The sequence below is a fragment of the Anaerocolumna sp. MB42-C2 genome, from assembly GCF_030913705.1.
In the GTDB taxonomy this organism is placed as follows: Bacteria; Bacillota; Clostridia; order Lachnospirales; family Lachnospiraceae; genus Anaerocolumna.
Window position 1 is genome coordinate 1,499,458 of the sequence record NZ_CP133190.1, and the last position, 57,671, is coordinate 1,557,128.

At 37.1% G+C, this 57,671-nt stretch carries 61 protein-coding genes, 1 pseudogene and 1 riboswitch (2 of these 63 only partly in view); of the genes and pseudogenes, 15 read left to right on the forward strand and 47 right to left on the reverse strand.

Annotated elements, in window-relative coordinates; translation table 11 throughout:
* Window positions 1-268: the 3' portion of an ADP-ribosylglycohydrolase family protein gene (locus RBU59_RS06670; protein WP_308147103.1), read on the forward strand. 752 nt of this gene lie to the left of the window's left edge; the window shows 268 of its 1,020 coding nt (coding positions 753-1,020); its start codon lies off the left edge, out of view; the stop codon is at window positions 266-268.
* 424 nt (window positions 269-692) lie between these two features.
* Here the strand turns inward: RBU59_RS06670 and RBU59_RS06675 are convergent, their stop codons facing one another.
* The 3 genes from RBU59_RS06675 to RBU59_RS06685 form a co-directional block, all read right to left on the reverse strand.
* Complete coding sequence (locus RBU59_RS06675; RefSeq protein WP_308147104.1) at window positions 693-884, reverse strand: hypothetical protein; 192 nt, start codon at window positions 882-884, stop codon at window positions 693-695.
* Window positions 869-1,225, reverse strand: a complete 357-nt coding sequence (locus tag RBU59_RS06680) for a hypothetical protein (RefSeq protein ID WP_308147105.1) — start codon at window positions 1,223-1,225, stop codon at window positions 869-871. The genes RBU59_RS06675 and RBU59_RS06680 overlap by 16 nt, the downstream gene beginning before the upstream one ends.
* 233 nt (window positions 1,226-1,458) lie before the next feature.
* Window positions 1,459-2,295, reverse strand: coding sequence for a hypothetical protein (locus tag RBU59_RS06685; protein WP_308147106.1), 837 nt, complete (start codon window positions 2,293-2,295; stop codon window positions 1,459-1,461).
* Window positions 2,296-2,860: 565 nt separating this feature from the next.
* On the opposite strand from RBU59_RS06685, the gene RBU59_RS06690 reads away from it, so the two are divergent.
* Window positions 2,861-4,849, forward strand: coding sequence for a right-handed parallel beta-helix repeat-containing protein (locus RBU59_RS06690; protein WP_308147107.1), 1,989 nt, complete (start codon window positions 2,861-2,863; stop codon window positions 4,847-4,849).
* Between the two features lie 66 nt (window positions 4,850-4,915).
* Window positions 4,916-5,001: riboswitch (cyclic di-GMP riboswitch) on the forward strand.
* Window positions 5,002-5,066: 65 nt separating this feature from the next.
* Here RBU59_RS06690 and RBU59_RS06695 read toward each other — a convergent pair.
* Genes RBU59_RS06695 through RBU59_RS06710 form a run of 4 tightly spaced genes read right to left on the reverse strand, consistent with a single transcriptional unit; the run spans window position 5,067 to window position 7,590 of the window.
* The gene (locus tag RBU59_RS06695; RefSeq protein WP_308147108.1) at window positions 5,067-5,732 is read right to left on the reverse strand and encodes a sialidase family protein; all 666 of its coding nucleotides are present in this window, start codon (window positions 5,730-5,732) and stop codon (window positions 5,067-5,069) included.
* Window positions 5,677-6,042, reverse strand: a complete 366-nt coding sequence (locus RBU59_RS06700; protein WP_308147109.1) for a hypothetical protein — start codon at window positions 6,040-6,042, stop codon at window positions 5,677-5,679. Before RBU59_RS06700 ends, RBU59_RS06695 begins: the two co-directional genes overlap by 56 nt.
* Window positions 6,043-6,059: 17 nt before the next feature.
* Window positions 6,060-6,926, reverse strand: a complete 867-nt coding sequence (locus RBU59_RS06705; protein WP_308147110.1) for a carbohydrate ABC transporter permease — start codon at window positions 6,924-6,926, stop codon at window positions 6,060-6,062.
* Window positions 6,927-6,945: 19 nt separating this feature from the next.
* A complete protein-coding gene (locus tag RBU59_RS06710) occupies window positions 6,946-7,590 on the reverse strand; it encodes a carbohydrate ABC transporter permease (protein ID WP_308147111.1) in 645 nt (214 codons plus the stop codon).
* Window positions 7,591-7,637: 47 nt separating this feature from the next.
* Here RBU59_RS06710 and RBU59_RS06715 point away from each other — a divergent pair, with 47 nt between their 5' ends.
* Entirely contained in the window at window positions 7,638-8,174 is a 537-nt protein-coding gene (locus tag RBU59_RS06715; protein ID WP_308147112.1) for a substrate-binding domain-containing protein, read from the forward strand.
* A 275-nt stretch (window positions 8,175-8,449) separates the two neighbouring features.
* Here RBU59_RS06715 and RBU59_RS06720 read toward each other — a convergent pair whose 3' ends face one another.
* Both RBU59_RS06720 and RBU59_RS06725 read right to left on the reverse strand, forming a co-directional pair.
* On the reverse strand, window positions 8,450-8,776 hold the full coding sequence (locus RBU59_RS06720; protein WP_308147113.1) for a putative quinol monooxygenase: 327 nt from the start codon (window positions 8,774-8,776) through the stop codon (window positions 8,450-8,452).
* Between the two features lie 128 nt (window positions 8,777-8,904).
* Complete coding sequence (locus RBU59_RS06725; RefSeq protein ID WP_308147114.1) at window positions 8,905-9,429, reverse strand: MarR family winged helix-turn-helix transcriptional regulator; 525 nt, start codon at window positions 9,427-9,429, stop codon at window positions 8,905-8,907.
* 489 nt (window positions 9,430-9,918) lie between these two features.
* Here RBU59_RS06725 and RBU59_RS06730 point away from each other — a divergent pair, with 489 nt between their 5' ends.
* A complete protein-coding gene (locus tag RBU59_RS06730; protein ID WP_308147115.1) occupies window positions 9,919-11,100 on the forward strand; it encodes an ISNCY family transposase in 1,182 nt (393 codons plus the stop codon).
* 410 nt (window positions 11,101-11,510) lie between these two features.
* Here the strand turns inward: RBU59_RS06730 and RBU59_RS06735 are convergent, their stop codons facing one another.
* Window positions 11,511-11,723: a hypothetical protein gene (locus RBU59_RS06735; RefSeq protein ID WP_308147116.1), complete on the reverse strand. Its 213-nt coding sequence runs from the start codon at window positions 11,721-11,723 to the stop codon at window positions 11,511-11,513.
* A 63-nt stretch (window positions 11,724-11,786) separates the two neighbouring features.
* Between RBU59_RS06735 and RBU59_RS28765 the strand changes: the two genes are divergently transcribed.
* The 3 genes from RBU59_RS28765 to RBU59_RS06750 all read left to right on the forward strand — a co-directional run bounded on the left by RBU59_RS28765 (window position 11,787) and on the right by RBU59_RS06750 (window position 13,072).
* Complete coding sequence (locus tag RBU59_RS28765; RefSeq protein ID WP_442871709.1) at window positions 11,787-11,966, forward strand: FAD-dependent oxidoreductase; 180 nt, start codon at window positions 11,787-11,789, stop codon at window positions 11,964-11,966.
* A gap of 15 nt (window positions 11,967-11,981) precedes the next feature.
* Window positions 11,982-12,380 carry a hypothetical protein gene (locus tag RBU59_RS06745; protein WP_308147117.1) on the forward strand — a complete coding sequence of 133 codons (399 nt, stop codon included), beginning with the start codon at window positions 11,982-11,984 and terminating at the stop codon, window positions 12,378-12,380.
* A gap of 359 nt (window positions 12,381-12,739) precedes the next feature.
* Window positions 12,740-13,072, forward strand: a complete 333-nt coding sequence (locus RBU59_RS06750; protein WP_308147118.1) for a HEAT repeat domain-containing protein — start codon at window positions 12,740-12,742, stop codon at window positions 13,070-13,072.
* Between the two features lie 78 nt (window positions 13,073-13,150).
* Here RBU59_RS06750 and RBU59_RS06755 read toward each other — a convergent pair whose 3' ends face one another.
* Window positions 13,151-13,705 (reverse strand): TetR/AcrR family transcriptional regulator, encoded by a 555-nt coding sequence (locus tag RBU59_RS06755; protein WP_308147119.1) that lies wholly within the window; start codon window positions 13,703-13,705, stop codon window positions 13,151-13,153.
* A gap of 157 nt (window positions 13,706-13,862) precedes the next feature.
* Here RBU59_RS06755 and RBU59_RS06760 point away from each other — a divergent pair, with 157 nt between their 5' ends.
* On the forward strand, window positions 13,863-14,795 hold the full coding sequence (locus RBU59_RS06760; protein WP_308147120.1) for a ketopantoate reductase family protein: 933 nt from the start codon (window positions 13,863-13,865) through the stop codon (window positions 14,793-14,795).
* Between the two features lie 78 nt (window positions 14,796-14,873).
* On the opposite strand, the pseudogene RBU59_RS06765 reads toward RBU59_RS06760, so the two are convergent.
* Window positions 14,874-15,056: pseudogene (locus RBU59_RS06765) on the reverse strand (serine hydrolase); the annotation flags it as partial.
* A 333-nt stretch (window positions 15,057-15,389) separates the two neighbouring features.
* Here RBU59_RS06765 and RBU59_RS06770 point away from each other — a divergent pair.
* On the forward strand, window positions 15,390-16,211 hold the full coding sequence (locus tag RBU59_RS06770) for a CPBP family intramembrane glutamic endopeptidase (RefSeq protein ID WP_308147121.1): 822 nt from the start codon (window positions 15,390-15,392) through the stop codon (window positions 16,209-16,211).
* A gap of 376 nt (window positions 16,212-16,587) precedes the next feature.
* Here RBU59_RS06770 and RBU59_RS06775 read toward each other — a convergent pair whose 3' ends face one another.
* The 13 genes from RBU59_RS06775 to RBU59_RS06835 all read right to left on the reverse strand — a co-directional run bounded on the left by RBU59_RS06775 (window position 16,588) and on the right by RBU59_RS06835 (window position 29,226).
* Window positions 16,588-17,214 carry a type 1 glutamine amidotransferase family protein gene (locus RBU59_RS06775; RefSeq protein ID WP_308147122.1) on the reverse strand — a complete coding sequence of 209 codons (627 nt, stop codon included), beginning with the start codon at window positions 17,212-17,214 and terminating at the stop codon, window positions 16,588-16,590.
* Between the two features lie 107 nt (window positions 17,215-17,321).
* Window positions 17,322-18,284 carry a helix-turn-helix transcriptional regulator gene (locus tag RBU59_RS06780; RefSeq protein WP_308147123.1) on the reverse strand — a complete coding sequence of 321 codons (963 nt, stop codon included), beginning with the start codon at window positions 18,282-18,284 and terminating at the stop codon, window positions 17,322-17,324.
* Between the two features lie 389 nt (window positions 18,285-18,673).
* Entirely contained in the window at window positions 18,674-19,669 is a 996-nt protein-coding gene (locus RBU59_RS06785) for a zf-HC2 domain-containing protein (RefSeq protein ID WP_308147124.1), read from the reverse strand.
* Entirely contained in the window at window positions 19,662-20,144 is a 483-nt protein-coding gene (locus tag RBU59_RS06790) for an RNA polymerase sigma factor (RefSeq protein WP_308147125.1), read from the reverse strand. The genes RBU59_RS06785 and RBU59_RS06790 overlap by 8 nt, the downstream gene beginning before the upstream one ends.
* Before the next feature lie 30 nt (window positions 20,145-20,174).
* A complete protein-coding gene (locus RBU59_RS06795; protein ID WP_308147126.1) occupies window positions 20,175-20,990 on the reverse strand; it encodes a CPBP family intramembrane glutamic endopeptidase in 816 nt (271 codons plus the stop codon).
* A 302-nt stretch (window positions 20,991-21,292) separates the two neighbouring features.
* A complete protein-coding gene (locus RBU59_RS06800; RefSeq protein ID WP_308147127.1) occupies window positions 21,293-23,047 on the reverse strand; it encodes an ATP-binding cassette domain-containing protein in 1,755 nt (584 codons plus the stop codon).
* 215 nt (window positions 23,048-23,262) lie between these two features.
* The gene (locus RBU59_RS06805; RefSeq protein WP_308147128.1) at window positions 23,263-23,850 is read right to left on the reverse strand and encodes a TetR/AcrR family transcriptional regulator; all 588 of its coding nucleotides are present in this window, start codon (window positions 23,848-23,850) and stop codon (window positions 23,263-23,265) included.
* 500 nt (window positions 23,851-24,350) lie between these two features.
* On the reverse strand, window positions 24,351-25,115 hold the full coding sequence (locus tag RBU59_RS06810; protein ID WP_308147129.1) for a methyl-accepting chemotaxis protein: 765 nt from the start codon (window positions 25,113-25,115) through the stop codon (window positions 24,351-24,353).
* A 116-nt stretch (window positions 25,116-25,231) separates the two neighbouring features.
* Entirely contained in the window at window positions 25,232-25,504 is a 273-nt protein-coding gene (locus RBU59_RS06815; RefSeq protein ID WP_308147130.1) for an HPr family phosphocarrier protein, read from the reverse strand.
* A 313-nt stretch (window positions 25,505-25,817) separates the two neighbouring features.
* A complete protein-coding gene (locus tag RBU59_RS06820; protein WP_308147131.1) occupies window positions 25,818-27,263 on the reverse strand; it encodes a glycoside hydrolase family 1 protein in 1,446 nt (481 codons plus the stop codon).
* A gap of 11 nt (window positions 27,264-27,274) precedes the next feature.
* The gene (locus RBU59_RS06825) at window positions 27,275-27,598 is read right to left on the reverse strand and encodes a PTS lactose/cellobiose transporter subunit IIA (RefSeq protein ID WP_308147132.1); all 324 of its coding nucleotides are present in this window, start codon (window positions 27,596-27,598) and stop codon (window positions 27,275-27,277) included.
* Between the two features lie 41 nt (window positions 27,599-27,639).
* Window positions 27,640-28,890, reverse strand: coding sequence for a PTS sugar transporter subunit IIC (locus RBU59_RS06830; RefSeq protein ID WP_308147133.1), 1,251 nt, complete (start codon window positions 28,888-28,890; stop codon window positions 27,640-27,642).
* A gap of 18 nt (window positions 28,891-28,908) precedes the next feature.
* The gene (locus RBU59_RS06835) at window positions 28,909-29,226 is read right to left on the reverse strand and encodes a PTS sugar transporter subunit IIB (RefSeq protein ID WP_308147134.1); all 318 of its coding nucleotides are present in this window, start codon (window positions 29,224-29,226) and stop codon (window positions 28,909-28,911) included.
* 276 nt (window positions 29,227-29,502) lie between these two features.
* Between RBU59_RS06835 and RBU59_RS06840 the strand changes: the two genes are divergently transcribed.
* Entirely contained in the window at window positions 29,503-31,413 is a 1,911-nt protein-coding gene (locus RBU59_RS06840) for a BglG family transcription antiterminator (RefSeq protein ID WP_308147135.1), read from the forward strand.
* A 434-nt stretch (window positions 31,414-31,847) separates the two neighbouring features.
* Window positions 31,848-32,585, forward strand: a complete 738-nt coding sequence (locus RBU59_RS06845) for an ABC-2 transporter permease (RefSeq protein ID WP_308147136.1) — start codon at window positions 31,848-31,850, stop codon at window positions 32,583-32,585.
* Here the strand turns inward: RBU59_RS06845 and RBU59_RS06850 are convergent.
* A complete protein-coding gene (locus RBU59_RS06850) occupies window positions 32,550-35,027 on the reverse strand; it encodes an acyl-CoA dehydratase activase-related protein (protein ID WP_308147137.1) in 2,478 nt (825 codons plus the stop codon). The genes RBU59_RS06845 and RBU59_RS06850 overlap by 36 nt on opposite strands.
* Before the next feature lie 514 nt (window positions 35,028-35,541).
* Between RBU59_RS06850 and RBU59_RS06855 the strand changes: the two genes are divergently transcribed.
* The 4 genes from RBU59_RS06855 (at window position 35,542) to RBU59_RS28620 (ending at window position 37,210) form a co-directional block, all read left to right on the forward strand.
* On the forward strand, window positions 35,542-35,745 hold the full coding sequence (locus tag RBU59_RS06855) for a helix-turn-helix transcriptional regulator (RefSeq protein WP_308147138.1): 204 nt from the start codon (window positions 35,542-35,544) through the stop codon (window positions 35,743-35,745).
* Window positions 35,742-36,161, forward strand: coding sequence for a hypothetical protein (locus RBU59_RS06860; RefSeq protein ID WP_308147139.1), 420 nt, complete (start codon window positions 35,742-35,744; stop codon window positions 36,159-36,161). Before RBU59_RS06855 ends, RBU59_RS06860 begins: the two co-directional genes overlap by 4 nt.
* Window positions 36,162-36,196: 35 nt before the next feature.
* Window positions 36,197-36,820, forward strand: coding sequence for a stage II sporulation protein M (locus tag RBU59_RS06865; protein WP_308147140.1), 624 nt, complete (start codon window positions 36,197-36,199; stop codon window positions 36,818-36,820).
* Window positions 36,821-37,000: 180 nt separating this feature from the next.
* On the forward strand, window positions 37,001-37,210 hold the full coding sequence (locus RBU59_RS28620; protein ID WP_308148552.1) for a tyrosine-type recombinase/integrase: 210 nt from the start codon (window positions 37,001-37,003) through the stop codon (window positions 37,208-37,210).
* A 285-nt stretch (window positions 37,211-37,495) separates the two neighbouring features.
* Here RBU59_RS28620 and RBU59_RS06875 read toward each other — a convergent pair whose 3' ends face one another.
* The 21 genes from RBU59_RS06875 to RBU59_RS06975 all read right to left on the reverse strand — a co-directional run.
* A complete protein-coding gene (locus RBU59_RS06875; protein ID WP_308147141.1) occupies window positions 37,496-37,837 on the reverse strand; it encodes a DUF1398 family protein in 342 nt (113 codons plus the stop codon).
* 80 nt (window positions 37,838-37,917) lie between these two features.
* A complete protein-coding gene (locus tag RBU59_RS06880) occupies window positions 37,918-38,340 on the reverse strand; it encodes a helix-turn-helix domain-containing protein (protein ID WP_308147142.1) in 423 nt (140 codons plus the stop codon).
* Between the two features lie 174 nt (window positions 38,341-38,514).
* Complete coding sequence (locus RBU59_RS06885; RefSeq protein WP_308147143.1) at window positions 38,515-39,303, reverse strand: 4Fe-4S binding protein; 789 nt, start codon at window positions 39,301-39,303, stop codon at window positions 38,515-38,517.
* Entirely contained in the window at window positions 39,293-39,442 is a 150-nt protein-coding gene (locus RBU59_RS06890) for a hypothetical protein (protein WP_308147144.1), read from the reverse strand. The genes RBU59_RS06885 and RBU59_RS06890 overlap by 11 nt, the downstream gene beginning before the upstream one ends.
* Window positions 39,443-39,664: 222 nt before the next feature.
* Complete coding sequence (locus tag RBU59_RS06895) at window positions 39,665-40,324, reverse strand: winged helix-turn-helix domain-containing protein (RefSeq protein ID WP_442871710.1); 660 nt, start codon at window positions 40,322-40,324, stop codon at window positions 39,665-39,667.
* Window positions 40,325-40,358: 34 nt separating this feature from the next.
* The gene (locus tag RBU59_RS06900) at window positions 40,359-41,819 is read right to left on the reverse strand and encodes a HAMP domain-containing sensor histidine kinase (protein ID WP_308147146.1); all 1,461 of its coding nucleotides are present in this window, start codon (window positions 41,817-41,819) and stop codon (window positions 40,359-40,361) included.
* Window positions 41,820-41,963: 144 nt separating this feature from the next.
* Window positions 41,964-42,179: a hypothetical protein gene (locus RBU59_RS06905; protein WP_308147147.1), complete on the reverse strand. Its 216-nt coding sequence runs from the start codon at window positions 42,177-42,179 to the stop codon at window positions 41,964-41,966.
* A 186-nt stretch (window positions 42,180-42,365) separates the two neighbouring features.
* Window positions 42,366-43,199, reverse strand: coding sequence for a nucleotidyltransferase domain-containing protein (locus tag RBU59_RS06910; RefSeq protein WP_308147148.1), 834 nt, complete (start codon window positions 43,197-43,199; stop codon window positions 42,366-42,368).
* Between the two features lie 191 nt (window positions 43,200-43,390).
* A complete protein-coding gene (locus RBU59_RS28625; protein ID WP_334307751.1) occupies window positions 43,391-43,603 on the reverse strand; it encodes a winged helix-turn-helix transcriptional regulator in 213 nt (70 codons plus the stop codon).
* Between the two features lie 652 nt (window positions 43,604-44,255).
* Window positions 44,256-45,755, reverse strand: coding sequence for a hypothetical protein (locus RBU59_RS06920; protein WP_308147149.1), 1,500 nt, complete (start codon window positions 45,753-45,755; stop codon window positions 44,256-44,258).
* Window positions 45,752-47,425 carry a hypothetical protein gene (locus RBU59_RS06925; protein ID WP_308147150.1) on the reverse strand — a complete coding sequence of 558 codons (1,674 nt, stop codon included), beginning with the start codon at window positions 47,423-47,425 and terminating at the stop codon, window positions 45,752-45,754. Before RBU59_RS06925 ends, RBU59_RS06920 begins: the two co-directional genes overlap by 4 nt.
* A 75-nt stretch (window positions 47,426-47,500) precedes the next feature.
* Window positions 47,501-47,986 carry a helix-turn-helix transcriptional regulator gene (locus RBU59_RS06930; RefSeq protein WP_308147151.1) on the reverse strand — a complete coding sequence of 162 codons (486 nt, stop codon included), beginning with the start codon at window positions 47,984-47,986 and terminating at the stop codon, window positions 47,501-47,503.
* Window positions 47,987-48,138: 152 nt separating this feature from the next.
* Complete coding sequence (locus RBU59_RS06935) at window positions 48,139-49,707, reverse strand: recombinase family protein (protein ID WP_308147152.1); 1,569 nt, start codon at window positions 49,705-49,707, stop codon at window positions 48,139-48,141.
* Between the two features lies 1 nt (window position 49,708).
* Window positions 49,709-50,128, reverse strand: coding sequence for a recombinase family protein (locus RBU59_RS06940; protein WP_308147153.1), 420 nt, complete (start codon window positions 50,126-50,128; stop codon window positions 49,709-49,711).
* The gene (locus RBU59_RS06945; protein WP_308147154.1) at window positions 50,129-51,694 is read right to left on the reverse strand and encodes a recombinase family protein; all 1,566 of its coding nucleotides are present in this window, start codon (window positions 51,692-51,694) and stop codon (window positions 50,129-50,131) included.
* 60 nt (window positions 51,695-51,754) lie between these two features.
* Window positions 51,755-51,973 (reverse strand): SHOCT domain-containing protein, encoded by a 219-nt coding sequence (locus RBU59_RS06950; protein WP_308147155.1) that lies wholly within the window; start codon window positions 51,971-51,973, stop codon window positions 51,755-51,757.
* A gap of 142 nt (window positions 51,974-52,115) precedes the next feature.
* Complete coding sequence (locus RBU59_RS06955) at window positions 52,116-52,808, reverse strand: N-acetylmuramoyl-L-alanine amidase (protein ID WP_308147156.1); 693 nt, start codon at window positions 52,806-52,808, stop codon at window positions 52,116-52,118.
* Window positions 52,809-52,819: 11 nt separating this feature from the next.
* The gene (locus RBU59_RS06960) at window positions 52,820-54,265 is read right to left on the reverse strand and encodes a hypothetical protein (RefSeq protein ID WP_308147157.1); all 1,446 of its coding nucleotides are present in this window, start codon (window positions 54,263-54,265) and stop codon (window positions 52,820-52,822) included.
* A complete protein-coding gene (locus RBU59_RS06965; RefSeq protein ID WP_308147158.1) occupies window positions 54,262-54,708 on the reverse strand; it encodes a phage holin family protein in 447 nt (148 codons plus the stop codon). The genes RBU59_RS06960 and RBU59_RS06965 overlap by 4 nt, the downstream gene beginning before the upstream one ends.
* A gap of 76 nt (window positions 54,709-54,784) precedes the next feature.
* Window positions 54,785-57,256 (reverse strand): hypothetical protein, encoded by a 2,472-nt coding sequence (locus RBU59_RS06970; protein WP_308147159.1) that lies wholly within the window; start codon window positions 57,254-57,256, stop codon window positions 54,785-54,787.
* An 8-nt stretch (window positions 57,257-57,264) separates the two neighbouring features.
* A protein-coding gene (locus RBU59_RS06975; RefSeq protein ID WP_308147160.1) for a hypothetical protein crosses the window boundary here: on the reverse strand, window positions 57,265-57,671 show its 3' portion. Its footprint extends 97 nt past the window's final position; 407 of the gene's 504 nt are visible here — the last part of the coding sequence; its start codon lies off the right edge, out of view; the stop codon is at window positions 57,265-57,267.

The following is a 57,671-nucleotide window of genomic DNA, read 5'->3' on the forward strand; positions in this document are numbered from 1 at the left end:
TTTTATGGCTGCATTTTCCCTGTTTCTTTGGTGTCGCAAGGATGTATATAAAGCGATTCGAATGTCTTCCATGCTTGGCGGTGACACTGATACTATTGGCTGCCTTGCAGCCGTACTCTGCTGTTGTTATGGGAAAGGACATAATATTCCTGAACAGATTGTTCATACTGTAGTATCCTCAAATAATCTTAATCTTGATGACTTATCCCTACAAATATATCAATACAGAAAGAATCAAAACAAGACAAAAAAGAAGGACTCCATATGAAAACTATTCTCATATGCTGCAGCGCCATGTTGATCTTCCAAATATCCATAGTATACTAATTACTCACACGCACCAGGACCATCTATATCCGGAAGATCTCGGTCTTCGCTGCGAGAACTTTTTCCTACTTTTCCTTTGAAACACTTATTTTTTCAAGAAAAGTAGTTAATTCTTCATATCTTTCAACTCTTATTAAGAGGGATTCTCGGCTTTCATTCAAGCGGGCGTCAGTTTTGTCTTACAAATTTTGTATGTACATGGGTTTGCTACTTAATGCAGATGAACAGCCATAAGCCAACAATGCACTGCTCAGAAGAGCAATGATATTATGAAGATAGTTTTATTTCTCGAATCAGGGTATTAATCCCCAAAAACGCGCTTCGAAATAATGTTCGCTTATCGTATTCAGTCTCCCCCTAAAAATTTATACCTCCACGCTGACTACCATTTTTTCTCCATCGTCCAGGACTTCTACGTTTTCATTACTCCATATAGGAAAATCTTTTATTCGTACTCTGTTTCCTGGCAGCAATTTTGCCAAATCAATTACAACTTCTTCGACCAGATGCTCAGGCAATGCTTTATAATTAATTTCTTCAACTAATCGGTGTACCATTTTTTGTAACTTGTCCTGTTTTTAAAGACAACTCTTGCTACACTATTTACATATTCGCCCTCACGTACTTTTAAGAAAGCAATATGTTCAATCGTATCCATAAGTTGATTATGAGCAATTTCTTGTATGATTACATGGTGGCTCTCGTCGTTGCATTTTAATAAAACGCTTCCGCCTTTTCCTTTTGTTTTTAACATTCTCATTATTTCGCTTTCTGTAGCCTGGATAAGAATTACTTCCGATAACCCTCCTTCATAAATACTGCATGGAGTAATTCCATTTTTTCTTAATTTTCCTGCCTTGATCTTGCTATCTCTTTTTTCAATATTTATTGTGTACATAAATTTTCTCCTTTTTTTATTTTGTATGAAGTTATATTTCTTAAAACAACCATTTTAACCACCTCCCTTATTACGCTACCTCTTTGATGTTTGTAATCCCATCTAATCGTTTTATTTAACTTAATACTACTGCATAGTTATTAACACCGTTCCGATTATAGAGGCAGAATAAAAACCAATTCCTATTGCCAGTCCAACAGCTGCGCACTCCAACTATTACCCCCAATCTCTTTTTAAATGATATCTCCTTCATAAATATCTTGTTCTTGGTTTCCAAATATATCTCCTTCACATTCATCCGTATCCAATAACTTATTAACCCGGAGAAAGTAGCGATAAAATTCATCAAAAAACTCTCTTCTCTCCAAAGTTACGGCTTTTTCCCGAATATCCTTTAAAATTTTCTGCATTGTTTTATTACAAAAATAACGGATTTCGATATTTCCCCAGTTATCTGTTGCTGCATCTGCCACAAAATAATTCCAGAAAGATAGTTCCTCAGACGATTCTAATTTAATTCTATATTTTTCATGACTATGGATAATCCCATCTCTGCATAATCTACCGTCAAAATCATTCCTTGCCATAAATACCCCAATAATTTTCCGGTACTTTTCCGTTAGACCATCAGGGCATATTGTTAGCAAGCATGCAGAATTAAGCTGTATTCTTTGAGGAACCCTTGGAAGTCCTCTCTGATTCCCGCTTAAATATACTCCGGTTGAAAGTGTCCATAATGAAAAAGCATTTTCTATTGAATTATTTACAAAACCAAAGGCCGCCTGGGAATTAGGTTTAACTTTTAAATTCCATATCCGCTCGTAAGCCTTTTGTTTTTCCAATTTGATATTTTCACACCTTTTACGTTCTTCCACCAAATTGTCAACCAGTTTGTTTATCTGTTGCTGTTTTCTCTTATTCTTCAAAGTCAAATGTTTCTCGAAGGCATCCGGATAATAAAATTTCTTTTCTCCAACGGGGAAAAGAATGGTAAGTATTCTATCCGCTTTATCAGAAACCTTTCCCTCTCCGAATTTTGTATGATGCACAATTTCTCCTACTAACTGCATCCAAATCTCCTTTCTTGTAAAAAAAGAAGAGCTTTTCATATCCATGTCTTAACGACACAATACCAAAAGCCCTTCTATAATAGACGGTTCTTTTACTGTTCAGTTTATAAATGTATCAATTGTTTTTAATATTTCTCAGTTCCAGTTTCTTTCTACTATACTGCATCTCAACATCCCTCTTGTAAAAAAAGAAAGGCTTTTCATATCCATGTCATAACAACACAATACCAAAAGCCCTTCCATAATAGACGGTTCTTTTACTACTTAATTTATGTGTAGTATATCATGCTTTTATCAAAATGTCAAATGTTGGTGAAAGACAGTTTGTGTCATGTATCGTTGGCATTACTGTTCACTCCCCTGATGTTACTGTTCACTCCCCTGCAAAAAACAGCAGTTACGCGAACAATAACACGTTGCGTTTATTGGACTGTGAACAGTAACCCCCTGATCATTTTCCTTACTAATTTTTCTAAATACTTGATGAACTATAGACAGTCTTGTTGTATAATAAATTATAACAGGAGCAGTATCCTGAAATATATTTCAATTATGGGAGGTTATCATGAAATACTATGTAGATGCAAATGCTGTGAAAGACGGCAATGGTTCAATTGAAAGACCATTCCGTCGGATCAGCGAAGCCGCGAAGCTGGCCCTTCCCGGTGATGAGGTGCTGGTAGCACCGGGGGTTTACCGGGAATATGTAGATCCGGTTCATGCCGGTACTGAAGATGCCCGTATCACCTATTCTAGTACTACACCTCTTGGTGCTGTGATTACCGGCGCGGAACAGATAAAAACCTGGCAGCCTTACAAAGAAAATGTCTGGGTATGCCGGATCGCAAACAGTGTTTTCGGTGAATACAATCCTTATACAACTTTAGTATATGGAGACTGGTATTTCGCAACACCGAATAAACATACCGGCTGTGTTTATTTAAATGACAAGGCATTGTATGAAGCCACAACTTTAGAAGAGTGTATTAAAGGCGATATTTATGAATGCAGCTGGGTACCGGAAGAATCTGTTTATAAGTGGTATACCGAACAGGATACAGATTCTGATAAAACGATTATTTATGCCAATTTCCAGGGTCAAGATCCAAATGAGAAAAATGTAGAAATTAATGTCCGTCGCAGGTGTTTTATGCCTTCTATAACCGGCATCGGTTATCATACGGTCAGAGGATTTAAAATTGATAAAGCTGCCACCACCTGGGCACCTCCTGCGGCTTTTCAAGATGGCATGATTGGTCCTCACTGGAGCAAAGGCTGGATTATTGAGGATTGTGAAATTTCAAACAGCAAGTGCGCCGGCATTTCTCTGGGCAAATATCTTGATCCTGACAATGATCATTACTTTACAAATAAATATGTAAAGAGTCCTACCCAGATGGAACGAGATGCGGTCTGCCGTGGCCAGTATCACGGATGGATGAAAGAAAAAATCGGCAGTCACATAGTTCGCCGTTGTAACATACACCACTGCGAACAGGGCGGCATTATTGGTCGTATGGGCGGTGTGTTTAGTACCATTGAGGACAACCATATTCACCATATTAATAATATGATGGAACTTGGCGGAGCAGAAATTGCCGGGATCAAAATGCATGCTGCCATTGATGTACTCATGCGCCGTAACCATATCCACCATTGTACCATGGGAATCTGGTGTGACTGGGAAGCACAGGGCACACGTATTACCCAGAACCTGCTGCATGATAACCAGCGGCCATCGTATACCAAAAATCTTCCGGGAAGCATGATGTCTCAGGATATATTTGTAGAAGTCAGCCATGGTCCAACACTGATTGATAACAATATCCTGCTCTCAGACGCCAGCCTTCGTTTTGCGACACAGGGCGTGGCTATGGTTCACAACCTCATCTGTGGTGCGTTAACCGACGTCGGTGGGGGAACAACTTGGCGCTATACACCATATCACATACCACACCGTACAGAAGTGATGGGCTTTATGACCTTTCTTCATGGTGACAACCGTTTCTACAACAATATCTTTGTCCAGAAATGGTCTTCGGAAGACTATATTACCTACTATGATCAAGGCTCAGGTATCAGACGGGAAAACAGACTTGTCGGTACGCACGTTTTTGATGATTATCCAACTTATGAGGAATGGATTGCGCAGTTCGATTTCTCTAATCGTCCAAACATGAGAGCTTTAGAGCCTGCTCATTCAGGTCATCTGCCAGTCTGGAGTGAGGGTAATGTATATCTAAACGGTGCCAAACCATGGAAAAATGAAGTGAACGGTCTGTTCGTTGAAAACAGTGACCAGGATCTTAAAGTAGAACTAGTGGAGAAAGATGGCTCTTATTATCTGACTACAAATATATATGATTACCTCGAGGATTTCAGCGATCGGATGATTCACACCGAAGTTCTCGGCAAAGCCTTCGAACCGGAAGCATACTTTGAAAACGCAGATGGAACACCGATACGCTTTGACGAGGACTTCTTTGGAAATCATCGTGGCATTCATGTTATCCCGGGTCCATTCGCATCATCTTCTGATAACATTAAACTATAATAACAAATAAAGCCCTATATCTAACCAATAGTTTCGTCTCTCTCTGGCATATTAATAATTAAATGCCAATATTTTTAGCAACTCCGTCGAATGGCGAGGGGCGTAAAGCCACAGGTCTAAGGTTTTACAACTATGACCGCCGAGTTGCAGCAAAGAGGTCAAAACCCGCGATGGTTTTGACCTCTTTATTTTTATATTTCTATACAACATACTTTTTTCATAACTTTCTCTCCTTTTCATGCATTCTAATTTTTGAAAAAAGAAAATCCGCGTTGTTATTCGATAGATTGGTAATGTACGGGCCGCCCACCTGGTCCGGGATTATGGTTCCAAGTCCCTCATCCCATGTCTTTCCATCGAATGATGTCTTGTAATGCACGTTGTAACCATCATCAACCCCATCTTCAAACACCACTATAAATCTGCCATCACCCATATGTGTAAATACGGGCATGCCTGGCCTTGCATACGCACGTTCACTGTCCCAAACAACAAAAATTTCTTCACCCCAGGTTGCGCCGTTATCCGTGGAAATTTTCTCTGAAATAATTTGCGAGTAGCCTGTGTTTTCCATTACATGTGTTTCATTGGCATAAAAAACCGCAAGCTCATTTTCACTAATATAGTTTAGATGTGGCTCATATACACCTTTATCCGGCCAGCCCAACTCACCTTCCTGTCCATGATTTTCATCAACGGTACTTAAAAACTTCCATCGCTTTCCTCCGTCTTCACTTTTATACACATCCACTTTGTAGGATTTCTGCCAGCGGACAGAGCGGCAGGAAAGCAGAAGTTCTTCGTTTTTTAAAACGGTAATTTGTCCGTTATCTATGTCCCGTCCTGGATCTTTTAGGGTACTGATCACTTCGACCGCAGTCATCGAAAAAAATCGGCATCAAGGTCATGTTTTTAGAACCGAGTACCTCCAAAAACTGCTCAAACCGAATTAAAAAACCCTTACGCTGATATCTCCAAACATCGAAAGGCAGCAGCATACGAACGGTATTCATACCGATGGAAGAAGCCAGGGACAGCTCTTGCTCCATATCTGCGAGCATCGTTTCAAAGTTATATTCCTGCCAGGTTTCAATTAAGTTAATACTGTTGCTTGGCACATAATTGCAACCCACTAACCATGGTTGTTTGTCGTACCAATCCCATACTTTTTGTTTTGACCATCTTTTTTTCATGAAATTTCTCCTGTCATTTATTTTATGCCCGTCATAGCGATGCCTTCAACAAAGTATTTCTGTGCAAGCAAATACGCAATAATGAGCGGTACTGCTGCCAGCACAAGCCCTGTCATAAAAAAGTTGTATTCAATGCCGTATTTTCCGGCAAAAAGAGCAATGGCTGCCTGAATGGGACGATATTTTTCAGAGCTTGTTATAATCATTGGATACAATAAATCATTCCAGTTACCCATAAATGTAAAAACGCCCAAAGTGATAAAAATAGGTTTGCATAACGGCAGCATGATTTTGAAAAAGATTCCAATCTCGCTCGCACCATCAATACGTCCTGCTTCCTCCAACTCAGCCGGAAGCGTCAGAAAAAATTGACGCATCATGAATATGCCGAAGGCATCTGCCATTTTGGGGATAACCAGTCCGGCAAAGGAGTCATATAACCCCATTTTATTAATCATTAAAAAGAGTGGCGTCATTGTTACCTGAAACGGAATCATCATCGTACATAATATCAGCACGAAAACCACATTGCTCCCTTTAAATTTAATACGCGCAAATGCATATCCGGCTAAGGAGTCAAACAGCAAAGAGATAGCCATTACGAGACCTGCAAAAACCAGGGAATTTTTGAAATAGCTTGCAAAGGGAACCTCAGACCAAATTGAAATATATGTATCAAATACAAATTTTTGCGGTAACAAGCTGGCGGGATTTGCCTGAATATCACCCTTTGTCTTCATGGTAGTAAAAATCATCCATATAAACGGAAATAGGGTACAAACTGCAAGCGCAATCAATACTATTTTAACTGCAATGGCTCCCACTGCTGAACTCATAGTGTTTTTATTAAGGCTTCGTTTTTTTTCAAGATAAGTTTTTGTCACAGTAATGTCCTCCTTTCTACTAGAAATTCGACTCAAATTTTTGGCTGAAACTAAAGCTAATGAGTGTTGCCACAAGAATAATTGCAAACAGCAGAAAGGCTGCTGCTGTGGCAATACCCATTTCCATTGTTTTAAATGTACGTTCATAGATGAATTGTACAATGGTCTCTGTAGTAAAAAGCGGCCCCCCCTTTGTAGTAACATACACTTGGTCAAAAACCTGAAAAGAACCTATAATAGAGGTAATAATTGTAAAGGCAATTGTAGGGGCAATGGAAGGAATGGTGATGCAAAAAAAGCTCTTCGCCTTGTTTGATCCATCTATTTCAGCCGCCTCATACAAATACTTCGGCACTCCCTGCAACGCAGCAATAAAAATAACCTTATTGAAGCCGAAGCTTTTAAATATACTGATGAGTATTACTGTCGGCATCGCCCAGGTTGTACTGTTTAGCAGATCCGGTACCTTAAATCCCCAGCCTTTTAATATTGCCGGAATAATGCCGATGTTATAGTTGAACATCATGCCAAAGGAAAGCGCAATAACAGTCATTGAGCAGACTACAGGCAGGAAATAAATCGTACGCAGGACAGCATTCAGCTTAGTAACCTTACAAACGCCGACTGCCGCCAATAAACTGACAATGTTTTGAACCGGCACCATTATCACAGCAAAATATGCGGTATTCTTGAGGCTGTTCCAGCAGTGTCGTGTCAGATAATAAAGAAGCGGCAATAGAGGTAATTGAGTATATGCTTGAAGAAGGGCACACAGATATTCTTTTGTTCACACAGCGGGAAACAAACTCCACAACCCATGAAAGACTGATGGGCTTTGAAGAAGGGTTTGTTCGTCATGGAATAAAAATCGACAAGAGCAAATGGTTTACAGCAAGCTTTCACGTGGGAGAGATAGAATTGGAACAGTCCTTAGAATCCTTTATAAAAATGCATCCAAATGCTACAGCAGGAGTGGCTATTGATACGCCGCTGGCAAGCATGGCTTATGCCTTGCTGAATCAATCTGGCAAATCAATTCCAGAACACTTTAAATTGATTTCATTTGATAACTCACGCCTTCCTTTTGTTCCCTATGTAAAGCAAGATGTCGCACGCATTTCAAAGAGAGCCATCGAAATTTTAATGTCTCAAATCGAAGGTTCCTATAAAGTGGTATCAAAAAAAATACCGGCAATCTTTATCAAAGATGTAACTTATCCATCTCCCTTTGGAATTGAAAACATATAAATGTTTTTTTGGTGCTATGTCAGGAAAAATTACAGGTTAAAACGGTCATAGTTCAGGAAATACTCAAGAAATTTCTGTTCCTCCTTTTCAAATAAATGAGTGCTTCAGATAAAGTAAAAAAAAGGACTGTGCTTTTCATTTTCAGAAAAACATAGCCCAAGTTTTTTGCTCGGCACCGGAAAGACACTTAATTTTCGATATAAAAACAAAGGTTTCAATATAATCTTGTGTATCGACGTATCTTCACGTACACTTGCTATAATCTCTTGCAGGAATTACCGGGTCGATCGTCCGATACATTTGAGAATGCTAGTTCTAGGCGTATCACGCAACATAGAGGTAGCCTCTTTTAACCCAGATTTTGCAGCACTCATGTGAGCATGAAAAGCTTCAATATTTTCCCACTCTTGGGTTGAGTAAAAAGTCCCAGGATCATTACTGTCTTCAAAGATTTCATAGCTCAGGAGTCCAGGTTTCTCCGTTGTCGCAATTGTTGTTGTAAAAGCCTTTCGTGCAACCTCTTCTTCACCTTCTTTAGCATGAATTTCAATGAATATCGTTACACTGTTGGGGTATTTGTTGTTATCGTATTTTGTATTCATATAATCTCCTTTTTTTGACTAACTTAAATTCACATGAAATATTCTCTCACTGGGAGTACGTCAATTATTTAATTCCTTTACATATTTATAATAATAATATACTTAATGTTGAGTTGCTGTGTTTATATTTACTCCTCATTGAATTTGGATAACAGCCTTTTCATAGCTTGTGTAGTTTGCTGTATGAGTTCCAAATCTTCAGCATCAAGGTTACTTAAAAAATGGGCTGAAGATTTCATTAACTCCTCAGCAGATCCCTGTATAAATTTTTCTCCTTTATCTGTAAGTCGAACCAAGTATACCCTTCTATCGTTACTGCTGTTTACACGCTCAACATAGTCCAGCTTAACAAGCTTATCAATTAAAACTGTTATATTTGGCTTTGTAACATAGAGTATTTCGCTTAAATCACTCATTGAAAGTTCTTTTCCACCCACTAACTCATGCAAAATTCTATAATGGGTTCTAACCAGCCCCGATTTATTTAGTTGCCTGTCAATAAATTTTAAAGATTTACTGTTAAATTCATTGAAAACATTTGAGAATTCTTTAATTATTACCAATAATTCAACATTTTGCACCTTAACTCCTATTTGCGTGCCTTGGTGCGCACTCAAATCAGGATGGTGTAAAATATCTTCTTCACTTTTCACCTTATTCCTCCTTTGGACGATTACTTAAAAATGTTTTAAGTATCTAGCAGTTAAATTATTTAACTGTTAACTGAGTATTATCAGATTTATTTTTGGTGTCTGTGCTCTGCCGCCGACTATCAGGGCACTGCAACACTGTACGCGTTGCAAAATACTGATGAGCACTCTCGCAAAAGATGTCGTCGAGAGTCAGCCTCACGCTGCATTTGTTCTCTTGAAAAACATGTAATAGCAACTCCTTCCATAATTAGTTAATAATCTATTATTTAAATATTTAATAGTTAAGTATTTAAGTATTAGACTAAATATAATACTAGATTTATTAAATGTCAAGATATAAATAAAATCCTTACAAAAATTTTATGATTCATTTATGATAATGTCTTAGTGTACCACAAATGATTATGTCCCAATTAGTCGTTCATATATTATAATAGAACCTCATGACTTAGAAATGAGGTGGACACAATCAGAAAGGTATTACTAACAATGGACGAAAACCAAAAGTACGAGGTCATTAAAAAACTCGTAGACACAAATGGTAATAAGAAAACAGCTGCTCTTAAAATAGGTTGTTCAGATCGACACATCAATCGCTTAATAAAGGGCTATCAAGAACAAGGTAAGTCTTTCTTTATTCATGGTAACCGAGGGCGACAGCCGGCCATTACTCTTCCTACAGATACAAAACAGTTAATCTTGGACTTATATCGTACCAAGTACAGTGACTGCAATCTGACCCATTACTCTGAACTTCTCAAAGAAAAAGAACATATCAGTGTATCTGTCAGTGCCATTACTTCTATTCTTAGAAAGGAATACATCCTTTCTCCTAAAGCAAACCGTTCTTCCAAGAAAGCGGTAAAAAAAGCACTAAAGGCTATTCAATCAAAGACTAAGTCTAAAAAGAAAGCAGCTATTATTCAAAGTTCCATCATGGATCTGGAGGATTCGCATCCTAGGCATCCTAGATGCGCGTATTTCGGTGAAATGCTTCAAATGGATGCGTCCCTACACCTTTGGTTTGGGCAATTCAAAACACAACTCCACATCGCCGTTGATGATGCCACAGGGCAGATTGTTGGCGCCTACTTTGATGAACAAGAAACATTAAATGGCTATTATCATGTTCTCTATCAGGTTCTTAGTAATTATGGCATTCCATATCAATTTTTTACTGACAACCGAACTGTATTTGAGTATAAAAAGAAGCATGAAACCTCTTTAGAGAAAGATACCTTTACTCAGTTTGGTTATGCCTGCAAACAATTAGGAATCGACATTCGTACTTCCAGCGTTGCACAAGCAAAAGGGCGGGTTGAAAGAATGTTTGGCACTCTTCAATCCCGCCTTCCTGTTGAACTCCGACTTGCGAATGTAACCAGCATTCAGCAAGCCAATCAATTTCTCCACACCTATATAAAGAAATTTAATAAGCAGTTCGCTTTACCTATTGATAGTATCAAATCTGTGTTCGAAATGCAACCAGATAGTGATAAAATCAATCTGACGTTGGCGGTATTATCTTCTAGAAAGATAGATAACGGAAGTTGCCTGAAATATCAAAATGAATACTATCTTCCTGTAAACCCTCCTATGAACCATCCTTGGAAGCAGGCATCATTTGAAAAGTACGCTAAAAGTCAATTACATAGAAAAGATGTAGCTTAACTGATATTTCGAAGTCTGTAGGTTTATTAAGGTTATCCAAATACCGACTGAGCTATGGATTTTCTCCTAAAGTACTATTTAAAACTAAGCACCAGAAATCTGGTGCTTATGTTTAAACTTTTTGAGGACATTTTCAAAAACGGTTGACAGATATAAATAAAATCCTTACAAAAATTTATGATAAATAAAATCCTTACAAAAATTTAAATAAAATCCTTACAAATATTTTATTGGGAACTGATATCTCCCTTAGTAAATCCCAATATTCCTGTTTCATCAAATTCTTCCATTTAATCAGATTATAGCCAAACTATTATATGTTTTTACGACATATCCCAATTTATTATCTTACTTGCAAAATAGATATTAAATAACATTTCTGCATCATCTGCAGAGGTAACTCCCGCCTTTCAAAAGCTTTTAATATCTTCCGCACTGCAATATCCATACTCTTCTGCATATATCCACACCGGATCATCATTGACAATTCCAGTCGTATTGATCATATGAATAACACGATAACTTGCACTTGTTAAAATAATCGGATTATTCAATACTTTTCCGGCGGCATTAATCAACTCTTTGATATCTCTTGTTTTATAATACGTATCATATATTTTCAACTTTCCATTTTTAACACGTTTTGACCACTGTCACCCGCTCCTGTAAAGCGTAAAGTAGCTGTCATCGGTGGCGGACCTGGTGGAATGGAAGCAGCTCGTGTAGCAGCAATCAAAGGACATGATGTAACTTTATATGAAAAAAGCAACCGTTTGGGCGGACAGTTGATTGCTGCTTATTCCCTCCGTTCAAAACAATACTTCGTTCCTTTGTGGAATGGGAAATCCTTCAGTTATCTAAATTAGGAGTAAAAATAGTATTTGAAAAAGAAATTACAGAAGCTTCACCGGAACTTGCAAAAGCTGACCAAATCATCATCGCACTCGGTGCATAATCAGCATGTCCAAAGATACCTGGGATTACTTGATAATCGTAATCCTTTATTATTTATACTAGCTGATTATAACGTCGAAGTAAAAACGAGCAGTAAAATCATCAAAATCAAAAACGATGGAATTCTAATTAATAACAATGGTGTTTCTGAAGAGATTTCAGCTGATATGGTTATTACTGCCTTTGGTATGAAAGTTCTTAACGAATTAGCAAATAAGATTGCGAATAAATATCAAAATGCTTCTATTATTGGAGATTGTAATAAAATCGGACAAGTTGCAGGTGCTGTAAGAAATGGCTTCTTCGCAGGCTGGGCAGTTCGATAAGATTTCAAACAAAGGAGATGCATAAGCATCGTGATTAGCGTATTGTTGTTTATGCACTTGGTTCACCTTTTTTAGAGTAAGAAAATTTAGCTAACCTCGAAGCAACACGCTAAATAATAATCTACCATCCACCTCTTTGGATTCAGTAAACCGCAAGACAGATATAATTAATTAACCTGTATGCTTGCACTGTGGAGAAAATAGGACTATAGTTAAGTTGCGACCTTACATCATCAAGCGGTTATTGGTATCAATTCCTGTCTTTTTAAATGCAAACAGCAGGGTTGAGCCCTCAGATATAGCTGCTTAATATTTATATTTTGTAAGATTACAAACTATAAGAAAGAAGGAGCAATATTATGAGTGAAGAAAGAGTAGTTGAAAAAATCCGGAAGCTGACGGAAAAGAGAAAGACAGAAAAGGTTGAACAATTCCTCCATGATAAGGATATAGAAGTTGTTAAAGCAGCTATAGCAGGTCTTGGTATCATTCAGGATGAAATGGCTTTTAATCTGCTGAGCAAGCTGATAGACCATGAAAATCCAGAAATCAGAAAAGCAGCAATTGTTGCTTTTGCCAACACTGGAACAGCACAGGCCAAAACCTTTTTGCAGCTTCTTTTATCCAAAGAAACGGACACAAGCGTAAAGGAAGTAGCTTCAAAGGTATTGCAGGAATTTAAAATAAAATAGTAAGACAAAGAAACTTAAGTGCCCTAGTAGAAGCAAAACTATAATGTTGTAGCAGATCAAACGTATATGCAAATTAGGTTAGCGTGATACAAGGTGCTTGGTGTATGGTTCTAGCAAAAACATAAGTTGCTCAGTAATTTCCTGAACATTACAAGGCATGGAATTATTGATCCACCATTCCAATACTCCAATAAACCCGGAGGTCAAAAAATGAGTAGTGGCACCATTTGAAAACGCGTTATTTTCTGACTTTACACCGATAACCTCGGTTACTGTTTGCGCAATAATGGCATATAAGCGGCTACGGAAAAATCCAAATCTCTCATTGTTAAGAAGCAGCTTGTAAATGGTGAAATTTTCCTCCAAATATTCAAATATACTTTGAAATGCGCTTGGGTTTAGAGTGGTATCAGCACTATTGGCACAGTGATTTAACAGCAGCTCAACATATGTTTCAATACACTTGTCAAGTAAGTCAAATTTATCCACGTAATGAAGATAAACCGTCCCACGGTTTATGTCTGCGCGTTCGGCAATGTCATTGATGGTAATTTTCTCAAATCCTTTTTCGGCCAACAAGTCGAGGAAGGTATCCATAATCAACTGCCTTGTTTTTTTTATTCTTCTATCCACAGCGTTCTCCTCCAGATATTCAACAAATTAGCGCAATGTGTTGAGTTATCAACAGTTGGAACAATTGTAACTATTGAAATTCTCTCTACAAACAGTATACTTAGAATATCAAACACTTGTTGAAAAGTCAACAGGTGATCATTCTGGAGGATGCGTTATGAAAATATTAATTTTTGGACGCGGTGTGATAGGAACACAGTACGCCTGGGCTTTCGAAAACGTGGGTCACACTGTTGAGTTCTATGTTCGTGAAGGCAGGAAGGCACAATACGGCTCCTATGTAAACTTGGAACTATGGGATGCAAGGCAAAGCAAAAAAAACCGGATAGTCAAAGAAAAATGGCCTATTGTTATGCACGAAGAGATAAAGGAAAATCACGACTATGACCTCATTTTTATCAGCGTCAACCCCGAACAGGTATCAAGTGCGGTTAAGTACCTGGTACCCCGCGTTGGAAATGCAACAGTCCTTTTTTTCAGCAACTATTGGCAAGACCCGCAATTGGCTGTCCAGCCGATTCCGCGCAGTCAAATTGTTTATGGCTTCCCAGGTGCCGGCGGCGGGTTTGAAGGAAACAAGCTTTATGGCGGGCTTTACAAGACGGTTCAGTTTGGAACACTTGAACCCGAGCCAGCCAAAAGGGATTTAGAGGTTCGTAATCTCTTTGCTCAGGCGGGCTTCAAGATAATGGTTCAAAAGGATGTAAAAAGTTGGCTCTGGAATCACTTCGCATTCAACGCTGCAATGGAAGCAGAAGTATTAAAAAGCGGCAGTTTTGAAAAAGTAATTTCCTCACGCGAAGCGCTTGATGGATTAGGCCGGAACCTAAAAGAAATGATTCCTGTTTTGAAAGCAAAGGGCTCAAAACTTGATTTTTTGACAAAAGTGTTGAGTGGCCTGCCGCCGAAAGTCGTTAGTTTTCTTATGAGTCACGTTGTTTTTTCTCCGAGAAGCATGTCCTATGCGCTTGTGGCGCATAACCACTTTAAAGTTGGCTATGCTGTGCAGGAAGTTATTACGGAAGCCAGAAAGTACGGTATAAAGGTACCACGGCTTTACGAAGTAGAACACCTAATTACGGAACAGTGAGCAGATACAAGAAAAAAGGACAATGTTGAAAGGACCACCTGTCGTAGAATAGTAAATACGACAGGTGGTCCTGTTTTGTTATGATTTCCTGTGTCCTTCCGATGGCAGCAATGCCTTGCGGTTAAATATTTTCATTCCTTCATAGGTAGAAAAGCCGTTGGTATGGTTAAGTAGCTGACGAATGGTTACCTCTTCACCATTTTTTATAGCTCGAAACTCCGGTATGTACTTAATTACCAAGTCATCAATGTTCAAGGCTCCTGCTTCTTCTAATTACATAATTACCATTGCAGTAAAGGATTTACTGGAAGATTCGATATAAAATGCGGTTTTTTCTGTTCTCTCCTTTATTATTCAATAATTTCTGTATTCAACCAATATAAATCCGCTGCAGTCCATACCGTACCTTTAGCTGATTTTTCTACAATACCATTGGAATAAGAAGAAATTTACCTTTCAGAGCTGACTATGATTAGAATTACTTGATTGATCTAAGAATTTGTGCTATTATTGGAATAATATAGCAATTTGTAAATAAATGAGAATTCAAAATGGTATGTAATTTTAATAGTATACGTGAGAAAGAGAGGCAATATGGGTAATTTAAATAAAACACTCAAAGCATTCTCTAAAAAACATAAAATTATATTTTCAGTCATAATCTGTACGATTACTCTCATCATTTCAATGCTTTTTTTATGGGATGATAAGCCTGCAATGGGTATAGATAAGCTGATTGGTGACATAATTATTACTTTATTCTGCCTGGCGGTTATCCGCGTCATTGGAATCTGGGATGGTGCTGGTTTTCGAAAAAGTGGATTAGGGATGGGGTTAGTATTAGGTATTCCATTTCTATTTATAGGGATAGGCGGAGCAATCGTCGGTAACATTGGAGTGGATTTCAGTACTCTCGTCCCGAAATCGCCAACTATTTTTATCATCTTTACACTTAATATGTTTATGGTTGGAGTTAAGGAGGAAATCACCATACGCTCTTTCGTACTGAATAATTTATTAGGACAGGAAAATCCTACCTATCAAGGTACATTAAAAGCAGCATTCATATCAGCAGCTATTTTTGGGGCAATGCATATACCAAATATATTTTTTGTTCCGCTTATAACACTGGTAGTACAGGTTATCAATGCAACAGCGGCAGGTGTACTCTTCGCCGCAATTTTTGTCAGATGCAGGAATATCTGGTCAACGATCATCATTCATATGCTGGTAGACTGGTTTGCATTGATAATTGGGCAGTGCTTTATTGGAGGGTCATCGATCATAGGGAGAGAAATGAGTCTATCCCATGGATGCCTTTTGACCATTGCAGGATCAATGCCGCCGCTTCTCATAGCGATGTTTTTACTTAGAAGAAGCAAAATCAGTTTTACAGATAGCTCATCCTTGAAATGAGAGATCCGTGTAGTGAAGCGAAAGTCATAGAAAACCGGAGAATTATAGCTTGAATATCGAAGCGTGTTATTACTTCTATACAAAGTAATTCAATAAAAGAGCCGAACCTGATACAGATGAACTAATATCATATTTTAATCATGCAGCATTTCCCTCAATTTCACAATTCCAACCACTGCAAATGCCAACAACCCTTTTGTATTCAATTTTTCCATTACAATACGCCTTACTTTTTCTCTAAATTTTACCATAAAAATACCTGAGAAGGAGGATTTGTCATTGGCCCATGTACGCAAACCAAATGATTTGCCGGGGTTATTGGAGAGCTTCTTTATGCATCATAGCCTTAATTGTGTGCCCATTTATGCTCTTACTTTCATTGGATTGAATTCATCAACTCATAGAAATATTTGGATTCCTGAGTCTTATTAAGACTATACCAGGCATCTAATGTTTTTGATGAAAACACACCTAGCGATTTCAAGACGTGTACAGAAAATTCCAACGGAGCTATTCCAGATGCGGTGATCAATTTTCCATCAGTTACTACCGACTCCATTTTGTAATGCTTTTCGCCCGTGTAAGTGGGGCAGATCATTTTAAGGTATTCCAGATCATTGCTTGTATGCCAATGTGAATTCAACAATCCTGTCTGAGCTAGTCCCATTGTAGCACCACAAATCGCTGCAACCAATATACCCTCCTTTAAACACCTCTGGGCGATTTTTAAGATGGGTTGGTGCATTGTTTCTGTCCATGTACCTCCACCAGGTAAAATCAATGCATCAGTGCTTTCAATACTGCACTCATCCAGTTTGATGTCAGGCAGTATTTTCAATCCACCCATTGTCGTTACAGGCGTCTTTTCAATTCCAACCGTCACTATTTTTGATGGATCAAGTCCCTTTTTATAATATCTTCCCGAGTTCAGCTCGGCAGTTAAGTAACCTATTTCCCAGTCTGACATTGTATCAAACACATAAAGATATACTGTATTATTCATTTTGCATTTTCTCCTTATTATATTCATCAAGGAATACCGACCATCGGTAATCAGTGACTATCCTCATTATAAAACAGCTTCACTGACATCTGCTGTCAGTGAAGCTATTAAAGTTGATAATATTCCATTAACTCCAATGCAATAGCAGCAAGTCTTTCATTTAAACTCTGTGGTTCGATTATTTGAATGGATTTACCATAGGATAGGAGAAAATAAGGGACAAAACTATGAATTGATTCTTCCTCAAATAAAAAGATGGCTTGATTCGATGTTCGTTCTTTCAGATGATGCCCTAAAAACCAATGCATGCATAGTTCATCCAATGCCTCTGACCTGCCTTTGATAATTAAAGAAATTAACCCCTCCTTACCCACTAAATCAGGTAACAGGTTTTTCATAAAAAATTTACGGGCCGAAAAAGTTTCGGGACGTTTAAACATTATTTGAGTACACTTGATTCGTAAAATCCGATCTACCCGAAAGCTTCGTATTTCATTCCTTAAGTGGCAAAATGCAACAGTATACCATTTGTTGTTCCAGTAAACCATTCCATAGGGGTCTATCATCCTATTCTTTGGTTGCTCTTCACGGCTTGTGCGATAATCAATTTCTACCGAGAATTCCTTTTCTACAGCATGCTCCAATTCCCCCAATATCGGCTGAATGGAAGGGTTTACTATGCGGTTTATAACTTCAAGTCCGGCTAAATGATGGTTAAGTATACTTTCCTGGTCCTGATTCGAATACATTTTCAACTTTGATGTCGCATTGTCTAATGCCTCACTCAAAGGGTATCCAGCTTCTTTTGCAAAAACAGCAGCGTGAAGGAGTGCCTTTTTTTCTTCCATATCAAATAGCAGAGGTGCTCTGATAAAATTATTCAGCAGACTATACCCGCCATTATGACCTGGGTCCGATATGATAGGCACTCCACTGGCACAGAGTGCATCAATATGCCGATAAACTGTCCTTATATTTATTTCTAATTTTTGGGATATTTGTTTTGCAGTTATTTTTACGCCTGAATTCAGCATCCACAGAATTGCCAGCATATTATCGTTTTTAGCCATAACGTGAACTCCCTTCTTTTATGAAGCTCAATATTTTAAATATCTTTATTGTCTACACTACTCAATGATCGCACTAAATTATCAGCTTTACAAATCATCTGCCTCCCTCTATTCATAGAAATTTCTCCCGTTCAATCCTAACACAACACTCCATATGTATTGAGGCAGTAATGCATATTCCTGAAAGATGCATTTTGACCTTGGTGTAGACAATCGATTAACTAATACTTATAGAAAAAAAGAAACCATGCTGAACCCATATACTCTAAATTATCTCTCAACAAAGGCACTTACAGTTTCCTTCAGCTCATCACTGCTTTCATCATAAATGCTGTAACTGTCATGATGTAATGATGCTCATACTTGCAGAGATATTCGATACTATTAATTTAATGACGCTTCCCGTGTCTGTTCCATTCTCCTGCTATAAGCAGTACAATACCCACAGTTACAAATACCACAAGAATCAGCAAATATACATTGGAATTGACGGTGTCATTATTCCAGACCAATAAATCTGCATGTGGAATTGTCCAGTTTGGTACCCCATATAGTACGTAATTTATTACATCACTTATGATGGGTGCAAACACTCCAAACAGAATCAGGGAAATTCCAGCCTTGGTCAATCCAGTAAGCTTTGTATAGCGTATGAGTAGGAACAGAATCCATGGCAATATTACAGAGATTGAAGTTATTTCAAATGCCGGCTTCCAATAAGATGGCATCGAAATATAAAAGCCGCACATTACAATGACTGCATAAAGCCAGAAGGTATCCCACAGCATGATGAACAGTCCTTTTTGCTTTCTGATTGATTTTGGGAATGATATACTACCTGCAAGAAATGGCAGTAAGACTACTGACAAGCCAAATATGGTCGATACAGATGCCAGAAAAAACCAGTCTCCCCTGCTATAAATACAGGTTACCAATAGTAGTAAAATAACGCTTACACTAAAACTCAGACAAGTCCATAGTGCTTTTTTGTGTTCTGTTACCAATGGTACGACAACTAATGAGGTAACTACAAGTAACGTTGCCAATACAATAAAAAACCAGTCCAACGCATGTCCCACCACCAAATTACAGATCAGACAAACAATCACCGGAATCATCAGAATTAATCCTATTGTGATTCCAACTGTAACTGAGTGTCTGCGTTCCATTTTGGCATGCTTTTCAAGCACTCCAGACATTTCCTGGTACAATTTGTCATCCATAACTGTATTGTTGAGCTGCTCGTAGATGCTGCTGCAGTTATGACATTCTTTCAGATGTTCTTCAACCACTCTCCTGCTATTATCACTGCACACATCATCACGATATAGGGGCAATAGATCCTGTATTACCTGACAATCATATTTCATGGATTCATCATTCATAATTTTTCATCCTCTCCTTAATCTTCAGACGTGCTCTATGATACGTGACGCGAGCCCAACTATCTGTTTTAGCAAATAGCTTTCCGATCTCATAAAATCCAAGTTCACCAAATACTCTTAACTGAAAGACCTCTTTATATGGTTCCTCCATACTATGTAATATTTCATGAATTGCAAAGCTTGTATTGTTATTAACCAATAATGTTTCTATGTTTAAATTCGTCGACTGTGGCTCTGACTCCTGATATTTGCCTTGTTTTGACTGTCTACGAAATTCATCCATACATGCATTCTTAGCAATTGCACACAGCCAGGTAAATTCTCCTGATTGTTTCTGAAAGGAGGCCCTTGTCTTAAGCGCCTTATAAAAGACTTCCTGCGTAATTTCCTCGGCTTGGTCCGAATTTTTCATAACCTTCATGACATACGAATATACAGATGCATAATACATATGATACAGCTTTTCAAAATCCACGATCCATGTCCCTTTCTCCTTACATTTTTGTCATTCTCTCTGCTTCTTTTCCTTATGATTAATTAACATCCACAGAAAGCTTGATATCACCACCATCAGAATAAAATAGCAATATATACCCGTTTTATTCGGCCAAGCATCAAACAGTGCATTCCAATTGTAAATCGCACCAATGGAATTGATAAATGCATGATACAGCACACATGCAAGCGGGCTCCTCGTTGCTTTGTAAATTGCCGCTCCTATGAATGACCAGCTAAATAACATGATTGCAAAACCAAGTATACTGTCACCATAATGATTACTACTCGGCATCAGCCAGAGTGGAAGATGCCATGTAATCCATATTGACGCTGTTATTAATGTTGACAAAATAAATGGGAATTTCCGTTCCAGCTGTGGCTGTAAAAATCCACGCCAGCCAATTTCCTCTACACCGCCGCCAATGATTAGTACCGGATATGCCACAATCATCAAATACCAAGGTGAATTGTTGCGGGTACCGTACAGCAAAGCTACTACCAATACTGTAGCACAAAACAATACTAGGATTCCATACGTCTTTTTCTTATCCGGAGTCCTGACAATCAGTTTAATAAAATCTTTGATTGATTCTATCTTGTGATGACGTTTTAGTACAATGTAAGTGGCAATCATTGGCGTCGGAGTATCAATGAGCACGCCATTGATGACATAAATCACATAACCCACTGAAATTTCACCACCTGCTAACCCTGTTCTATAATACGTTTCTAATGCAAGTGCTATAACGTTTGATATAACCGAGATTAGTAGCACCCATCCAAGAAATTCCAGGATAGGTGCTTTTTCTTTATCTTTCCACATATTACAACATCTCCTTGTTTATTTTACAGGTTAGACGTTGCAGGTTTAATTTTGTTACAGATTATTATCATAAAATCTTTTTTATATAATCTTTTCCATTCTAACTGTAGCATGTCACTCATATTCTCAACTTTCACGTCTTCCATTATATACCACACCAAATTATTTATCAAACTTTTATACAAGGACAACATGCCGTGAATAGTCAAAAGGAGGCATTGTTTTGCTATATATTCCTAATCACGCGCTTGCAAACCTCTCCATATATGCTAGGACCGTAGTTCCATTACTATATAATGAAATTATATCCTTGACATTTTCATTTTTTCAATAGTTTCTTCTAATAACTCCATCAGAACCTTTGCATTTTCAAACTCATTGGTTCGGAGCAGCTGTTGAATTCTGGTTTCTGTCTCTTTTTTCTTTTGTTCCAGCAACAGATAATCTTTGTCGAAATGATTGGCATAAATCATCTGTCGGAATTTACGGATGCTCATTCTGCGTACAGTATTGTTTTCTACCATAAGCACATAGTCCATGCAGTTGGCCACCGTATAATAATCATGGGACACCATAAGAATTGCACCTTTGTACTCTGAAATCGCCTGTTCTAATGCAATCTGCGCATAAACATCCAAATGCCCCGTCGGTTCATCCAGAAGCAGGAAGTTGGCTTTTTCTAATGAGAGCACAGCTAATTGAAACAAATCTCTTTCTCCGCCAGATAATTCACTCACTTTCTGGCCAAGCGTATCTCCTTCAAAACCATATTTTTTCAAATAGTCCTCTGTCTCATTTTTTGTGCCAAACCCTTTTTGTTCGAAAATTTCAAGCAATGTTTTCGCATCGTCATATAATGAGCCAGTAATCTGGGAAAACATGCTAACCTTTGCATCTTCACTAATTCTGATCGTGTCTTTCTTATTTTCAAAGATTTCAAATAGCATGGTTGTTTTACCAGTTCCATTATTCCCCACAATTGCTACATGCTCTGCAGGCTTCATTTCAAAATTCACATGTTCCAGAAGCTGTTCATCAAATGCAACGCTGTAATCCGTCAATTCCAGAATAGTATCATCTGCCACTGCACTTTCCAGTCCAAAAAAAATCTCCGGCTGTTTGATATCCACGAACGGAGCCTTTGTTTTTCTTGCTTTCAGCCGATCCACCAATGACTGTCTTGCGTGTACGGCTCTTCCAAGGGATGCGTTGTCCATTTCCGATGCTCTCGCTCTGGATTTTTCTAAGATTTTATTCTGACGGTTAATCTCTACCTGGTCTGCAGCAGCTGCTTCTTCTAAATCAATCTTCGTAGCAAGAAGTTCATAATTATATTCTGTATAGGTTCCATCAAATTCCTGCACATCCATATTTTCCATGTGGAGTATCTTGTTAAAGCAATGATTTAACAAGTACCGGTTATGCGTGATAATAAGAAGTGTTCCTTTGTGGGCATTGATCAGGTTTCTTAACGCGTTCAGATGCTTAAAATCCAAAAATACATCCGGTTCATCCATAATTAGAAACCTTGGACTAAGCATCATCTCTTTGATTACCTGAACCAGCTTAAATTCTCCACCACTCAGACTACTGATTTTCTGTTCTTCTAATTTTTGTAGACTAGCTAGTTTTAATTGCTTCTTAATATTGATTTCATAAGACTCTCCATCAATCGCATTCCATTCATCTAATTCTTTTTGATACCCCTCGAAAATTTTCTCCAAATCTACAGTAGTCTCCATTAGCTTGCAAAAGTCAAATATTTTCTGCTCATGCTTTACAAACTCATCGCTGATATACTCAAACACGGTCATTTCTTCTTTGGGATCTAATTGCGAAAATTGACTGACATATCCGATTCTGTCAGTGTTGTCAATTACTATTTTTCCATCGTACAGATACTCTTTTGGGTGCATCAGTAAATCGAGTAACGTACTTTTTCCTGTACCGTTGGTACCAATCAATGCACAATGCACATCATCTTCTATTGTAAATGAAACTTTTTTATATAAATCCTTTTGCGGATACGAGTAGGACAAGTTTTGAACCTTAATCACGATTGCCTCCTATGGTAATTTATTTCCAATATAATTTAATACAAAAAACAAGTTTATGCACAAAGTTGTTTATAGGTCTGGTGGGGAGTGTGCAAACGATTTCTCTCCATCCAGATAATTAAATAAAAGGGGTTAACACTTTACATATATTTCTCCATATATTCTTTTGTGTGTTGAATCAAACAAATTCGAACACCACTAGACGCAACTACACTCTAGAATTTATCAATTGAAACTTCACTTTTCCCCTTATCACTTAATAACCCAAAGATTAATTTCCATGCATGCTCAGTAAACGTTGATTCTTTATCGTTATCTTTCATTCTATTATATGGTATCCAATATATAATATTTAACATGAGTGCATCAACTATACACTCGTATTCTCCATCAAAGCGCTCTTCTATTAGATAGCCTTGCTTCGAGAGAAAATGAAATGATCGAAGCAAATTCATACGAATTAGATTAATCACATTCTTTTGCATCTCTCTAATCCTTAATGACCGATTTGCCAATTGAGTATAATATCCAAAATAGAATGCATTGTCCATTACTACCTGCTGCATCCTATTAAACTGTACATGAAGCTCTTCTAGATTTTTAGATATCTCGAAAGAATCCATTCCGTTGCTCTCTAATATTGCTTCTGCTATATCTTCTTTTTTTTTGAAGTAATAAGTAAGATTTCCTTTACTCATCCTTAATGCTTCTGATATTTCTCTAACCGATACATTATCAAATCCTCGTTCGTTAAACATCTTTTTAGCAACGTCTATAATATCCTGTTTTGTTTTTTTTCCCATTCTCAACCCCCTTTTTTTATTATTCAATCTAAATTTAAAATAATATATTAGCACTAAAATATTGCTTTAATTAATTTCAAAAGATATTAGTACGCTTGTACTATTTTATCTTGATTTTATCAATCTGTCAATACAATGAATTTAACAAGAACATCTTCCTATTACATACTCAAAAACACAATAGCAATTATATAATTCATCTCTCTTCCTTGTTATTTCTCCATTGCAATCATGGTTTGAATAGTAAAACCGTAACTGTATATACAGCTACGTCTATTGTTCCTTATTCCTTATCCGATCTTTTAAGCCGATATGTTTCCAAATACAAAAGCCATTGAATGTCATCTACACACCCAATGGCTAAAACTATTGATAAACTAGGTTTTACCGTCTTTCAAGCTTCACCACCGTCTCAACGTGCCTTGAGGGATGATTATCGTCTCTTGTCCTAATAATCTTGTTCTCTTAATCTTTTTAACGATTTAGAATTGCAAATTTTTCTAAGTACAACTTATTATAGACTGAGTTATAGAGAAAACCTCCTCTATAGAAGCGGACAGGTTCATAACCTGATTTGAAACTTCTTCAATATTATTAGAAATGCCATTAAAAGATCTCCCAGCTTCATTAATAACTGACTCTCCCAATTCTACATCCTGGTTTACCGCCTGGATTATTCCTTCCGTCTGGTCAATTTCTGTCTGTATCGAGCAGATCAATTCTCCGATATTTTTTGCGGCACCTGAGGATTGCTCCGCCAATTTCCTGACTTCACTTGCCACTACGGTAAAGCCTCTTCCGTGCTCACCTGCCCTTGCGGCTTCAATCGCCGCATTCAGTGCTAACAGATTGGTCTGCTTTGCAATCTTTGTTATCATTTCAACGATGTTCATGATTTCCTTCGATTTTTTTTCCAGATTGTTAATTGCCTGTATCACTGAAGTAAAATTCTCACGTATGGTTGCCATCTGGCTGATTCCATTATTGATGACCTGATTTCCTTCTTCTGCTTTGGAAGAGGCTTCCACAAAGGATTCCACCACCTCCTGTAGATCTGCATCCACTTCTGTCATAACGGAATAGATACGATCCGCAAGATTTTTCATTTTATTAGAATCTGCTTTGGTCATTGTTACCTCTGCAGATTCCTGTTCCGTGATATTTTCTTCACCCGGCTCTGGTTCTGTTTCCTGCATATTAATTGATTCCGGTTCAGCTATATCGTCTGATACTAATATATCATTTTCTAAACTTTCTTGATTCATAAAGGTATCCTCCCATTACTCATCAGTTCATTTGTAATTTTTCAAAGTTTCTTCTACTTCTTTTGCTGTTTTTAATGTAAATGTTTTTTCGTTTTGGTATTGGATTGCCTAATCTCCTATTCCCCGCAACCGCTCTTTACGAATTCTTCGATTACCTTAATTGCTTCTTTTTCGTCTTTTCCATTTGCTTCAAAGGTCAGTTCATCACCCTTTACTGCACCCAAAGCCATTACGGATAAAATGCTTTTCGGCTGGTGCTTCTTGGTAGCATCTCCATTTTTATAAAATTCAATATCACATTCGAATCCTTTTACCAGTTTGGTAAGCAAGCTCGCGGGTCTTGCATGTAAACCTACCGGGTTTGTTACGGTTACGGTTACTTTTTCCATATTAATTTCTCCTTTTCCTGTTTATGTTTATTAATTAATGTAAACAAACTATTCAGTCCGCCGTGAAAAAGCGTATAGCCACACACTAATAAAGTTACTGTAAAAAAGTATAAAAAAAATTAAGGATTATGTAAAGAAAAAGAAAATGAGTTATGTCCGTTTAACACATGACATAACTCATGGTTTTTGATTCTATTTGGGCATGCAGCTGAATATGATTTTAGTTCAAAACTATACCCGGGGTTTCGATTTACAGAACCGCTTCGGTTAATCTTCTCTCGAATCAGTTGAATAGTTACAATTTTTTATAACTTTAGCTTTTTAAATCTTCACCATTCGTTTCAATCACTTTTTTATACCAATAATAAGAATCTTTTACATACCTTTTATGACTGCCTTTTCCCCAGTCATCCTGATCCACATAAATGAATCCATACCTTTTCGCCATCTCCGATGTTCCTGAGGATACCATATCAATGGGTGACCACGGACAATAGGCAAATACCCGGATACCATGTTCTATACAGATCCTTATTGCTTTGATATGTTCCCTGTAATACTCAATACGGTAGTCATCATGAACTGTATTTTCTTCATTTAATTCTTCTATCTGACCGTACCCATTTTCTGCTATCATTAACGGCTTTTGATATCTGTCCCAATAATTAGAAAAGCAATGATATAAACCTGATGGATTAACCGTCCAGCCCCACGGATTATCTTCAAGGTAAGGATTCTTTGTAACATCCCCAATTGCCATCGTATTCTTATCCGCACTTACGGCAGATGAGTTATAGTAACTGATAGCAAGAAAATCCATTGTATTGGCTTTCAATAATTCTAAATCTCCCTCTTCCATTTTTATATCAAAATGGTTATCTCTAAAATATTTCCATACATAACCAGGATATTCTCCCCTGAATTGAACATCTGTGTAGAAATACTGCGTCAGCTGGTTCTTTTCCATTGCCATAATGACATCTTCCGGCTTACAGGTATAAGGTACAACCGTAAAATCAGCCAGCATGCTACCGAATTGAAACTCAGGATTAATCTTACGTGCTTTTTCAATAATCCTGGCACATGCAATAAATTTATGATGAACCCCCTGAAGTTTACATTCATCAAGTTTTTCTACCGTATCTCTTACAATCCCCAGAGAGCTGAGCCCAATCCGTGTCAGATTTATCTGGTTTAAGATAATCCAATATTTTACTTTGCTTTTATATCGTTCTAAAACTGTTAAAGCAAATTTTTCAAAAATATCTATCATATTGCGGTTTAAAAATCCGTTATACTTTAGTGCCAAATTTACAGGCATATCATCATGGTATATGGTTACAATTGGTATCATATCCAATTCCTGCAGCAGGTCAAATACATCATCATAAAATTGCAGGCCTTTTTCATTCGGTACCTCATCATCTCCATTCGGAAAAATACGAGACCATGAAATTGACATTCTAAAAGCCTGTAACCCCATACCTTTCAAAAGTAATAAATCCTCTTTATAAGTATGATAAAACTCAATACCCAGTTTTTTAGGAAAGAAAAATTTATCAGGATTTTCCAGGCGCTCCATAATTTCAGCTTTTTCTAAATCGCCGCGTACTTTTGTACGCTCTAAATTAGGATTATAATCTTGAATATCCGCTACTGTAATACCTCTGTCATCGGCTCCTTCTGCCTGCTTTGCAGAGATTGCGGCTCCCCACATAAAATCTTTCGGAAATCCTTTTATATCTTTTATTATTTCCATAATATTTTCACCTACCTAACCATAAATATTTCAAAAAGTTCAATCATTTTTTCTGCCAGATTCACTTCCGACATGATTGTCATGAGAGTGTCCTGTGCATGAGTAAATAAAAGGCATGTCTCATAACTTTCTCCCGCGGCTTCTTTTTGAATAATATCTGTTTGCTCCTTATGTGCATTAATAATTTCTTGTCTGGCTTCTGTTATATATTCTTTTGCTTTTGAAAAGTCTTTTGTTTTTAAATAATCCAAAGCCTGATTCGTTTTCGTTCTTGCATTACCTGCAAATATGATTATTTGCATAGCAACAGGAATTAGTACATTATCGTCTTTCATTTTATACTCTCCTTACTGTTTTCACTAATTTTTTATTTATGTCATTTTGCTGTCTGTATTCCCTCTTCTTTAGCAAGCTGATTATCATATTTTCTGAAAAAGGGGAAATAAATTACAAAGTACATGGCAAATAATACAAAGAACCAAATAAAAGCCCTCCAGTCATTAGTGGTCAGCCAGGTACAGATTGGTGCCGGAATACGTGATACGTTATTGACTCCGGCCGGAATATTTAATAAGCCTCCTCTCATAATTATCCATATTACAATAGCTCCTATTACGGAATTTAACCACATCGGTATCATTAAAAGCGGATTAAACACAATCGTACCATATACAAGAGGCTCATTAATATTAAAAATGGAAGGTCCTACACTAATTTTAGCCATAGCCCTTAATTTTCTGGATTTTGCCTTGAACATCATAATATTTAACGGAAGCGTTCCTCCAAGACCACCCATAGCAATTAATGCCGTCGTAAAAATAGTTTCTGTGGTAACAATGTTAACCGGTGATTTTCCAGCTAAATATAAAGCTTCATTGGCCGAAATACCTGCTACTAAAATAGGTTTTACAATTGCATTCAATGACCATGCAGAAATACCTACGGAATATAAAAATACATATAAAAAACAAATAATAATAAAACCCGGTAGAGTTTGTCCAATATTACATAACGGCTGAAAAATTGTTGTAATTAATCCAAAAATATCAAAATGAAAGTTAAAAACTACGATACCGGTCGACAATAAAATAAAGGTAATCGGAATGATATTATTTATCCATTCACAAACAAAATCAGGCAGGGAATCGGAATCTTCCAGCAAATGAAGTTTGGCAACCAAATGGAATATAACCATAACAAATACGCCAACCATAATTGCTACGAATAAACCTTTTCCGCCGAAATAGTTCATATCTTCTACCGAGAAAGAAGCAAGATCCGATTTCGCTATATTGGGACACATTACCACAAAATAGGTGGCTATTGCAGTTAAGCCTGCCGTAACAGGAAATTTTTCATGCTTATATTCAATCATACCCTGATATGCCACAAGAAAAGTTACAAACACCGAGATAAACCCAAAACTAAATGTATTAACAAATGCAATACTTGGTAATGCAGGAATATATCTTACAAAAACATTGTAGATTGAAACAATGGAGCCAACCAGAATAAATGGTAAAATCTTTTGCATCGTTGACGCAATTGCAGCCAACCAAGGTATTGAAATTGTCTTCTTAATCTTTGGTGCCAATACTTCCGTTATCCAGTTTAATAGCTTTTGCATAATTTATTACCTCACTTTCTACTTGTCTTCTAAAGTCTTTATCGCTAAATCTAATAATGCTGCTCCATCAAGCATCGAATAAATATCTTCCGGAATTAATACGACTGGAATGCCGTATGGTGCTGCCTGTTCCGTAAAAGCTTCCATCCTGAATGCATAATGGGGACCAACCATAAGAATATCCATCCTTCCGAAATACTGCGTAACTTCACTTTCACTTTTTGCTTCGATATTTACATCTAATTTTCTTTTTTTTGCTGCTTTTCTCCCCTGCTGTGCTAAGAAGCCGGATGATAAACCGCCGCCACAGCATAAAATTATGTTCCTATGCTCCATATCTTCTTCTCCTGTTCTTTTTTGTAATATTATTGCTTATATTCTGCTTTCATTGACTTTGTAACAATATTATCAGTAATTTTTAATATAATTTCAACTCAACATTTGCACCGGTCAGTAAACATTGTCTTTTCACCTTATGGTGAAATTTTATATTCCACCATTCTGACCAATCATATTGTCACAATCTAAAATATGATGTACAATATACACAACGCAGTCTACATAAAAGATAGCTTACATTTTATTACTGTACCTTTAGGGGGATTTTATAATATGAAAAAAACTCATAAAGAAATCATTGCAATTCTGATGGAACACAACCAGCCTGTCAGTTCTACTTCCCTCGCCAATGCAATCAATGTTTCTACCAGGTCAATTAAAAATTATATTCATGAGATAAATGGCAGCTCGGATAATAAAACTATTTTATCTACCAAAACCGGTTATATCATTAATAAAGATATCGCCAAAACAACTTTGGCAGGATTAAAATGTGAAATTCCTCAGAATTATGAGGAACGCAGTATTTTTATAGTCAAACAATTATTAATCGGTAATTCTAAAAACCTGAATCTTTTTGATTTGTGTGAAACTTTATATATAAGTTACCCAACCTTAAAAAATGACATCATTAAAATGAACCGGTCCTTTTCATCTTTTCAGGTTAAATTTGAAACCAGAAATGATATCCTGAATATTAATGGAAGCGAAAAATCCAAACGTAAACTGGTATCCTATATTCTTTCCGAAGAAGTAAATGGAAAATTTATGGATATCCAGCTTTTAAAAGACAGTTTCTCTGAAGATAAGATTACCAGTTTAACAACAATCCTTAAAAATACAATAAAAAAATACAATTACTATATCAACGATTTTTCTTATTATAATTTAATTACGCATTTAAGTATTGTAATTGATAGAATCATCGCCGGTAATTCCGTAAAACAGGATGTCCATCCTGAGATTGAAGAATGTCTTGAGAAAATCATTGCAGATGATTTATGCACACTGATGGCATCGAATTTCAAAATTACTTTTAGCATTGATGAATACTTTGAGATTTTCATGCTCATTAAAACAAATGCAAATTATAATTTAAACTCAAATGAAAATTATTTAGAACAGTTTGTAGATCCGGAAATAATTCATTATGTAAAAGAAGCTATAGAAATAGTACAGGAAAATTATTTCATTGATTTATCTTCGGATAACTTTACGGCTCCCTTTATTATTCACGTAAGCAATATGCTTCTCCGGATAAAAGCCAATTCCTCAATTAAAAATCCAATGGTTGAAAATATTAAAAATTCCTGTCCCACTATTTATGATATAGCGATTTTTCTATCCATGCTTTTTATAAATCATTATCAAATTATGATATCCGAGGATGAAACTGCTTTTATTGCACTCCATATAGGGGGTGAAATTGAACGTTTGGAAATGAACAGCAGCAAAATTACATGTGCCATATTATGTCCCAATTATGGAGAATTAAGCATGCAATTCTATAATCAGATTCTATTAAACTATGGCAACCAGCTTAACGTTGTTAAAGTTGTTTCCTTTGAACATGAATTGAAAAATTTAAGTTTTGATTTGCTTATTTCTACAATAAAGACCTCTGAAAGTCCCCAGTATAAGACAATTTTGGTACCACCATTTACAAATAATATTGATAAATCTACTATGTCCGATACCATTTATGCAATCCGGAATAGCATGAAATTCAGAATACTGAAAAATAATTTTCAATACTATTTTCAGGAGGATTTGTTTCTTTTTAATCCCAATGTTCGTTCAAAGGAAGATCTTATCACAGAACTTGGAAATAAGATGTATGAATTTGGTTATGTTGACAAAAAGTACACTGACCACGTACTGGAAAGGGAAAAAGTTGCATCAACTGCATTTTTTGAAATTGCAATTCCCCACTCCGTAAGGCATGATGCACTGAAAACTAATATTGCTGTTGTTATCAGCAAGCAAGGTATTGTTTGGGATAGTCACATAGTCCATATTGTTTTGCTGATTGCCATGAATAAACCTGATAAAAAGACTTTCCGGGAGTTATATGAAGCTTTGGTTATTTTATTTAATAATGAATCGGTAATTAAATTAATTAAAAACTGTACCAGTTTTTCCGAATTTAAAAACATCCTGTATACAAGTATTGGTGCCGGTTAAATGAGCTCAACCTGAATACGGAACCTCTCCAGTATATAAATAAATGTTATTTATCTCATTTAGGTGAAGTAACGGACTATTCTGAAAGCGCAGCTCAATAGTGCTTTTACATGCTAGATTGTAGAAAAACCAGGTGCTTTCATGTGCATCGCCTCCTGTAAATGACATAATATGCGAGAATTTGCGGTATTGAATAATTTCTCACGCCGTTATTCCTTGTAAGGCATATACGTGTAACTTCTGCAAAAAAACGATTACGAACTGATTTCGAATCCTCCTTTTCTAGAAGCACCTATATCAATTCCAATTTTCTTCATGTAATTCCTTTCTGGTAGCGATTGATACCGTGGTGGATTGTCTGTCACCTCGCGTAATTAATCAAGTATTAGTCCGCTTTCAATGACCATTCTTAGCTCATTTGACATATAAAAACTATGAGAAATACGTTTTGCGAGTTTCTCAAGTTATCGCAACAGTCACCAAATGCAAGCCAGCTTGTATTGGATCGTTGCTCGATTGGTCTTTTGAAAAACAGTTTTTATGGAGCAATAGGAAGCGCTATTATTTTTCTTATCGTTTTCTTAACTGCTGGATTGGTTCTTTTGATTACGGGTAGTCCGGCACTACTTAATGTACTTGTTGTTATATCTGCGACAGCCTTTGCAATCAACGCAGTTTCAGGCTTTAGAAAGGAAGCGTCAACAAAATGGAATAAATATGAATTGGCTGCTCCTGTAAGAAGAAAGGATATTGTTAAAAGCAGATATATAAGTTACATGTCTTGGATAATTTTTGGCATAATTCTGTCTGCTGTTTTCGCAGGGCTTGCTGTTTTAGTACATGGAAACCTTTATTTCTATCATGTAATACGCGACCCGTTAACACTTTTTTGTCTAAGTATTGGCATTGCATTACTCATGGGTACGCTCTACTATCCCGCAATATATCTTTTTGGAGCAGATAGAAACGAAGTTATAATTATTATTAGTTTACTTGATGCAGTTGGTATAGCATTTGCAATTATTTGGTTAATTAACGCAGGAAATGACTTCAATGTACTTAGTGACCCTGAATACTATTTTTTCATAGCTTTATTCTTGGGAATAGTAATTATATTATTTCTTTTGTCTTACGTTTTAACCGTAGCTATATATCGTAGAAAGGAATATTGAAAGCACTATCTGCCATTTGCGACATATACAAAAAGCTGTCTTTTGGCAAATGATATGATAGGCCGGTTTAACCTTGGTGCTTTTCAAGCTGTTAATAAAGGCTTCTACCCGGGTAATTATACCAACACCGGAGGAATGCTCATCAATTTCAATATGCAAATAAGGCTTTCCTCTCATTTCCTCCCGGAAGTAGTGCGAAAGAATAGAATCCGGACCGCATCCGTGATGGGTGAGAAAAATAGCATACAGATTGGGGTGGCAGCGAATCAGCTGGGCAGGTTCCAAAATATGCTGCCCAAACGGCCAAAACATATTTGGATGTTCTTTTGATATATCTCCTTCTATCAAATCATAAAATGGAATTATCTTATACCCCATCCCTGCAAGCTTCTCCGGTATGCCCATATTGAGCACCGGATCAGCCACACCGTATATTTTTGAGATCATTACAAATGCAATTTCATCTGGTTTCAGCTGACTCATTACCATCCTGCTATTTTCACCCATTCGTTCTTCAAAGCGGTTGGCGGCTTCTAAGCCTTTTTCCAGAGCCTTTCTTGTCTGTTCAGGTGATTTACCTAGCTGCTCCCCGATTTTAAGAAAGCTTTTCATAATAGATTCTTTTCCCGTATGAAATGCCATTGTGGGTGACAACAGGCTGATTCCCTTTTTATCCAGCTCCATCGCCCTGTTCATTACCTTAAATGCAAGCTGCATAAAAGCGCAGCCATAATTTTTTCTACTTTGAGAACCCGGATGATCTACCGTTACTAAATCAGGGAAAAAGATGTAATCAACCTTTTTCTCCATCAGTTCAGCCACATGTCCGGTAATCAGCTTGATGGGATAACAGGTTTCATCCATAGCATACTGCTGACCAAGAGCAATTGTACTTTCATCGGTTGGGTCAGATAAAACCACATTTAAGTCCAGTTCTTTAAAAAATGCATTGAACATGGAAAACATTCCATAGGTAAACAGTGCTCTTGGAATACCTACTATTTTTTTATTGGAATCCTCCGGCATATAATCATAAAATACAATTTTTTTAACATTTTCATGGAACTCATCTTTTACGGTATCCTGCATATTATTTGGACTCTGAAATGCCAAATCTTCTGCTGTAAGATCAAAGCCTTTAAAAGTGCTTTTTTGCCCGTTCATTTCCTCCATGGTCAGGACCGCGACCCCATAAGCTCCGGTTACACTAAAAAACGGGGGAACGATGATTTCTTTTCCTGTAATCACTCTGAATGCGTTAATCACTCCCTGATTATAAGCTAGACCTCCCTGAAAGAAAATTTTACTTCCTATTCTCTTTTGCCCTACAACCCTGTCAAGATAGTTTTTAACAATGGAGTAGCATAATCCGGAAACGATATCATTAAGCTTCGCACCTCTTGATAAAAAGGATGCAATACTTGTTTCTATGAATACGGTACACCTTTCACCAAGGCTGATTGGAGTATCACTTTCAATTGCAATCTCTCCAAAATTCTCGATGGGAATATTGAACTTCTTTGCCTGCTCTTCAATAAACGAACCCGTACCGGCTGCGCAAATCTTATTCATCTGAAAATCAACAACTGCACCATTTTCGATACTGATATATTTAGAATCCTGTCCTCCGATTTCAAAAATAGTATCCACTTCGCTGTCAATTTGAACTGCTGCTTTTGCCTGTGCTGTGATTTCATCCTTGATTACGTCGGCTCCAATCATTTTACCTATCATATACCTGCCAGAGCCGGTGGTTCCTGCTCCTATAATATTTACCCTTTCACCGAGCTCTTCTTTTATTTCCTTAAAGCCTCTTAATACGGCACCGACAGGATCGCCCAGAGTTCTTAAATATTTACAGGAAATAATTTCACCGCTTTTATTGATTAAAACAACATTCGTACTGGTCGAACCAATATCTACGCCAAGATAGCAGTCAATCCATTCACGCTCACCGGATATATCTTTGCATATATGCTTATGAAAGCTGTCGCCCTTTCCATAAGGGGATAGCTTAGGGAGCGTAATAGTATCCTCACTGCTTTTCATTTCTTCCAAACTCTCTAATAAGGAAAATACCTTATCCATATTAATCGACAGTCTATCTTTTCTTGCTATGACAGCTGTGCCAAACGCACCGGTACCTCCCAAATAGGCATAAAGCAACATGTCAGCCCTGAATATATTATTTGGTTCACTCTGTTCGCTTAAAGTCATCTCACTTAATAATTTGACAACTATTTCATACATTTTATTGTATACCGGGGTTTGCATTATAGCATTAGACCTGTTGTCGATTGCTCCACCCTCAATTCCTGTCAGTAACTGGATATTTTTTTCACGGAAACAGATAAATAATCTCAGAATCTCCTTCAATCGCTGACTAGGCGGATCAGCCTTGTGTTGTATCAAATATTTCTCAATATCCTCAAAAAGCTGCATAAAATTGTCTTTTTTTTCGGAAACCCTTTATTTTCTAGCCTATTCAGCCCACTTTACTTCTCTACCCTTGACATCAATACTATACTCTCCACATGCCTTGAGGTACAAAAAAGATGCTGTACCCCTCTGGCATCCCCTTGGCGGGAGCTCCTTTAGATTTTTATTAAGATGATTAATACAAAAATATGTATATTCTAATACCGATGCAATCCCGTCCTTTTTAAGCCGGTTATTTCATCTAATTACTAATCTCGGGTCGGTCAGGTTGGAAAGGAACAGATATATATAAATTTTCCTTTCTGATTTGATTTGAAATATGAGAAAAGCCGCCACGTTTGTGACGGTTGAGAGCAGATAAATATCAATAACATTCTTTGCTGTTTTTGATGAACACCCAAATTATTTCTATAAAGTAAGTTTTTTTGGAAAGCTTACTTTACATAACATTAGTCATATGATATATTAAATATGGAAAGTTTACTTTCCGTCACAAGTTTTAAAAAGAAGTGAGAATGTGAAGAACAGACTGGAGGAAATACGCAAACTGCAAGGTATTAAACAAGAAGAGCTTGCTGCAGCTTTGGAAGTATCCAGACAAACGATAGGTTCTTTAGAAAACGGACGGTATAATCCTTCTATAATACTTGCGTTCAAAATCGCCCGATATTTCAAAGTGACTATTGAAGAAATCTTTATTTTTGAGGAGGAATCAACTTGAAAAAGAATCATGTAACACGTTGTATATTTCTAATACTGCTGGGAGTTATAGTCTTAGCTGTTGGGATTTTTGTCATCAGCGAAAATTTAAAAACGATTTCCGGACTATGTATAGGCATAGGTGCTGGATTTATTAGCATGAATGTTGCAAATCTAATAATCATCCTTTATTACAAAAAGCACCCTGATCTAAAAAAGCAGAGTGAAATCGAATCGAAAGATGAACGCACAGTTGCCATTACCAATAAAGCCAAAGCAAAAGCTTTTGACATTACTGTAAGAGCTTTAATCATCATTCCTTTCCTGCTGATACTTGCCGATTCACCGTTATGGATGACGCTTGCCTCCGTGGCTCTTTATTCGTTTGGATTTGGTGCACAAATATATTTCACAATACGATACAGCAAAGAAATGTAAGCATCCTTCTATAAACCGCCTGGAAAGGAGATATTATGAAATATATGCAAAAAAAGCTTAGCAGCGACAGTCTTCGGGAACGAATCTTTTTTTCAGTCTTCCTTTTTCTAGTCCTGTTTTTCGGAACAATGATCCTCAGCTATTATCTGCTTCCACCTGAACTGCTTAAAAGCAAAAACCCATTGCAGAACTGGGAAACCTCCAATAATACCTTTATTCTCACATTTCAGATTTTCTTTTATAACATGCTGTCGGTGACAGTTATTGTTCTAGCAAGCCTATTTGCTAAGAAAAAAGAATGGGAGACAAACTATCTTTCAGTTGGCTACATAACTTTTTTTGCCCTGATTTTTATGAATGGCATTGTTGTAGGAACATGGTCTTTTTCTGTGGATAGCGATCCCGTTCCGTTGCCTGGCAGAATCATACGTACTTTTGATCTCATACATAGAGCCGGACTTTGGGAGATGATGGGACAATTGCTGATTACCTGTTCGGTTGCTCATATTGCTGCAGTGCTTACCAACGGGAAAGATACCGTTACCAGAAAAATGAAAGATATCCACCTTATCAAATCGGAAAAAGGCGCTTTTGCCTTTGGTATAATCCTGATGTTAATAGGAGCTATTGTAGAGAGTTTTGCTATTAATGCCTTGTAACTGATTTTTGTCTAATAAATATAAAGGGAAGCAGTGATTTTTAAACCTTACTGCCTCCCTTTTACATATACCATCCTTTACTATCTTCATCGTCTATAAGTCACATATAGGTTATTCACGGAGTGCCCAAATACATCTGTAAGTGTTGCCGCTGATTCTTTTAAATATTGTGCAAGAGTAATTCATCACGAACTAAACATTGCTTTTAATTTTGATTCGCTAAGACACACCCATGCTACAACGCTTATAGAAAATGGCGCTGACATAAAGGATGTGCAGGAAAGACTCGGGCATAACGATATTGTCGTAACAATGAACACTTATGTTAAAAACACTGAAATAATGAAATCTAAAAGTGTCGATATTTTTGAGAATGCAGTCCACCGATAAAACATTGTCCACCACTATAAAATTAGGTGGACAAGCGGTGGACAGCACCCACAAAATAAATTAATAATAACTTTAGAACCCCTTATTTTATCGGGATAATAGAACTATTGTTTCAACGTGCCTTGAGTAAACAAAAATGATATAGCGAAGACCCACTGTTTCCTTGGCGGAGTGATATTTCAGCAATAAATTTAGCTAACTGACTATTTTTTATCTTTCCAGAAAGAGCAAGGATTATACACTTGGAATATTTTCAATAATAATAACTTGTTCCATTTTGTCAAACTAAGAGCAGGTCATTGCATCTAAGTCAGATATCCATTTATAAATACCTGCCTTAGCTACTTCATTACAAAAGGTATAGAAATCAGACTCACCTCTTTGATTTCTCTGTAATGCAAAAATTGCTTCCTCGTATTTTCCTGTCTCACAAATATTAAATTCCACTTTGATACCAGTACTTTCAAGGATATCACCCGAGCGGTTGATATACGTTACTATTCCTGTTTCCAAATCAAAGATATTGGTAATCATTTCCATCGATTTAAACGCCTTGATCAACTTCGGAAAATCTGGTCCAGTATACAGTTTATGTGCTTCTTGAATTGAAGTAAGTGAAAATTCCATGTTTTGTCTCCTTTATAATTAAAATTGTAAGTTCATAATATATCAATTTCATTCAGGTTTATTGTAAAAAATCGTCGTCTTTATTCACCCTTATTATGTCTTTGATATTCTTTAGGTGTTAACCCTGTGAGCGATTTAAATTCCTTTATAAAATGAGCTTGATCATAATGCATAATCTCATCAATATAACCTTTTCTATCCATTTGGTCAAGGATGTATCGCAGTCTAATAATCAGAGCAAACTTCTTTGGTGTAGTACCAACATTCCTTTTGAACCGTCTTTCAAAAGTAATTTCACTTATAAAAAGCTCTTTGGCTATTTCAGCAATCCTTATATTGCCATTAAAAAGTTTTATCTTTTCAATTGCTATAGCAATAAGCGAATCTTTTGTATCAAAGTTAATTTCTGATATCAGAAAACATTCTACAATATATATGCGCTCTAAATCAGACTTTGCTAATTGCAACTTTTCCTCAACAGCTTTTACCTTATCTGAATTCAAAACAACATCCAGCGAAACACTCTGATTAAATAATTCATCGAGTGGAAAAGAGAAAAAATGATAAGCACCCGTTTCTGTAAAATCTTGTAACGAACCCTCATGGTTTTAGTCCTTTTACTTCTATTCCTCATAATTGTTAAAGAAATGAATCGATACCTGCACTCATAGCACCATCTAGAAAAATAGCGGCATTAAAAAGGTTAACATTATGTAAAGCATTCCTGCCATTGCTAAAAACAAAACTAACGGGATTTTTCTGCCTGCAAAACTATTCGTTAATGCTCCTTTCTTTGGACATACAGCAATGCATTTTTGGCAGTTAAAACATTCAGCCGTTGTTACCTTCTTCATTTTGTGCACCTCTAGATTTGAGGGACATTTCTTTGTACATAACGTGCAATTGATGCACTTATCTTCGCTTCGGACGATACCACTGGGGCTAAACCGACCTGCAACTCCGGCGACAGCACCCTGTATACAGATATATTTGCAGACGAAATTATCAATAAAGAATGAGCCAATAATTGTTACAAATATCAACACAATACTTAACCAGGCTAATCCAGGCAATATTATGCTATATTGCTCAAACACATCATCAACGCTGACATGTAGCAGAAGCTTACCGCTTGCAATGGATAATGCTACTAGGCCTGTAAGCAGGATGTATTTCACTGCTCTAAGATATTTATCGAGTGTTGCAGGAACTGTGACCCTTTTTTTTAAAAGCTTGAGTCCTATATATCCAACACCCCTTTGCAGCGCACCCACCATGCATAAAAAACCACAAAAGCTTCTTTTGAAGATAATGGCAAATAAAATAAATATTATAAGAACTTCCATAATGCTATGTTGAGCTACATTTTCGAAAATTCCCTCAGTAAGGAAATCAATAACAAATGGGAATATTATTAGAAAAAAGGGAATGGTGGTTTTTGCTGATTTCTTATTATTAATATTCATTACATGGCCTCCTTGAACAAATCCAACGGAACGTATCCATATCATTTCCTACTTTAATTAGTTCCTTCTTTCGATTTAGTACAGATATCACCAACCCATTTATTGAGGGATAATACCAAGCTGTAATTAATATCTTCACAAAAATACCTCCTATTTATTTATGTGGTAATAATATCAAATCACATTAAACAAACAGGAGGTATAAAATTAAACAAATCCTAAACACTTTTCGATCTAATTATATTTTGCTACTCTAACAAGCGTTTCGAGCTTTTACTGCTATCTTCCTTATTTTATCCAAGAGGATATTTATCGAAGCCTTTATCTTCCATTGAATACCTAATTACCACATGATTTTATCTTACCTATTCAACCGATATCCCGCACCCCATACTGTTTCTAAGATTTTTGGGGTTTTACGGTCATCCTCAATTTTTTCGCGAATACGATTAATATGCACCATAACCGTAGCGCTATCCCCAACATAATCATATCCCCATATTTTTTCAAACAATTGTTCCTTCGAGAAAACAATATTAGGATTTTCAGCCATAAATTTTAATAGTTCAAATTCCCGGTTAGGAAAACGAATTTCTTCCTCACCCTTATAGACCTTCCATCCCTGCAGAAGAACTCGAATATTACCTATTCGTATCTCATCGTCTTTCCCATCCAACTCTATTTGATTGACTTCTGTTAATCGATTATACTGTCTTATATTTGCATTTACTCTTGCTACAAGCTCAGCGGGATCAAAAGGTTTCGCAATATAATCATCTGCACCAAGTCCCAGACAACGAATTTTATCAACAGATTCAGTCCTTGCTGTTACCATGAGAATTGGAATATTAAGTTCACCTCTTATCTCTTTACAGATCTCATAACCATTCTTCCCAGGAAGCATAAGATCCAGTAGTATTAAGTCAAATTTTTCCGCATGCAGAAGTGGAAGTACTTTATCTCCATCACTTACAATGAATGTACCAAACCCACTAGCTTCCAGATAAGCCTGTTCTATCATACTGATATCATCATCGTCTTCGACAATCAGAATTCTATATTTTGCATTCACCTAAATCACCTCCTACATCCAAAATTGGTAGTCTTATTCGAATAGTAAGACCGCTTCTGTTTTCTGCATCTACTGAGCCTCCCATAGCATTCACCAGATATTTTACAATATAAAGACCTAGACCATTCCCTTCTTTTATATTCCTTGACTCATCACCTCGGAAAAACTGTTCAAAAATATGGGGGAGCTTATCTTCTGAAATTCCACAGCCATTATCAGAGATCTCAAGTACTACATATGCATGTTCTTCAAATATATTAATGGTAATTTCAAGCTTATCTGTTTCTGCATATTTTTTACTGTTTTCCAGTATATTATCAAGTATTCGATTCATTTGTTCTCGGTCAACCTTTGAAAACAAACCTGTTTTTACATCTTTTAATTTAATTTTTAAAGATTCATTCTCTATCAATAATTCGTATCTTTTCCCATAGGCTTCCAAATACTCACGCCACTCTGTCTTTTCAAAAAACAGTGGCATATTACCTGTTTCAAGTTTTGAGAAATAAAATAACTTTTCCAAAAGCCGATCCATTTCTATCGTTCGTCTATAAGCTGTATCAAGAAACTTTTCTCGTAATTCAGGTGTTGCAGCAACCCCATCCTTGAGACCTTTTAATGTTCCTCTAATTGCCGTTAATGGAGTCCTTAAGTCATGAGAAATTCCCGCCACCATTTCAACTCTCACCTTTTCATAAGACTCCTTTTCCGCATTAGCTTCCGTTATATGTTCCTGCATTTCATTAAATGCCTCACAGACATATTCAAATTCAATATCTCCCTTATATTTAACAGGCTCAGAATAATTTCCTTCTTTCATTCTCTTTGCTCCTTCTGACAATACAGCTAAAGGATTTGTGATATGTTTTATAAGTCTCTTAGTAAAAATCTGACTAATAATGAGTAAGGCACCTATGCAGAATATACCATCAATCAGTAATAGTATAAATATAGTAGTCAAACTATTTTTTTGAGGCCAGAATTCATGATATTCTCCTGCAATTGCATACACTTTCATTCTCTCATTCATAACATATTGTGTTATCACAGTCATATAGTCTTGTACATAAATATGCACCTTTCCATCTGTCTCCAAATAATCTCCAATATAATTTATAAGCTCACTCACAGGAAAATCAGTATTCGAGTAAATCACTTCACTATCTATTTCAACGCAAATAGAAAATCCATACCGATTCAATTTTTTTGCGAGATTGTTTATCGCCTCTTCTTTTGGAGATGGATTCCAATCTGTCAGGATCTTTCTTATTTGTTCGGTATGATCTGCTAACTCGGACGAACCAATCCTGCTGTTTTTATATTTGCTCTCATATAAATTTATTACAAGCATATTAAAGAAAAGAAATAGACTTAAAGTTACAAGTACCATTTTGGTATTAGAAATGAAAATTCTGCGTTTCACCGTCTGCTTTTCCTTATTCATTGTCCTCCCTCTCGTAATAGGTGTCACAGAGAAAATCGTCAATGTTTCTTCTCTATGACACACTCTGTTTTAACTTTTTTCTTTTTTGTTCATCATAGAATTTTCATATTACTACAGGATTTTGAACCAGCATTAACAGTAGTGTTACTGTATATATTTTAACATCTGATAATTAAAATCACGACACATTAATATATCTTGAAAATCGCCTTTCCAGCTAATACAATCAGGTGAATTATTCCAAATAAACTCTCCTGCCTTTTCAGGGTCATATACAAAAGAATCTTTTAATTTTTTATGTAATTCATTTGAAACTGTTGTTTTTCCAACTCCAAATGTACCATTTATCCATATAATCATAATTACTTACCTCCATATAACATAAATATCATTTTGTTTCATAAAATTTTACTGCAGCGAAATATGTATTTTATACAACATATTTTTTATGTGTTTACATCGTCATAGGTACTGGTATGTTCCTGTATAATGCTTACCATGGTTCTAAAAAAGTGGGTTCACCCCGCTACCCTTAAGGTGGGATAGTTACTCATTACTCGGAAACATAACTTTTACTTCGTCAATTAACTGCCTTAGCTGTATGCAGGCATTTGAGCTATCCGTTCCGGTTGCCGTAAAAATAGAATTCACTTTATCATGGTAGCCAAGCGGGTGAATATTAAAACCATCTATCATACCTACCGCCTTTTTTTCATTAAGGCAGTATTCTTCATTTAATGCAAACAATACTTGGTTGAGGGCTGAAATGGCTCGAACTATATGTGCAGTAACATAATAATTATCATTTTTCCTGGCATTACTTTCTGCAAACATTAACGAAAAACCAGCTTCAAATCCAAAGAATTCAATAATAGCTTTCTTCAATTTTGGAGGATATTGTTCAGCAATACTCTTTCGTAGAGAGATATTCCCCTTTTTATCCCATAACATTTTGCATACTGCCAATTCACCCATGTACATCACATTGATATAGGCATGGGGATGTCCAGTTTGATAATGTGCCGATATATTTCCTTCTTGACATTCTGCAATCACATTCTCAACTCGTTCAACCTCACGTAGAATAAAGTCAACATGGTATCCATCAATAATAAGCCAACCTCCGCCATTAACCCAATTGCCCCACTCACCCGGAGGAACGATCAGGTTTTTCCTATGCTCATCATCTATAAGCTGTGCTGCCTTATTCAATGATACAAGATCGAATGTTGCATTTTCATAATAGATACCGATGTCAATATCGGATTCTGGAGAATGTGTTCCCCTTGCACGCGAGCCGCCAAGTACAACGGCTTCTATACCTGAAATAGCTGTCAAAGCTGTTACAATTTTCTCTAATACAATTTTGATTTCATTCATGTATAACTCACCATACTTTCGCTAATATCAATAATTGTCAGTTCAAAACTACCCGTCAAATTCCTATTTTTATATTGTTTTATATGAGAACAATTCTCTATCATTTGAACGTTTTTACCGGATTGATTCCTCTCACAAAAAAAGGAGCATTTTGGACTTGGGCTTTGTATCGCCATGGAAATTATGAAGCTTCATAAAGGGGCGATCGGTATTAAAGTTTTCCCCTCTTCCGTTAATGAATATTCTACCTTGGGAGGAATTTCGTTGTATTGCTCTCTATGGATTAGGTTACTTGCTTCAAGTTCCTTTAACTGCTTACTTAATGTTCTGTGTGCTATTGGCTGCAATTCTTCATGCAGTTTGTTATAGCGTATGATTCCAGCCTCATGAATTTTCCAGAGTATAACCCATTTCCATTAGCCTTCTACAACCGACATTGTGTAGAACATGGGGCACTGTCCATATATATTTTCAAAATCCATAATGAATACATCCTAACCTTTTCGTCAATATCAAATTATTCGATTTGATATTCCTGAATCCGTAGCTGAAAAAACTGTCTTTATTTTTCAACCTAACTAACCTAAAGGAAAATTTACCTTATGAAATTCCTATTTTAGAGGTCATATCCCCTCAACGACCCTTTGCCATCTAAAAAACGGTCAAGTAATCGGGATAAATTTGTTCTTTATTGCCTCTAGTTTTGCTCGTTTTTTGTTCCAAAACCACTACATATAGTGGTAAACCCGTCTTATTTTCCTTTTGAACCACAATTCGTCATCATTATTATCGTCTCAACATGGCACGAGAGGATTTATATGATGTCAAACCAGTTTAGGTAAAATTTAGTAATTTTCTTGACTGATTTTCCCTGTAATTATTACCATATTATGCGAGAAACAGCCTAACTAACTAAGACATATCGTTGACAGCCGAAAGGTTGCAGGGATAGGTTTAATGTCATGTAGGAATTTTGTTGATATATATGTCATTGTCAAAACAACAAATTATTGGGGCACTTACTTCGCAGAATTTATAACAGTAATGTTTGTTAAATTAAATAATACCACAAATCTGAAGAATATTAAGTATTAAAGAACCTGCTGCAACAATAGAAATCCCAATCTTCCAACCAAATTTTTTGGTTATAACATCAAGTCTATCTATCCTACCTTTTAAATCTGTATATTTATCATAGACTTCTTTATCTTTATCTGAAATTTCTTCCTTTAACTCAGCAATAGTATTTATTAGCTTTTCCTCTACGGAATTAATTTCATGTGATAAATCAACTTCTACTTTAGATAGATCCTCTTTTAACAATGATATTTGAGTATTTACACTTTCTGAAACCAAGGAAATATTCTCCACGATTGTTTCTCTATCTTTATCAGCAATATTCTTAAATCTTAATAACTTATCTTTTAGTTGCTGCGTTGTATCTGCGTATTTTTTATCCAATTCAGTGTTTTTTTCTGTCAAGGCTTGTCCCTGTTGTTCTAACGAGTTTTTAAGACCTTTTATTTCATCTGTATTATTGCCATTTTGCAGTTCAAGTTTAGAAATCTTATTTCTTTGTTCTTCAAAGGATTTATCATGTTCTGACAACTTTTCATAATGAGTGGCTAATAATTCATCTTGTTTTATATCTCTCTCTACTCCATTTTGAAGAAGTTTATTCTGTTCATTGTGCATTTGGACTAGCTCTTCAATTTTTATATCTTGTTTTTTATTATGTTCTATACTTCCTTGGATAAAATTATCTTGCTTAATTTCTTTTATATGAAACTCCTTGTCACTTTTTTCGAGAGCATCAATTCGTCTATCTAGATCAAAATTCTTTTCTGCATTGCTCTCTATTCTACAGTCATGATTTGATAAATCCATGCTAAGCTCATCTATTAGATTTCTATTTTCTTGAATACGTAATATTATATTTTCTTGATTTTTTAATTGGTCCATTGCTAACAATAATTGCTGTTGTGCCATTTCTCCTAATTTCTCTTTGCTTGCTCCAGACAAAACAGCCTCCAAATTAATTAAAACAGATTGTGTCGAAGCCATATTATATGCACTCAATCCATATAAAAACTTAGTTGCATCTGCAATCTGATGCTGGTATGCCATTTGTGTTTCTTGAACTTCAAGGAGCGATGTTTGTGAATCGGATAATGCTGATTGAACTTGTACAAGCACTTTTTGTGCTTGTGCACTTTCTAAACCACAAGCAACCATTTCCATCAAATTTTCTTTTAATGAAACTATTTCATCGCCAGTTGACGTCCACTTGAACCCTAAAAAACTATGTTGCTCTGGAGTGTTCTTTCCGGCACCCTTGGCTTTGGCAATTAATTCATCAGCCTGCTCTAATGCTTTATCAACTTCTTTTCGTGCATTCTCTTTTTTTTCCATAGCTGAATCATAAGCTCTATTAGTTTTTTCTAACAAATTCAATCGTTCTGTAAGAACCTCGGGTAATTTGGTTTCATCAATCAAGAGCAATTCTCGTTCACAAATCGGTTCTATTTCATGACATGCCATTCTTCTTTTACTCATCTTTTTAATCTCCCTAGCATCGCATCCACTAACCCTGGATTCATTTTTTCCACTTCAGGTAATAGCTGTTCTATTCCATTAAAGCTTTCATCCATTTCATCAATGGTTTTAAGATAAAATCTACCTACCTTTTCAATTTCATTATATAACCCTTCTATTGAACGTTGAGTCTTTTCAACTTCTACCCACATATTAGCTTCTGCACCAAACATATTCTCTTGACATTTATGTAAATTACTATAACTACAAAGCAACTCTGCATTTTTGTAATATATCTTTACATTTGATAGACATATCACTTCACTCATTAATTTGCTTTTCTCACTAATGGTTTTGTTTCGTTTTACTCCCATAGATACATCACTACCTACAGCAATAGCAAAACGTCCAACACCAACAAAGTTAACCCTTAATATGAAATTACCCAAAGTTGCCGGATTAAAACCACCAGACTTAATTACAGCGCGAATACCTGCATCTGCCAAATCTATTGCCGTAAATGTTCCTGTTGCAATTGTCATCATTCTAACAATAGTTCTATTTTTAAACGGTAAAGTTCTTTTCCAATTAATATTTTTTAGATCACTGATTTTTTTGATATCATTGTCACGAATTTCCACACATAATCTTCTGATAAAGTAAAATCCTCTAACTATGCATTCATTTAAAATAATAGGTAGCGCTTGACGCCCAAGTTCATGTGCAATACCTATTTCTGTTCTTAAATCAAATTTAAGTGGGATTAATTTTCCATTTTCATCTCTTTCCCCAAGCAGTGTTCCGTTAAATAACTTAGAGATCCAAACCGAAAACTCTTTTCGACCATCTTTGTTCATTTTACTAAAAATAGGCAAAGCTGATAGTTCCTTCAAAAGTGAACCTATTGGTCCTGGCAATCCAGTTCCTGTTTTTCCGTTTAAAATAGAATCAGAACAACCGGCCATATCGCTTACCATATGAAAAAACCAATTAATAATTCCAAATGTCAATTTTTCTTGAGTGTTTTTACCTATAAGAATTAAATCATCTTTATTTAATTCAACAACTTTAAAAATTCCATTCACATCAGTTCCGTATACTTTGTTTGTAAATTGAGTTAATAGCGAAAATGTTAAACCTACTGGAGTAGGATGATGTGAAAAATCTCTAAGATGATGCTGTAATCCACCGCCAAAATCATTTGTTGCTTTGTCTGCGGCAATTTTATACTTATCTTCCAAAAAAGCTACAGCTCCTGCAAGATCATCGCCCTTATATCCTTTTGATTGTGCGATTTTAACAACAAAATTATTTGTCTTTTCAGTCCCCCAATCGTTTGCTCTTTCAAAAGAAAATTCACCTACAAATATTGAATCAATTACACCTGCAATCACGCCACTTGCAACAGCAACAGTATAGTCTATTCCATCTGCATGATTTGTTAATCTATCAATCTCCGTGTTTAATTCTTCAATCTTTTCATTTATTATCGATAATCTTTCATCAACTTTATTTATTCCATTATATATTTCTAATTGCCTTTTATCTGAAAAGTCTATTGGGGTTATCATTTCAAACTCTATTTCTTTAAAATCATTTGAAGTTTCATCCTCATATTCCTCATATGGTATAGTAGTATAATCATCTATTTCTAACTTAATTAAAGGTCTCTCTTGTGTAGCTTTCAACATATTAATCTCCTTTTAAAAGTAAATCATGGTATGAAATTACCTTTCATTAAACCCATATATTTAAGTTTTTACAAATTATTTTATATCAGTTTTACTTAAAATCTTTTTTAGCCAATAAGCAGTACCACCAGCAATTGCTCCTATTGGCCCAATCATTCCTAAACCTATTATTCCGATCGGTGCTAATAATCCTGCAAACATTGAAGCAAGAGTAGCTCCAGCAACACCTCCTGCAGCAGAAATCGAAACAGCTGAAATAGCTTCTTTCAAATTGTTATAATCTTTTTCATTAAAATCGTCCGCTTTATCAAGTAAAATAGTGACCACTTGTGGAAGTACTGTATTTTTTTTGTTATTGGCAATCTCATAATCTAATACTGCTCGAATAGCTATATATTGCGTAAGATTCATAGGAGTTTTTTTGTTTTCTAAATTACTAATTGTTTGTTTAGTTACACCTATTTTTGCACCAAATTCTTCAGCTGTCCAACCAGCTATTTTTCTAATAGCCATAAGATTTTCTTGTAAATGATTTATTTGTATTTGAGTGTTTTTTTCCATAGTCTACCTCCTAATGATTTAACTATATAAAATATTTTTGTTCAAGTCAAGTATTTTTACTAAAACAAAATTATTTTATACCAATAAAATAACACCCTGCTAGTATATTTCAAACTAACAGGGTGTTATCGATATATTTTAATATTTGAATTTTATAACTCCACATCAATCTCCATCTCGGATTTAAAAGCAATCGTGACTTTCCTATCATGAACAGTTATCTTTTCTATCAGCTTGCGGACTATCTGTTCGTCATACTCCTGTATAGTACCTTTCTGCTCTTTAAGGAATTTTGTCATTTCAGCCATCTGCAGTTTCTGACTTGCGAACCCTGCATTCTTAGCCAGTGCAGCCTCCTTCTCCTCTAGAAGACGGTAAATCTCATTTACAAGAATGGAGTAATCTTGGTTGTTATTTGCAAGCTTGAGCAGTTCCTTTTGCAGCTGTTCCAATTTCCGTTCAATACGTTCTACCTCACTGCCATCGACCTGGTTCATGACTACTGCAATATTTCGATTTAAAATGTCCATGAATTGTGTCCTGGATTCGAAAACGGAATTGACCGCCTGTACTACTGCAATCTTTAAATCTTCCTCCCATATGGTTCGTGCAATGCAATCCACAGCTGTTTTGTCGAGCCTGCTTGCACATCGCCACACGATGGATTTGCATCCGTGGTTATTCCAATGGATTCTTCGAAAGATATCCCCGCAGTGTCCGCAAATAACAATGGTTGATAATGCGTATTTGCTGCTATAAATTCTTTTTTTACCACTATCACCGCTTTTAATGTTACCCCTGCGTTCCATCTCTTCCTGAACCCGCATATATAAATCCCGTGGTATGATGGCATCATGATTGTTTTCCACATAATACTGGGGAACAATACCATCGTTCTTTACTCTCTTTTTGCTAAGGAAGTCTACCGTGTAAGTTTTCTGTAAAAGAGCATCTCCGATATACTTTTCATTCTGAAGTATCTTTTTAATAGTTTCAGGTCTCCATTTCTCTTTTCCCGCAGATGTTAAAATATTATCAGCCATTAACCCTCTTGCTATTTCTATCAGACTTGCCCCTTCCAAATACTCACGGTAAATTCTTTTTACAACTTCCGCAGTATTTGGTTCAATAACCAAGTGCCCTTCTTCATCTTTTGTATAGCCGAGGAAACGGTTGTGGTTAATCTGTACAATCCCTTGCTGATAACGGTACTGCAAACCAAGTTTGACATTCTGGCTCAATGACTGGCTTTCCTGCTGGGCAAGTGATGCCATGATGGTAAGCAGTACCTCTCCCTTGGCATCCATTGTATTGATGGATTCCTTCTCAAAATATACTGGGATATTTTTTTCTTTCAGCTGACGGATATATTTTAAGCAGTCCAATGTATTACGAGCAAATCGGCTGATGGATTTAGTTACAATCATATCAATGTTTCCAGCCATGCACTCATCAATCATGCGATTAAATTCTTCACGCTTTTTTGTATTGGTTCCGCTGATCCCATCGTCAGCAAATATCCCAGCAAAATCCCACTCGGGGTTCTTTATTATAAAATCCGTGTAATGTTCAACCTGTGCTTCGTAGCTGGTAGCCTGCTCATCACTGTCAGTAGAAACACGGCAGTAGGCGGCTACCCTTAATTTTGGTATCTGTACCGCTGATGCAGTATTTCCAATCCTTGCTTTGGCTGGAATCACTGTAATGTTTCTTGTTCCCATTTTAACTCATCTCTCTTTCTATCAGGCTGTAAGCAAATTCAGCCTGCTTGTAAGGGTCTTGGAATTTAATCTCCAACGGTCTCATCCAAAACCCTAGTGGCGCAGGAGGGGCTTTCAAAGCAGGTGGTTCGTTTAGTGTTTCATCGTGAACCCTCCCCAGTGCCACCGCTCTCCTGTGACGCTCCTCTTGCACCATATTATATATTTCACGGTCAATAATGGCAGGATAATACTTGGTTCCAAGGTACTTTCTATTACTAAGTATTCGTGTTATCCCCGAATGAACCTTATTAATACCTGCCTTGGCTGCAGCGTTTTGCAGACTGTCACCAGATAGATAATTTTCATATAACTGCCTAATCTGTTTTGCATTGACTTCATCAATCACAGCCTTACCATCTTCTATTACATAACCATACACTTACTTCACCATCCTTTCTCTCAGCGTTATACCACATTTCATACAGAATCCAATTTCATCTCTGGAATATACAACAATGTTCTCTATGAACCTCTCAAAGATGTCATCTTCAAATTCTAAAATCTCTGGCTTGTTAGAAAGATACCTAATAAGCACCTCCAACTCCGACAGTTGCTGATGATTGCCTGTAGCCGATCTTTCAAGCCGTTTTTTCTCCTGCTTAAGCATTTCAGCCTCTGCCATAATATCTGATAACTCCTTTGCAAAAAGAGCGGAGTCAAGAAACCCCTTTCCAACAAGTTCAGCTATAACACGTTTACGGTCTGCATTTTTTCCTATGCGTTCATTTAAATCAGCAAGTGCTGAAATACGGCTTTCGCCACTCATTGCTTTCAAGCCAATCTGCAAAGGTTTCAGCACAGACTTGTATCCGAATTCCAGCTTATTCATCATTAGTACAAAGGCTTTATTTATAACATCCTCACTGATGTATTTCATTGTGCACTGGTCTTTATGCTCAATGTGCGTCTGGCAAGTCCATGCAATGTAAGAAGTTCTTGATGTATAATGTGTTCTTCTCTTAAAATGCCCTCCGCAGTTTCCGCAGATGATTTTTCCAGACATTACATATCTATTTAGATATTTAGAACTACCCTTATCAATGTTTTTCTCACTTCCACGCTGTCTGATAACCGCCTGAACCGAATCAAAATCTTTATGACAAATGATGGCCACATGATGGTTTGGTACAAAAATCTGCTCCTCTTCACCACGGTTTGCATGACGATTAAACTGACTGTCTGTGTATGTCTTTTGGAAAAGAACATCTCCCGTGTATTTTTCATTGGAAAGAATCTCTCTTACAGAAGTTCCTGTCCATTTCCCACCTTTTCTTGTGGGAGCCTTGCTTTCATTTAATTTTCTGGCTATCGTATAACTGCCTTTTCCAGCAAGAGTGCATTTAAAAATTTCTCGCACTACTTCTGCCTCATCCGGAACAACTTCCATTTTTCCATCAATATTGACATAACCATATGGAGGGTATGAAATCTTGTAGGTGCCGTTTTTAAATCGTGTTTTTGCACCCCACTTATTATTTTCAGAAATAGAAGAAGATTCATCCTGTGCCATACTGCTTAAAATTGAGAGGATTAGTTCACTTTCCATCGACTGAGTATTGATGTTTTCCTTTTCAAAATATAGAAAAACTCCAAGCTCTATCAGCTTTCGAACCATCTCCAGGCAATCAAGCGTATTTCTTGCAAATCGGCTGATGGATTTTGTAATAATAAAATCAATCTGCTTTAACTCACAAGCTGTAATCATTGCCTGCAGGCCTTTTCGCTTTTCCTTTTTAGTTCCAGTGATGCCTTCATCGTAATACAATCCAGCGAACTCCCATTCAGGATTTTCTTTTATATATTTTTCATAATGTTCTTTCTGTGTAGTCAAGCTTTCCATCTGCTCTTCACTGGCAGTGGATACACGGCAGTATGCTGCTACACGAAGTTTCTTTTTACCTAGTCCCGTCACTGCAACTGTTTCTATTTTGGTTACTTTCTTCACTGTTTTCACCTCCTTGTCAGTGTCACATATTACCTCTAAAGCCTACTTATATCAACGGTTTCAAGGCATAATCTCGACCAGATTAGGAGAAAAATATTGCCGATTTAATTTCATTATTTTGTTGAATTCATCCAAGGTAATCAGTTCCTTTTCAAGAAGCTTTTTTGTCATATGCAAGGCTCTGATATAATCATATTCATGCTGTAACTCTTCTTCTGTATACTGATGTTTCTCTTTATTAGGAACACCCTGGTTACCTATTATCTTTGTGACCTGCATTGTCGTTCCTCCAATCCGAAGGATTGATATGTTTCCTTCTAAGTCACAGTCAAAAGAAAAGAGCATGATTTTAGCCCCTACTTAAAATTACTCAAAAAAAATAAGCCTACTTCAATGAAAGAAGTAGGCACTTTTCTATTCATTATTCAATATTAATAAAAGCATCTTTAAATCCTGCCGATTTTACCTTAGCAAGCATCTCATCAGCATTTGCCTTGACGATATATGCACCGACTTGAACACGGTAGAGTTTCTTTGATTCGGTAGGTATGGGTTGCATCAGGAGTTTACCAACATCATCTCTAAACACATCCATGCTTTTACCATGCTTGGGAAACCAGTGCATCACATCTGCATGACTGCTGGCGATACCTAGTTTATAACCTTCGCTGTGGCAGATGATATCCGTCTCACTAAGTGCATAGAGTTTGCAAAGATATGCACAAAGCTCCACAGCTTCTTTATAAACAGCAGAAAAATACGAGGCATCGGTTAGACCGTCCTCGCAGATTTCAAATCCTATATGAGTATTGTTTGCAGTTCCTCCGGCATGCCATCCACGATGATTCCACGGTAATGTTTGATAAGTGGCAATTGTGCCGTTGCTAAGTTTTCCTATAAAACCATGGACACAGACCTGCCTGCCATCAGGCTTATCCTGATTCCAGTGGTTGTTGTTCTGGTTCTTGCCAAGCAATCCATCATCAGGCCCAACGTAGCGTTTCAGCCATGGGTTGTTCGCCCCAGTGGAATGCACCATGATGCCTTTAGGAGTTATAGACTTTCCTGACTTGAAACAGGAATTGTTTGTAAGTATAAGCTTATGCAAATTCATTCCAAATCACCTCACTGTTCAAATGGGTTAGTAATTGCTAAATCAACAGGATATAAATGATAGGTAAATTTCATATCACAGTAAGCACTCGACGATGTTCCATTGCTACCCATACGGATATAGAGACCATAACCAGTTGGTATTCTGCTCTGACGCAATTCGATATGAACATGTGCGGCATCGCCAGTGCTATTAAAACCAACAGGCGTACTACGAGAAATTCTGATGAACGTTTCTTCGTCATTAGAGATATATAAATCCAGTTCTTTCTCACTCGTATCTGATTGACGACATAGAGTTATCAAATGACAGTCATACGTGGTTTCCGGATGCAGCGGTCCGCCTTGTCCTCCTATAACCACACTGTTAATTGGTAATACTGTATGCAAAGGTCCTCGAACGCTATTGCTGCCACCACCACCTAAAACATTGCCCGACAGGACATATCTTAAGTAGCTTGTTCTAACAAATCCGTTGATATTCGCTGTTGCGGTAGATGTTAATGTCAATGCGGTTGTTACATTTTCCGCCCTTTCCAATACGAATAGACTTTCGCCAGAAGCAACGGCAGTATCACCAATGGAAAATATTTGGCGCGTCCAGTAGGTTGTACAGGTTGGGTTTGGATTTGTTCCTGTCCCATATGCAATATTTGATGCATCCTGAATACCTCTTGTTGCCTCTGCAAGTTTCTTGACGCTTCCCCTAAGGGTAGTTTGAATCAGCACCTGCACATTGTTTGCAGCTGGACTTCCCAAGGATGTGACAAACGTATAAGTCACAGTACCAAGTACTACGTTATTACCGTTTGCAATGTTTGTGAATGTAATGGATGCTCTTCGGCTTGCCATATCTGGTGCGGTAGCAGTTTCGATTGGATGCCAATGGTTGAGCAGAATCCCCGTCCGAGTGGACAGCATATTATGGGTATCAGCAAGCAAATCATGTGTGGTATTTAATAAATCATAATTATTCGTTAATAGGCTATGCGTAGTATTTAATAACGTATAATTATCCTCTAACAGATTGTAAGTAAGCGTTAGTAGACTAAACACACTATTAATATCGAGTGCAGCCAAAGCGGAAAGTACTTGATTTAGCCACTCCTGAGCAGGAGGCTCTGGAGGTGTTGCAATATCATCTTTCAGAGCCTCCTCAACTATTGTAAATATCCGCACACTTTTACCGACCACTTCGCCATAAGTAACTCGAATCTCCAATCGCCCAACACCGACAAGTAGGGTATCTGTTGCTCTTGGCGACCATGTCAGAACACCATTTGCATAGTTTGTAACCACAGGATAGGCAATCCCATCCGGTCTTTTATAAATTGCATTCAAAGCGGCAGCTGGATAGTTGTCTTCCAATAAACTGGTCACATCAAATTCTATATTGCGATAATGGTGTTCTCCACACCTCCCAATACGCACCGTTACTTCTTTTGATAAGTCAATCATACTTTGCCCTCCGGTGAAGATGGTCCATTATCATCACGTCCATGTAATTGCTTTAGTACATCCTTTAGTTTTTCTGGAATAGGCAATCCGATATGAGCTGCATTTTCAAGGATAGAAATACCCTCATTGCTCAAATAAAAGAAAATCACCGCTGTGCGAAGAACACTGCCATCTGAATTACCTGCAAAGCCTAAAATATAAGTATCGAGTATGTGCCCCAAGCCTACCAGTGCGAAAATAAGTATCTTTTTAAAGATACCTTTAGCTCCAATTTTACTACAAAGATTCTTATCGATAATTGCACAAAGCACACCTGTTACATAATCGATCACAACAAAAGCAATAAGAGCATAAAGTAAGCCATCTAAGCCGCCAAGAAACCATCCCATAAATGCACCTACTGCTACAAGAGCAGTCTGTATCCAATTCCATAACTCTTTCATAATCCAAACCTCCAATCTTAAATTGCAAAAAGAAAAGCGCTCTGCAAAAATAGAGCGCTTGGAACCAAGCCTGACCTTACAGTGTAAGGAGTAAATTTTGTATTTGTTGCATTACATCCGATTTCGGTCTGCCGGTACCAATAGGCAGCCATGTTACCGATGGTATGTCAAAGGTTGATGAAACATCAAAGCTATTTAACATCGTGATAACTGGCTCGAGTGCAGCACGTAACTCCATGATGTGATTCGGCCATTCTCTTACGGCAGTCTTTGTTGCGACGATTTCTACATCCCATGACACGGTTTCCATACCATAATATTGACGGATGGTATTGACCGCTGTCCGTAGTGCCAAAATATGCATTGCTTTAACATGAGTCACATTAGCAGTAATCGTCTCAAAAGGCGAAGGCAAAACAACAATAAATGTTTTGGTAACCTCTGTACTTGGAGATAACAAGTCACTGTCCAAACATCGAAAGGTCACGGAATGACTCCCTGCAGCTAAGGTTGATGCCTGATACACTGTTTTCGTATTATCACCGAGGTAACCACTTGTGGAGAACATCTCCGAATTATCCACACTGTTACGCCATACACCCGAGTCAACCTTTACTTCTACAATCTGCGTCTGACCATCTGGTTCTATGCCTGTTGTTATCATGAAGCGTGGTGTTGTGTTATAAATAGATCTACCCGATATCGGACTGCTTATCACTGGTGCTGTAGGCGGGCTGTTCTTTGTGACCGTGTTACTGACCACATAGGAAGATACTGCATCAAGAGTATCAGTAACGCTTAAGCGATATCTCGTTGATGTTCCGGGAGTCTGGGAAGCTTCCGCCGTATAGTTTCCGTAAGTCTCACTGGATATAATGATTGCAAGCGTCTCGTAGGAAGACCATGGTGGGTTACCCATGATGGATGTGCTACGCTGAATTAGGTACTGCTTGATTGGACTAGTACCCACTACAGCCCCACTCCAAGATATCGTTACCGACTGCGACTCATATAAAGTTGGAGTTGCTGAGAAACTGATAGGCGGTGTTGGCAAGATATTTTTACGGACTGTATTAGATGAGATCTTCCATACGGAATAATAACTGCTCCCTGCAGATCCCAAGGTACGTATCTGATATCTTCGATAATTTCCTCTTATAGATGGTGGTGCTACACTTAAACTTCCATCTGTTAAAGAAGATGATACGGTAGTCAGCGCCGTCCATGCATCCCAAGTGCTGTTATCAATGGAATCGCTGTATTGTATCTCATAACCCGTTATCGCATTACCTGCTCCGGCAGCTGCACCATTCCAAGAAAGTGTTAGATTTCCTTCTGCAATCGTAGCACTTAATGCAAATGCTGATGGTTCAGTACAAGCTGTAATATTACAGTAAATGCTGTTACTGACTTTTTCCACAGAATAAGCATTCAGTGCATCAATCGTCCAGATACCAATCTGTGTGTAAGTTCCCGATATATTTGAAACTGTTGGATTATAACTACCACTGCTTGAACTAAAATTTATTGTTGCTAGTTCTGTCCAACCACTCCAGGTACTGTTATCTGTTGATGTTCGACTTGAAATCCGGTATCCCTTAATTGCACTTGTTCCTCCCGCCGCTCCCGACCAAGTCAGCGTGATTATTTCATTACTGTGTATTTCGGGTGAAGCAACCGCTGTACTTGGAGCGGTAGGAAGGGTATTTTTTCGGACAGAGTTGGTGGAAACCTTCCATGCAGAATAATACGAACTGCCAGCACTACCACGCGTTCGAATGCGAAACCTACGAAAGTTCCCTCTCGTAGTGGGAGGAGCAACCGACAAACTTCCACTGGTAGCTGATGAAGTCACTGTCGTTAATGCTATCCAACTTCCCCAAGTGGAATTATCTGTTGACTCACTATACTGAATTTCATAAGAGGTTATCGCATTGTTGGTACCTGCCGTTGCACCACTCCATGACAAGTTTACATTGCCTTCTGCAAGGGTACTACTTAACGAGCAAACCGTTGGTGCACCAGCTGCAGTCGTTCGGCTTGCCCATGTCACGGTTAGAATAACTTCGGTCAGATCATTTCTTCCGGTAAAAGACATATAGTTTGTGGTACTCGAACCGCCATCCATAAAAATACAGTTACTAGCACCACTTCCAATGGAGTTAATCAACGCAGTTGCTATGTTAAAAGTTTTCTCACCAAGCCCTGCCGAAACCGTATAACTGTAACCAGAAGTCACTTTGCTAGGACGTGATGTAACAACATCTGTAGAGGAACTAACTGGCGGGATATCAGTTTGATTTCCAGCATATAACGTCATCGTTCGGTCACTTCCCCAAGAACCTCCCGCTACACGTGTAAGAGTAAGAGTGGCACTGGTTGGATAATAGTCTGCATATTGATCTCGAATGGTGGTGAGATTAAAAACCATAACACCTACACATTCTCCATAAGGTTCGTAAACACCTTGTCTGATATTATCCGTAGTCGACGGAATATATTTTCCATTACGCCAAGTACAGGCATTGATTGCTTGATAAGTTGCCATATCTCACCTCACTCATATACTGCTGTTACCAGCGAATTCACGGTTCCACAAAGGGAAGAATTTAGCCTTGTGTCGGTGATATTTCCTGTGGTTATCGATGTTGCCGCTTGTGGTACTAAAATTTCTGCGAGACATAATTCATATACCTCTGCATTACGTGTCAGTGCTGGAGCAGTAGGCGTTACTGCCGCTGTTCCTGTCAGTACCACAGCTGTAATACTTCGGTTAAGAAGACTCCACCGGATTACAATCCGGTCAATTCTTGGATAGGAACCATTAGCAGTTGTCAGTGTCTTGTTCAGTGCTTCCGTATTCTCATATCGGTAGCCGTTAATCCATGCACTTCCTGCCGCAATACTGACGGTCATTCCTGTTGTTGGTGTTACTTGCAGATTTGTGGTATTTACATAAAAGA

Excerpts from the sequence above, each read along its gene's own strand:
- RBU59_RS06675 (WP_308147104.1), bottom strand. The coding sequence starts at position 884 with ATGGTACACCGATTAGTTGAAGAAATTAATTATAAAGCATTGCCTGAG.
- RBU59_RS06680 (WP_308147105.1), bottom strand. The coding sequence starts at position 1,225 with ATGTACACAATAAATATTGAAAAAAGAGATAGCAAGATCAAGGCAGGA.
- RBU59_RS06685 (WP_308147106.1), bottom strand. The coding sequence starts at position 2,295 with ATGCAGTTAGTAGGAGAAATTGTGCATCATACAAAATTCGGAGAGGGA.
- RBU59_RS06690 (WP_308147107.1), top strand. The coding sequence starts at position 2,861 with ATGAAATACTATGTAGATGCAAATGCTGTGAAAGACGGCAATGGTTCA.
- RBU59_RS06695 (WP_308147108.1), bottom strand. The coding sequence starts at position 5,732 with ATGACTGCGGTCGAAGTGATCAGTACCCTAAAAGATCCAGGACGGGAC.
- RBU59_RS06700 (WP_308147109.1), bottom strand. The coding sequence starts at position 6,042 with ATGAAAAAAAGATGGTCAAAACAAAAAGTATGGGATTGGTACGACAAA.
- RBU59_RS06710 (WP_308147111.1), bottom strand. The coding sequence starts at position 7,590 with ATGGTGCCGGTTCAAAACATTGTCAGTTTATTGGCGGCAGTCGGCGTT.
- RBU59_RS06720 (WP_308147113.1), bottom strand. The coding sequence starts at position 8,776 with ATGAATACAAAATACGATAACAACAAATACCCCAACAGTGTAACGATA.
- RBU59_RS06730 (WP_308147115.1), top strand. The coding sequence starts at position 9,919 with ATGGACGAAAACCAAAAGTACGAGGTCATTAAAAAACTCGTAGACACA.
- RBU59_RS06750 (WP_308147118.1), top strand. The coding sequence starts at position 12,740 with ATGAGTGAAGAAAGAGTAGTTGAAAAAATCCGGAAGCTGACGGAAAAG.
- RBU59_RS06760 (WP_308147120.1), top strand. The coding sequence starts at position 13,863 with ATGAAAATATTAATTTTTGGACGCGGTGTGATAGGAACACAGTACGCC.
- RBU59_RS06770 (WP_308147121.1), top strand. The coding sequence starts at position 15,390 with ATGGGTAATTTAAATAAAACACTCAAAGCATTCTCTAAAAAACATAAA.
- RBU59_RS06775 (WP_308147122.1), bottom strand. The coding sequence starts at position 17,214 with ATGAATAATACAGTATATCTTTATGTGTTTGATACAATGTCAGACTGG.
- RBU59_RS06780 (WP_308147123.1), bottom strand. The coding sequence starts at position 18,284 with ATGGCTAAAAACGATAATATGCTGGCAATTCTGTGGATGCTGAATTCA.
- RBU59_RS06785 (WP_308147124.1), bottom strand. The coding sequence starts at position 19,669 with ATGAATGATGAATCCATGAAATATGATTGTCAGGTAATACAGGATCTA.
- RBU59_RS06795 (WP_308147126.1), bottom strand. The coding sequence starts at position 20,990 with ATGTGGAAAGATAAAGAAAAAGCACCTATCCTGGAATTTCTTGGATGG.
- RBU59_RS06805 (WP_308147128.1), bottom strand. The coding sequence starts at position 23,850 with ATGGGAAAAAAAACAAAACAGGATATTATAGACGTTGCTAAAAAGATG.
- RBU59_RS06810 (WP_308147129.1), bottom strand. The coding sequence starts at position 25,115 with ATGAATCAAGAAAGTTTAGAAAATGATATATTAGTATCAGACGATATA.
- RBU59_RS06815 (WP_308147130.1), bottom strand. The coding sequence starts at position 25,504 with ATGGAAAAAGTAACCGTAACCGTAACAAACCCGGTAGGTTTACATGCA.
- RBU59_RS06820 (WP_308147131.1), bottom strand. The coding sequence starts at position 27,263 with ATGGAAATAATAAAAGATATAAAAGGATTTCCGAAAGATTTTATGTGG.
- RBU59_RS06825 (WP_308147132.1), bottom strand. The coding sequence starts at position 27,598 with ATGAAAGACGATAATGTACTAATTCCTGTTGCTATGCAAATAATCATA.
- RBU59_RS06830 (WP_308147133.1), bottom strand. The coding sequence starts at position 28,890 with ATGCAAAAGCTATTAAACTGGATAACGGAAGTATTGGCACCAAAGATT.
- RBU59_RS06835 (WP_308147134.1), bottom strand. The coding sequence starts at position 29,226 with ATGGAGCATAGGAACATAATTTTATGCTGTGGCGGCGGTTTATCATCC.
- RBU59_RS06840 (WP_308147135.1), top strand. The coding sequence starts at position 29,503 with ATGAAAAAAACTCATAAAGAAATCATTGCAATTCTGATGGAACACAAC.
- RBU59_RS06845 (WP_308147136.1), top strand. The coding sequence starts at position 31,848 with ATGAGAAATACGTTTTGCGAGTTTCTCAAGTTATCGCAACAGTCACCA.
- RBU59_RS06850 (WP_308147137.1), bottom strand. The coding sequence starts at position 35,027 with ATGCAGCTTTTTGAGGATATTGAGAAATATTTGATACAACACAAGGCT.
- RBU59_RS06865 (WP_308147140.1), top strand. The coding sequence starts at position 36,197 with ATGAAATATATGCAAAAAAAGCTTAGCAGCGACAGTCTTCGGGAACGA.
- RBU59_RS06875 (WP_308147141.1), bottom strand. The coding sequence starts at position 37,837 with ATGGAATTTTCACTTACTTCAATTCAAGAAGCACATAAACTGTATACT.
- RBU59_RS06885 (WP_308147143.1), bottom strand. The coding sequence starts at position 39,303 with ATGAATATTAATAATAAGAAATCAGCAAAAACCACCATTCCCTTTTTT.
- RBU59_RS06895 (WP_442871710.1), bottom strand. The coding sequence starts at position 40,324 with ATGATAGAACAGGCTTATCTGGAAGCTAGTGGGTTTGGTACATTCATT.
- RBU59_RS06900 (WP_308147146.1), bottom strand. The coding sequence starts at position 41,819 with ATGAATAAGGAAAAGCAGACGGTGAAACGCAGAATTTTCATTTCTAAT.
- RBU59_RS06905 (WP_308147147.1), bottom strand. The coding sequence starts at position 42,179 with ATGATTATATGGATAAATGGTACATTTGGAGTTGGAAAAACAACAGTT.
- RBU59_RS06910 (WP_308147148.1), bottom strand. The coding sequence starts at position 43,199 with ATGAATGAAATCAAAATTGTATTAGAGAAAATTGTAACAGCTTTGACA.
- RBU59_RS06920 (WP_308147149.1), bottom strand. The coding sequence starts at position 45,755 with ATGAGTAAAAGAAGAATGGCATGTCATGAAATAGAACCGATTTGTGAA.
- RBU59_RS06925 (WP_308147150.1), bottom strand. The coding sequence starts at position 47,425 with ATGTTGAAAGCTACACAAGAGAGACCTTTAATTAAGTTAGAAATAGAT.
- RBU59_RS06930 (WP_308147151.1), bottom strand. The coding sequence starts at position 47,986 with ATGGAAAAAAACACTCAAATACAAATAAATCATTTACAAGAAAATCTT.
- RBU59_RS06935 (WP_308147152.1), bottom strand. The coding sequence starts at position 49,707 with ATGGGAACAAGAAACATTACAGTGATTCCAGCCAAAGCAAGGATTGGA.
- RBU59_RS06950 (WP_308147155.1), bottom strand. The coding sequence starts at position 51,973 with ATGCAGGTCACAAAGATAATAGGTAACCAGGGTGTTCCTAATAAAGAG.
- RBU59_RS06955 (WP_308147156.1), bottom strand. The coding sequence starts at position 52,808 with ATGAATTTGCATAAGCTTATACTTACAAACAATTCCTGTTTCAAGTCA.
- RBU59_RS06960 (WP_308147157.1), bottom strand. The coding sequence starts at position 54,265 with ATGATTGACTTATCAAAAGAAGTAACGGTGCGTATTGGGAGGTGTGGA.
- RBU59_RS06965 (WP_308147158.1), bottom strand. The coding sequence starts at position 54,708 with ATGAAAGAGTTATGGAATTGGATACAGACTGCTCTTGTAGCAGTAGGT.
- RBU59_RS06970 (WP_308147159.1), bottom strand. The coding sequence starts at position 57,256 with ATGGCAACTTATCAAGCAATCAATGCCTGTACTTGGCGTAATGGAAAA.